Source organism: Sphingobacterium sp. CZ-UAM (assembly GCF_002000245.1).
Classification (GTDB): Bacteria; Bacteroidota; Bacteroidia; order Sphingobacteriales; family Sphingobacteriaceae; genus Sphingobacterium.
Genome location: NZ_MTCM01000001.1, coordinates 979,570 through 1,037,240, shown reverse-complemented (window position 1 = coordinate 1,037,240; position 57,671 = coordinate 979,570). Strand labels below are relative to the sequence as shown.

44 protein-coding genes (1 of these 44 running past the window's edge) are annotated in these 57,671 nt (G+C 45.1%); 18 read left to right on the top strand and 26 right to left on the bottom strand.

Translation table 11 applies throughout. The annotated features are described in order from the left end of the window. The first annotated feature begins 147 nt into the window (after positions 1 to 147). From BWD42_RS04560 to BWD42_RS24625, 8 genes are all read left to right on the top strand, one after another. Positions 148 to 4,257 carry a hybrid sensor histidine kinase/response regulator transcription factor gene (locus BWD42_RS04560; RefSeq protein ID WP_077433571.1) on the top strand — a complete coding sequence of 1,370 codons (4,110 nt, stop codon included), beginning with the start codon at positions 148 to 150 and terminating at the stop codon, positions 4,255 to 4,257. A gap of 487 nt (positions 4,258 to 4,744) precedes the next feature. Next, positions 4,745 to 7,606 carry a TIM-barrel domain-containing protein gene (locus BWD42_RS04555; protein ID WP_254846170.1) on the top strand — a complete coding sequence of 954 codons (2,862 nt, stop codon included), beginning with the start codon at positions 4,745 to 4,747 and terminating at the stop codon, positions 7,604 to 7,606. A 29-nt stretch (positions 7,607 to 7,635) separates the two neighbouring features. Further along, on the top strand, positions 7,636 to 10,773 hold the full coding sequence (locus tag BWD42_RS04550; RefSeq protein ID WP_077433567.1) for a SusC/RagA family TonB-linked outer membrane protein: 3,138 nt from the start codon (positions 7,636 to 7,638) through the stop codon (positions 10,771 to 10,773). 12 nt (positions 10,774 to 10,785) lie between these two features. Beyond that, positions 10,786 to 12,414 (top strand): RagB/SusD family nutrient uptake outer membrane protein, encoded by a 1,629-nt coding sequence (locus BWD42_RS04545; protein ID WP_077433565.1) that lies wholly within the window; start codon positions 10,786 to 10,788, stop codon positions 12,412 to 12,414. A gap of 51 nt (positions 12,415 to 12,465) precedes the next feature. Then, positions 12,466 to 13,401, top strand: coding sequence for a hypothetical protein (locus BWD42_RS04540; RefSeq protein ID WP_077433563.1), 936 nt, complete (start codon positions 12,466 to 12,468; stop codon positions 13,399 to 13,401). Positions 13,402 to 13,411: 10 nt separating this feature from the next. Next, positions 13,412 to 15,031, top strand: coding sequence for a glycoside hydrolase family 43 protein (locus BWD42_RS04535; RefSeq protein WP_254846169.1), 1,620 nt, complete (start codon positions 13,412 to 13,414; stop codon positions 15,029 to 15,031). A 3-nt stretch (positions 15,032 to 15,034) separates the two neighbouring features. Then, entirely contained in the window at positions 15,035 to 17,506 is a 2,472-nt protein-coding gene (locus BWD42_RS04530; RefSeq protein ID WP_077433559.1) for a glycoside hydrolase family 2, read from the top strand. Positions 17,507 to 18,321: 815 nt separating this feature from the next. Continuing rightward, positions 18,322 to 18,465 (top strand): hypothetical protein, encoded by a 144-nt coding sequence (locus BWD42_RS24625; RefSeq protein ID WP_175991952.1) that lies wholly within the window; start codon positions 18,322 to 18,324, stop codon positions 18,463 to 18,465. Between the two features lie 112 nt (positions 18,466 to 18,577). Here the strand turns inward: BWD42_RS24625 and BWD42_RS04525 are convergent, their stop codons facing one another. Then, positions 18,578 to 18,976 (bottom strand): hypothetical protein, encoded by a 399-nt coding sequence (locus tag BWD42_RS04525; protein WP_077433557.1) that lies wholly within the window; start codon positions 18,974 to 18,976, stop codon positions 18,578 to 18,580. 144 nt (positions 18,977 to 19,120) lie between these two features. Between BWD42_RS04525 and BWD42_RS04520 the strand changes: the two genes are divergently transcribed. Continuing rightward, a complete protein-coding gene (locus BWD42_RS04520) occupies positions 19,121 to 19,864 on the top strand; it encodes an FISUMP domain-containing protein (protein ID WP_077433555.1) in 744 nt (247 codons plus the stop codon). Positions 19,865 to 19,950: 86 nt separating this feature from the next. Here BWD42_RS04520 and BWD42_RS04515 read toward each other — a convergent pair whose 3' ends face one another. Together BWD42_RS04515 and BWD42_RS04510 are read right to left on the bottom strand one after the other, a co-directional pair. Further along, positions 19,951 to 20,553, bottom strand: coding sequence for a DUF4142 domain-containing protein (locus tag BWD42_RS04515; RefSeq protein ID WP_077433553.1), 603 nt, complete (start codon positions 20,551 to 20,553; stop codon positions 19,951 to 19,953). A gap of 88 nt (positions 20,554 to 20,641) precedes the next feature. Further along, complete coding sequence (locus tag BWD42_RS04510; RefSeq protein ID WP_077433551.1) at positions 20,642 to 22,978, bottom strand: hypothetical protein; 2,337 nt, start codon at positions 22,976 to 22,978, stop codon at positions 20,642 to 20,644. Positions 22,979 to 23,190: 212 nt separating this feature from the next. Between BWD42_RS04510 and BWD42_RS04505 the strand changes: the two genes are divergently transcribed. Both BWD42_RS04505 and BWD42_RS04500 read left to right on the top strand, forming a co-directional pair. Beyond that, positions 23,191 to 23,904: a YoaK family protein gene (locus BWD42_RS04505; protein WP_077433549.1), complete on the top strand. Its 714-nt coding sequence runs from the start codon at positions 23,191 to 23,193 to the stop codon at positions 23,902 to 23,904. Positions 23,905 to 24,039: 135 nt separating this feature from the next. After that, positions 24,040 to 24,492: a hypothetical protein gene (locus tag BWD42_RS04500; protein ID WP_175991951.1), complete on the top strand. Its 453-nt coding sequence runs from the start codon at positions 24,040 to 24,042 to the stop codon at positions 24,490 to 24,492. A 51-nt stretch (positions 24,493 to 24,543) separates the two neighbouring features. Here the strand turns inward: BWD42_RS04500 and BWD42_RS04495 are convergent, their stop codons facing one another. Then, on the bottom strand, positions 24,544 to 25,446 hold the full coding sequence (locus BWD42_RS04495; protein ID WP_077433545.1) for a cyclase family protein: 903 nt from the start codon (positions 25,444 to 25,446) through the stop codon (positions 24,544 to 24,546). Between the two features lie 330 nt (positions 25,447 to 25,776). Here BWD42_RS04495 and BWD42_RS04490 point away from each other — a divergent pair, with 330 nt between their 5' ends. Then, positions 25,777 to 26,541: a DUF3592 domain-containing protein gene (locus BWD42_RS04490; RefSeq protein ID WP_077433543.1), complete on the top strand. Its 765-nt coding sequence runs from the start codon at positions 25,777 to 25,779 to the stop codon at positions 26,539 to 26,541. A gap of 108 nt (positions 26,542 to 26,649) precedes the next feature. Here the strand turns inward: BWD42_RS04490 and BWD42_RS04485 are convergent, their stop codons facing one another. Continuing rightward, the gene (locus tag BWD42_RS04485) at positions 26,650 to 28,002 is read right to left on the bottom strand and encodes a DUF3472 domain-containing protein (RefSeq protein ID WP_077433541.1); all 1,353 of its coding nucleotides are present in this window, start codon (positions 28,000 to 28,002) and stop codon (positions 26,650 to 26,652) included. Between the two features lie 240 nt (positions 28,003 to 28,242). Between BWD42_RS04485 and BWD42_RS04480 the strand changes: the two genes are divergently transcribed. Together BWD42_RS04480 and BWD42_RS04475 are read left to right on the top strand one after the other, a co-directional pair. Further along, complete coding sequence (locus BWD42_RS04480; protein WP_077433539.1) at positions 28,243 to 28,701, top strand: GNAT family N-acetyltransferase; 459 nt, start codon at positions 28,243 to 28,245, stop codon at positions 28,699 to 28,701. A gap of 136 nt (positions 28,702 to 28,837) precedes the next feature. After that, entirely contained in the window at positions 28,838 to 31,159 is a 2,322-nt protein-coding gene (locus BWD42_RS04475; RefSeq protein ID WP_175991950.1) for a TonB-dependent receptor, read from the top strand. Here BWD42_RS04475 and BWD42_RS04470 read toward each other — a convergent pair. From BWD42_RS04470 to BWD42_RS04440, 6 genes are all read right to left on the bottom strand, one after another. Further along, a complete protein-coding gene (locus BWD42_RS04470) occupies positions 31,125 to 32,297 on the bottom strand; it encodes a PepSY-associated TM helix domain-containing protein (protein WP_077433535.1) in 1,173 nt (390 codons plus the stop codon). The two genes, BWD42_RS04475 and BWD42_RS04470, sit on opposite strands and share 35 nt — an antisense overlap. A 173-nt stretch (positions 32,298 to 32,470) precedes the next feature. Continuing rightward, positions 32,471 to 33,898 carry an MFS transporter gene (locus BWD42_RS04465; protein ID WP_077433533.1) on the bottom strand — a complete coding sequence of 476 codons (1,428 nt, stop codon included), beginning with the start codon at positions 33,896 to 33,898 and terminating at the stop codon, positions 32,471 to 32,473. 34 nt (positions 33,899 to 33,932) lie between these two features. Continuing rightward, positions 33,933 to 35,291 (bottom strand): TolC family protein, encoded by a 1,359-nt coding sequence (locus BWD42_RS04460; RefSeq protein ID WP_077433531.1) that lies wholly within the window; start codon positions 35,289 to 35,291, stop codon positions 33,933 to 33,935. Positions 35,292 to 35,315: 24 nt separating this feature from the next. After that, entirely contained in the window at positions 35,316 to 38,417 is a 3,102-nt protein-coding gene (locus tag BWD42_RS04455) for an efflux RND transporter permease subunit (protein ID WP_077433529.1), read from the bottom strand. A 6-nt stretch (positions 38,418 to 38,423) separates the two neighbouring features. Continuing rightward, positions 38,424 to 39,497 carry an efflux RND transporter periplasmic adaptor subunit gene (locus tag BWD42_RS04450; RefSeq protein ID WP_077433527.1) on the bottom strand — a complete coding sequence of 358 codons (1,074 nt, stop codon included), beginning with the start codon at positions 39,495 to 39,497 and terminating at the stop codon, positions 38,424 to 38,426. Positions 39,498 to 39,799: 302 nt separating this feature from the next. Then, complete coding sequence (locus BWD42_RS04440; RefSeq protein WP_217699988.1) at positions 39,800 to 40,378, bottom strand: helix-turn-helix domain-containing protein; 579 nt, start codon at positions 40,376 to 40,378, stop codon at positions 39,800 to 39,802. Positions 40,379 to 40,573: 195 nt separating this feature from the next. Here BWD42_RS04440 and BWD42_RS04430 point away from each other — a divergent pair, with 195 nt between their 5' ends. Then, positions 40,574 to 40,840, top strand: coding sequence for a hypothetical protein (locus tag BWD42_RS04430; protein WP_077433519.1), 267 nt, complete (start codon positions 40,574 to 40,576; stop codon positions 40,838 to 40,840). Between the two features lie 10 nt (positions 40,841 to 40,850). Here BWD42_RS04430 and BWD42_RS04425 read toward each other — a convergent pair whose 3' ends face one another. The 7 genes from BWD42_RS04425 to BWD42_RS04395 form a co-directional block, all read right to left on the bottom strand. Beyond that, a complete protein-coding gene (locus tag BWD42_RS04425; protein WP_077433517.1) occupies positions 40,851 to 41,921 on the bottom strand; it encodes a flavin reductase family protein in 1,071 nt (356 codons plus the stop codon). Between the two features lie 42 nt (positions 41,922 to 41,963). Then, a complete protein-coding gene (locus BWD42_RS04420; protein WP_139351017.1) occupies positions 41,964 to 42,335 on the bottom strand; it encodes a hypothetical protein in 372 nt (123 codons plus the stop codon). 126 nt (positions 42,336 to 42,461) lie between these two features. After that, positions 42,462 to 42,707: a heavy-metal-associated domain-containing protein gene (locus BWD42_RS04415; RefSeq protein WP_077433513.1), complete on the bottom strand. Its 246-nt coding sequence runs from the start codon at positions 42,705 to 42,707 to the stop codon at positions 42,462 to 42,464. A gap of 101 nt (positions 42,708 to 42,808) precedes the next feature. After that, entirely contained in the window at positions 42,809 to 43,306 is a 498-nt protein-coding gene (locus tag BWD42_RS04410; RefSeq protein ID WP_077433511.1) for a TetR/AcrR family transcriptional regulator, read from the bottom strand. A 410-nt stretch (positions 43,307 to 43,716) separates the two neighbouring features. Further along, positions 43,717 to 45,525 (bottom strand): 7TM diverse intracellular signaling domain-containing protein, encoded by a 1,809-nt coding sequence (locus BWD42_RS04405; RefSeq protein WP_077433509.1) that lies wholly within the window; start codon positions 45,523 to 45,525, stop codon positions 43,717 to 43,719. 2 nt (positions 45,526 to 45,527) lie between these two features. Next, positions 45,528 to 46,163: a response regulator transcription factor gene (locus tag BWD42_RS04400; RefSeq protein WP_175991949.1), complete on the bottom strand. Its 636-nt coding sequence runs from the start codon at positions 46,161 to 46,163 to the stop codon at positions 45,528 to 45,530. Between the two features lie 10 nt (positions 46,164 to 46,173). Continuing rightward, complete coding sequence (locus tag BWD42_RS04395) at positions 46,174 to 47,913, bottom strand: 7TM diverse intracellular signaling domain-containing protein (RefSeq protein ID WP_077433505.1); 1,740 nt, start codon at positions 47,911 to 47,913, stop codon at positions 46,174 to 46,176. A gap of 238 nt (positions 47,914 to 48,151) precedes the next feature. Between BWD42_RS04395 and BWD42_RS04390 the strand changes: the two genes are divergently transcribed. Beyond that, positions 48,152 to 48,625 (top strand): nuclear transport factor 2 family protein, encoded by a 474-nt coding sequence (locus BWD42_RS04390; RefSeq protein WP_077433503.1) that lies wholly within the window; start codon positions 48,152 to 48,154, stop codon positions 48,623 to 48,625. Between the two features lie 182 nt (positions 48,626 to 48,807). Then, positions 48,808 to 49,956, top strand: coding sequence for a cysteine desulfurase family protein (locus tag BWD42_RS04385; RefSeq protein ID WP_077433501.1), 1,149 nt, complete (start codon positions 48,808 to 48,810; stop codon positions 49,954 to 49,956). Here the strand turns inward: BWD42_RS04385 and moaCB are convergent. From moaCB to BWD42_RS04345, 8 genes are read right to left on the bottom strand one after another with little or no spacing between them, the layout of a single operon-like run. Further along, complete coding sequence (gene moaCB, locus BWD42_RS04380; RefSeq protein WP_077433499.1) at positions 49,953 to 50,861, bottom strand: bifunctional molybdenum cofactor biosynthesis protein MoaC/MoaB; 909 nt, start codon at positions 50,859 to 50,861, stop codon at positions 49,953 to 49,955. The two genes, BWD42_RS04385 and moaCB, sit on opposite strands and share 4 nt — an antisense overlap. A 12-nt stretch (positions 50,862 to 50,873) precedes the next feature. Beyond that, positions 50,874 to 51,314: a molybdenum cofactor biosynthesis protein MoaE gene (locus tag BWD42_RS04375; RefSeq protein WP_077433497.1), complete on the bottom strand. Its 441-nt coding sequence runs from the start codon at positions 51,312 to 51,314 to the stop codon at positions 50,874 to 50,876. Then, the gene (locus BWD42_RS04370; RefSeq protein WP_077433495.1) at positions 51,307 to 52,413 is read right to left on the bottom strand and encodes a HesA/MoeB/ThiF family protein; all 1,107 of its coding nucleotides are present in this window, start codon (positions 52,411 to 52,413) and stop codon (positions 51,307 to 51,309) included. Before BWD42_RS04370 ends, BWD42_RS04375 begins: the two co-directional genes overlap by 8 nt. Positions 52,414 to 52,415: 2 nt before the next feature. Next, positions 52,416 to 52,643 carry a MoaD/ThiS family protein gene (locus BWD42_RS04365; protein WP_077433493.1) on the bottom strand — a complete coding sequence of 76 codons (228 nt, stop codon included), beginning with the start codon at positions 52,641 to 52,643 and terminating at the stop codon, positions 52,416 to 52,418. Between the two features lie 53 nt (positions 52,644 to 52,696). Then, a complete protein-coding gene (locus BWD42_RS04360) occupies positions 52,697 to 53,431 on the bottom strand; it encodes a sulfite exporter TauE/SafE family protein (RefSeq protein ID WP_077433491.1) in 735 nt (244 codons plus the stop codon). A gap of 6 nt (positions 53,432 to 53,437) precedes the next feature. Beyond that, the gene (gene glp / locus BWD42_RS04355) at positions 53,438 to 55,207 is read right to left on the bottom strand and encodes a gephyrin-like molybdotransferase Glp (RefSeq protein WP_077433489.1); all 1,770 of its coding nucleotides are present in this window, start codon (positions 55,205 to 55,207) and stop codon (positions 53,438 to 53,440) included. Continuing rightward, the gene (gene moaA / locus BWD42_RS04350) at positions 55,204 to 56,184 is read right to left on the bottom strand and encodes a GTP 3',8-cyclase MoaA (protein WP_077433487.1); all 981 of its coding nucleotides are present in this window, start codon (positions 56,182 to 56,184) and stop codon (positions 55,204 to 55,206) included. The genes glp and moaA overlap by 4 nt, the downstream gene beginning before the upstream one ends. Positions 56,185 to 56,189: 5 nt before the next feature. Then, on the bottom strand, positions 56,190 to 57,320 hold the full coding sequence (locus tag BWD42_RS04345; protein WP_077433485.1) for an XdhC family protein: 1,131 nt from the start codon (positions 57,318 to 57,320) through the stop codon (positions 56,190 to 56,192). Positions 57,321 to 57,612: 292 nt separating this feature from the next. On the opposite strand from BWD42_RS04345, the gene BWD42_RS04340 reads away from it, so the two are divergent. After that, positions 57,613 to 57,671, top strand: partial view of a (2Fe-2S)-binding protein gene (locus BWD42_RS04340; protein WP_077433483.1) — the start only. The gene runs 412 nt beyond the window's last position; only the first 59 of its 471 coding nucleotides appear in the window; the start codon lies at positions 57,613 to 57,615; its stop codon lies beyond the right edge, outside the window.

Below are 57,671 nucleotides of genomic sequence, written 5' to 3'. Positions count from 1 at the left end.
CAAGCCCTAATCGCGATGCACTTCATATAGGCAGACATACGCTAAGTAGGGACCTAAATGTTTCAGCTTAGGGGATAAAATGATCACTTATGCTATAAAGATTTGATAAAATCAGTATTTTAACGGAAGTTCTTGAAACAATAACCAATGAAGCGTCTTTTATTACTATTCTTATTTTTTGGAATTATTTTCGGCTATGGACAGGAGTTTAAGTTTGCCCATATTAACAATGGGAATGGCTTAGCCGGAAATGAAGTTGTTGCCATATATAAAGATGGTAGGGGATTTGTCTGGTTTGCAACAAACACGGGACTAAATAGGTTTGACGGCGAGCGTATCAAAATTTTCAACCGTAGTATCGACGGTACTTCAGGAACACTTTATGATGGTTTGAAGAAAGTTGTTGAAGATGGGCAGGGGAATTTATGGATGTTGGGCAATAAATATGTCATGTTTGATTGGCGAAAGGAGGTTTTTATCAATAATACAGATTCCATTCTAAAAAAAATGGGACTTCCTCCAAATCCAATTTCTATCCAAGTAGACCAGTTTAAAAACTTTATTGTAGCCTATTCACAAAAAGGCATTTACAAATATGATCCCAAGCATAAAAGAGTGGTAAGCTTCAGGCCATCAAATGATCCGATGAGCATTCGTCCCGCCGAGATCGTAGAGATCGCCATAAAAGATGAATTTGTGTGGATACTCCACAAAGATGGCTTTTTGGAACGTCTGAATACCCGAACAAAGCAAATTGATATCCGAAAAAATTATTTAAACAGTAGGGCTATAAATTCTATAATTCCGAAGAGTATCTTTATAGATTCCGACCATATGGTCTGGATTTATCCAGGTATAAATAATAGGGGTGTAGTCTGTTACAATAAAACTAATGATCAATGGAAACAGTACGATATTGACACGAAGCCTGCGCTCTCCAATTCCTTTGTACGTGGAATCGTAGCAGACCGGCAAGGATTAATTTGGATTGCAACGGACCACGGTGGTCTCAACCTTCTTGATAAAAAGAAGAATTCCATTCAGGTTCTTCGACACAACGAGTATAATAAAACCTCCGTTGGACAAAACTCTATTGTCAGTTTATATTGTGATCCTCAAGGAATTGTTTGGGCAGGGACATATAAGAATGGTGTTTCATACTATCATCCGGAAATATTCAAGTTTCCTAGTACCGGATTATCCGAAGGAAAAAGTGAACTTTTTGACTGCAGCAGTATTGTCAAGGACAAAGCGGGGAACCTTTGGTTGGGGACAAATGGAAAAGGTCTCATTAAGTTGAACGAAACTACCGGGGAGCGCCATTTTTTCAGAAGCAAACGTGATGATATGACAAGTTTGTCGTCTGATATTGTTACCGCGCTCCATGAAGACTATACAAATAAAATGTGGATAGGTACTTTTATGGGCGGCTTGAATGTATATGATGGTGGCCGGTTTAAACGATATGAAGTGCAGGAGAAAAACAACAAGGGACTGTCCAATCAGAGCATATATGGGATAACCGAAGATTCCGACCAAAATTTGTGGATTGCAACGTTGGGGGGCGGAATTGACAGATTGGACCCCAGTAGAACGATATTTAAAAATTTTAATAGAGACAATAGCAAACTACGTTCTAATTTCATTCTTTCCACATTAAAAGATCGGGATGGAACGATTAATTTTTCGTCAGATATCGGTGTGTATAAGCTGATGGGTGATCAGACTATTATGCCTTATTTTCCCGAGGCCAATTTTCAGGATAAGGCTGCTTCGGTTCCCGTTTATCAGCTTATGAAGGATTCAAAAGGCCGCATCTGGTTGGCCACAAAAAGGGGTATAAAAATCTTCGACAATACAAACCGGAGCTTCTCTTTTTTGACACTTGCAGATGGCCTATCCAGTGATGATGTGCGATCTTTAGTTGAGGATCAAGATGGGAATGTATGGGCGGGGACAAGCAATGGGCTCAACCGGATACAGTACTTGTCAGCTAGCGGAACTAAGCACAGCAGTATTGTTTCTACCTATGATCTCAGCGACGGGCTGACGGGAATGGTTTTTAATCCCAATGCCGTATATACCGATAAGACCGGTAAAATATATATGGGTACCACCGAAGGCTACATCGCTTTTTATCCGAGAAAAATCCCGGCCAACAAAAGCATACCACAAGCTCGATTTACAGAACTGTTATTGTCTAATGAAGTGGTCAATCCAGAGGAGAAAAGGGGCGATCACACTGTTTTGCCGATTTCTATTGTCGGCCTCGATAAACTCATCCTGAAATATAATGAAACAAACTTTTCCATTCGATTTTCCGCATTCAACTTTATCCAGCCCAATAAAAATAAATATCGATACAAGCTGGAAGGCGTTGATAAAGAATGGATTGAAACTTCACGTAGCACTGGAGTAGCTTCCTATTCCAATCTTAATCCAGGTCGATATATCTTAAAAGTTTATGCGGGCAATCAGGATAATATATGGTCGCCTCAACCGATCGAAATGCAGATTGTAGTCAATCCACCATTTTGGTTTTCATGGTGGGCTTTAGCGACTTATATTGCAGCGTTTGTCTTGTTAATCAGATGGTTTATAAAATACCGGTTGAAGAGAAAGCAGGATCAACTTGATCAAAATGCCCGTATGTTGGAAGCTGATAAGCTGCATGAAATAGACCAACTGAAATTAAAGTTTTTCACCAATATCAGTCATGAATTTAAGACCCCTTTATCGCTGATTATCAGTCCGCTGGAAATGTTGTTAAAAAAAGATAGCCATCAGGAACAAAAAGCAGCACTGGGAGTCATGTATAAAAATGCGCAGAAACTGCTTACGATGGTCAACGATATATTGGATTTTCGAAAATTAGATCAGGACAAAACGAAGCTCAATATATCATCAGGTAATATCATTGAATTTGTCAAAGAGATCAGTACATCCTTTTTGTCCATCGCAGCTGAAAAATCCATCAGGCTAACTTTTACGACAAACCATCAATACATAGACCTGAGCTTTGATAAAGATAAGATGTATATGGTCATTTCTAATTTGATTTCAAACGCCTTTAAATATACCCGAACTTCAGGCCACGTAGACGTAAGCGTAGCTATAAGCGAAACGGTGATAGACCATGAGATCGATAAACGTCTGTGTATTAAGGTTGCAGATACAGGTATAGGAATAGAAAAAGAGCATCTTGACCGTATTTTTGATCGTTTTTACCGAATTGATTCCAATGAGACCCATGGTATCTCAGGGACAGGCGTTGGGCTTCATATTGTAAATGAATTTGTCAAGCTCCATGGAGGAACGGTGGAGGTCGATAGTGAACTTGGAAAAGGGACAGTTTTTACGGTGCAAATTCCCATGTCAAAAGATACTTATGGCACGAACAGACAAGATGTGATCTATTCAGGCGCTGACGTTGACAACAATCCGGAAAAAAATAGGGATAGTGAAAGCGATTTTATCCTAGATGCGGAGAACGGTGTATATACGCTTCTCATTATTGATGATAACGAGGATTTTCGGATGTTTTTAAAGGATCTTTTTAGCAATGATTACAGGATCCTATCCGCAAAAGATGGCCAACATGGCTATGAGCTCGCGACCGAATATATTCCAGATGTTGTTCTTTGCGATGTTATGATGCCAAATGTAGATGGTTACGAATTCTGTCGTAAAATCAAGCAGGATATACGCACGTCCCATATACCGGTCGTCTTGCTCACAGCAAAGTGTTCGGACGAAAATCAATTCCAGGGTATGGAAGCTGGTGCCGATGCTTATATCTCGAAACCTTTTAATATCGATATTTTGCGCGTTACGCTGGGCAATATTGCGAAAAGGCAGAAACAATTACAGGATAAATTCAAATCAAGAATTGATATCTCAACAACCAAACCGGAGATCATTTCGATGGATCAGAAATTTATACAAAAAGCCGTCTCCATCGTTGAATCAAATATAGAAAGAACCGATTTCTTAGTGGAAGATTTATGCCGTGAAATGGCGATGAGCCGGGTTAATTTCTATAAGAAAATTCTTGCTTTGACCGATAAAACGCCCTCGGAATTTATCCGCTTTATCAGGCTAAAAAGAGCAGCAGAACTGCTCGAAAAAAGCCAAATGTACGTCAATGAAATCGCTTTTCTTGTCGGATTTAATGAAACCAAATACTTTAGAAAATATTTCAAAGAAGAGTTTGGCGTAACACCGAATGAATATAAAAAGACAATCACGTTAAAGTAGGAAATTGCTGTACAATTTCGATGTCTAAAAGCAATCATAAAAAATATATGCAGATCATTCGCTGCTATAATGTTTTCGCTGATTTATCAATAATGGTCGAGTCGATCCACTATTTTATGTTCTCCAAATTCGGAAGACAAGTATGAATAAGCTGGATCAACGATCCATGCAGCCCATACAGCATATCAATTATCCATGGCTGCAATCGCTTATGAAGTGCAACTCGGCAATCCAAAATAATTCAGCAAATAAATTTTAAATTCGCTTTCACAACTTTATTTCCATTTCCATGTAACCTCCTTTAAAGCAGATAATTAAAATATAGTATATTCCGTTTTTCCGCTCGCATGTTAACAAATCACCCCCTAAAAGTGAACAAATCATAACCTTAAGACAACCGGTTGCACTTTATATTTGACTTGTTCTTTCACTACGAAAGCACAAGCAATAACCAAGGGAATACAATAACCAATAAATCTTTATTTACATGCGCAACATAACGTATGCTTTAAGTGGTCTGATGTTCTTTACGATGATGCATCAAGCATCTGCACAAGCTCAGAAAGCTCAGTTTGAAAAAACCACCACCGGTATGAAGGTCAGCTTCAAAAATTCCGCGACCTCGATTGATCAGGACGTCTATCTCGATGCTATTACGGATAAAATCATACGGGTAACGGCAGTGCCTGCTGGCTCTGGATTTCCGAAACAGCAGCACCTGGTGATCGTAGACTCCTTGCACCGGCAGCTGAAATCATTTGCTGCCAGATCGACAGACTCAACGGCCACGATACAGACAGCGGATCTCCAGGCCATTGTTTCGTTGAGCAGCGGTAAAGTAGAATTCTATGACTTAAATGGCCGCCCCATTTTAAAGGAAGCAAAACGAAATTCCGGTTCCTTTACTCCGGGTAGCTATAATGGCGATGCTTTTTACCAGATCAACCAGGATTTTATGGTTCAGGCGGAGGAGGGGATCTATGGGCTAGGACAGCATCAAAATGCGGTCATGAATTATAACCGGGGAAAACAGGTCACGCTGCTGCAGTACAATACCGAAATCGGCATTCCGTTTTTGCTATCCACCAACAACTATGGTCTGCTCTGGCATAATTACTCGATCACCAAAGCCGGGGATGTACGCCCATTATTACCGCTGAATGCATTTAAGCTCTCGTCTGTGGAGGGGGAGCAAGGCTGGCTCACGGCTACTTATATGAACCGCAATACCGACTCGGTATACCTTTCGCGTCCGGAATCGATCATCGATTATGGCTATTTAACGGACCAGCACAAGTTTCCCAAAGAGATCAAACTTGCGGATACAAAGGTGGTTTATGAAGGTACGCTTGCCTCGCCCTATGCCGGCAGGCATATCCTGCACTTCAAATATTCGGGATACATGAAGGTATGGATAGATGGTCAGCTCGTCGCCGACCGCTGGCGACAGTCCTGGAATGCTGGCACTTTTGAGCTTGAAAAAGACCTGGAGAAAGATCAGCCGCACCGGATCCGGATGGAATGGATCCCAGATGGCAGCGAGTCTTATTTTACCCTAAACTGGCAGAGCCCAATTCCCGCTACACGGCAGAACCTCTTTTCATTTAATTCCGAAGCTGGAGATGCAATTGACTATTACTTTGTGCATGGTGGATCCATGGACGATGTCATCAGCGGTTACCGGCATTTGTCAGGTAAGGCACCGATTATGCCGGTCTGGAGTTTCGGTTTTTGGCAAAGCCGCGAGCGCTACAAAACGCAGGCAGAAATTGAAAAGGTGGCCACGGAATTCCGCAAACGGAAAATTCCAATTGACAATATTGTCCAGGACTGGTCGTATTGGTCAGAAAACGACTGGGGAAGTCAACAATTTGACTTAAACCGCTTTCCGGATCCGAAAGCGATGGTGAAGAACCTACACGAACAAAATCTGAAGATCATGATTTCCGCCTGGCCAAAAATAAATGAAGAATCGCGTGTATACCAGGAGTTTAAAACCAATAAATGGATTTACCCACGGAATATTTACGATGGCCGCAAGGACTGGATCGGGAAGGGTTATACCTCTACATTTTATGATCCTTTTAACCAGGGAGCGCGGGATGCCTTCTGGAAGTTATTGGACAACAACTTATTTAAAATAGGCATCGACGCCTGGTGGATGGATGCAAGTGAACCGGATATCCATTCCAATATCGATCTGGATGAACGCAAAGCTGTTTTTCAGCCCAGCATCGGTTCCTCTGTACGCTATTATAATGCCTTTCCGCTTCAAAATGCGAAGGGTATTTACGAGGGGCAGCGCGCCACAGAACCCAATAAGCGGGTGTTTATCCTGACTCGTTCATTTTTTGCCGGGCAGCAGCGCTATGCCGCTGCCGCCTGGAGCGGAGATATCGCATCCCGATGGCACGATATGAAGGACCAGATCGCGGGCGGAATAAATTTCTCCATGTCCGGCACACCATATTGGACAATGGATGCGGGTGGATTCCTCGTCGAAAACAGGTTTCATAAGCCCAATGCGGTGGATCTTGAAGAATGGCGTGAGCTCAATAGTCGCTGGTATCAATATGCTGCGTTCTTGCCTCTGTTCCGGGCGCATGGCCAGTTCCCGTTCCGCGAGCCTTATCACATCGCTCCTGCGGAGCACCCTGCCTACAGGAGCATGCTTTATGCAATCAATCTGCGCTATAAAATGCTGGCCTATAACTACAGCCTGGCGGCAAAGACCTTTTTCGAGGATTATACGATGATCCGTGGACTGGCCATGGACTTTCCGCTGGATAAAGCAGGATTTGACCGTAATGATCAGTACCTATGGGGACCATCTTTATTGGTGAGCCCCGTCACGGAAAAAGGTGCACGAAGCCGCAAAATACATTTTCCACAGGGCGCCGACTGGTATGACCTATATAGCGGCAAGAAAGTCAGGGGCGGCCAGGATCTCCTGGTAGATGCGCCATACGAGCGTATCCCAGTGTATGCAAAAGCCGGTGCGATCGTTCCGATCGGTCAGGAGCTGCAATACAGCACGGAGAAAAAGCAGACTGTCCTGGACCTCTATATCTATGCCGGTGCTGATGGCCAGTTCTCGTTGTATGAAGATGAAGGCGATAATTATAACTACGAAAAAGGAAAATACAGCTGCATTGATATCCGCTATGATAACAGGACGCAAACCTTGTCCCTGGCCGACCGCAAAGGGGAGTTTGAGGGTATGCTACATAGCAGAAAATTCAATATCATCTTCGTCAGCGACAGTAATGCAGTTGGGATCGACAGTAATACTAAAAAATCAAGGACAGTATCTTATCAGGGTAAAGCCTTACAGGTTAAATTAAAATAAAAGTAAAACCAATTTATAAATCAAATCATATGATAAGCAAACAATTGTTGAGCAGGGGTGTGGCTGTGGTAGTCATGACCGGCATGACCTCGCTGGTCTGGGCACAGTCCTTTACGGGGTCCGTTGTTTCCGCTGATTCTGGCTTGCCGATCGGGGGCGCAAGCATTAAAGTAAAGAATCAGAAGATTTCAACAAGTACGGACGAATCGGGTAAGTTTTCATTGCAGGCCGCAAAAGGAAGCGTGCTGACGATCTCTTACGTAGGTTACAAAACGCAAGAAATTACAGTCGCCGGAGCGAATGGTATCATTCGCCTGCAGCCCAGTACTTCGGATCTGGAAGAGGTGGTAGTCATCGGCTATGGTGTGCAGAAGAAAAAGCTAAATACCGGGGCGAATCTGAAGGTAGAAGGCGAGGAACTGCAGAAACGGAATCAGCTGAATCCCTTGCAGTCCCTTCAGGGGCAGGCTCCGGGCGTCTCCATTACTTCCACCTCCGGTCAGCCCGGAGCGGATATGAAGGTCGTCGTCCGCGGCTTAGGGACAATTGGCAATTCGGGCCCACTTTATGTCATTGATGGGGTGCCAGGCGGTGATATTTCGGTATTGAACGCGGCAGATATCCAGTCGATCGATGTTTTAAAAGACGCCGCTTCGGCAGCGATATACGGTTCGCAGGCAGCCAACGGTGTAGTCCTGGTGACCACCAAGATGGGTGCTGCCGGTAAAAGCCAGCTGTCTTTTGACGGATATACCGGTATTCAAAATGTATCACGCAAAGCACAACTACTAAATGCCCATCAGTATAAAACAATCATGAATGAGCAGTCCCTCAATTCAGGTGCTGCTGCCATTGATTTTGATGGAATGGCCGGACTGGCCAATACCAGCTGGTTGGATTACATGTTCAAGGACAATGCGAAAATGGACAATTACAATGTGGCCCTCACCGGTGGTTCGGAAAAATCCACCTATGCCTTGTCGATGAACTATATCAGTCAGGAGGGGATCGTTGGTGGTAAGGATGTATCCAATTACGAACGCTATGGCTTCCGGACAAATTCAGAACATAAACTGTTCGATAATTTTGTGAAAATCGGGCAGCACCTCAATTTCAACTACATTAAAAATCGGGGAATCGGTGTTGGCAACCAATACAACAATACCTTACGCGGAGCTTTTACTACATCGCCGCTGTCACCCGTTTATTCGGACAACGGACTATATGGCAGCCCCTTCAACGATACGTCCAACTCGCCCTGGTACAATGGGGACAGCAATCCTTATGGCGTGATGATGACCAATTCGAATAATAGCAACGATGGCCAGAAATTACTGGCCGATATTTTTGCCGAGATCGAACCGCTCAAAGGGCTAAAAGTACGCTCTTTATTGGGATTCAACTATTATGCTTCGGAATACCGGAGTTTTACACCCTTATACCGTTTTTCCATTTATACGTACAACCAGGACCATACCACTACGTCCCAGAATATGAGCAAGGGACATACATTGACCTGGACCAATACCGCTTCCTATGATTTTGATATCCAGACGGATCACCGCTTTTCGGCCATGATCGGGATGGAATCATTGCGGTATCAGGGTACTTACCTTTCGGGCTCAAACTGGAACCTGCTTTCGCAGTTCAATGATTTTGCGCATGCCTATCTGGACAACACAACAGGTCAGGCACATCTGGATGAAAAAGGCAATGTGGTCGAGACGCGTACCGTGTCAGGAAAACCCGAGAATGTCACCCGACGGGTTTCCTACTTCGGCCGGTTAGGATACAATTACAAAGAGAAATACCTGTTTAATGCCACCCTTCGGGCCGATGCCTCCTCCAAATTTTCACGTAGCAACCGTTGGGGCTATTTCCCTTCGGTTTCAGCAGGTTGGGTAATCTCTTCGGAAGATTTTTTCCAGGAGAACCTGCCGGGCATCAACTTCTTTAAATTGCGGGCATCCTGGGGACAGGTGGGCAATCAGGATATTGCTGATTTCCAGTATGCCGCACCGATCAGTACCTCAACCGGTATCACTTCATCCAATCCGGGAGCCCATTATGTATTCGGTACCAGCAACAACAATATTGCCGGCGCTTATCCGAGCCGCCTGTCCAATCCCAATCTGACCTGGGAGACCTCCGAGCAAACAAATATTGGATTTGATGCTAAATTCGCGCAGAGCCGGCTAGATGTCGTCGCTGACTTTTATGTCAAAAAGACGAAAGACTGGCTGGTAACAGCTCCGGTGCTGGCGACTACAGGTACGCTGCCACCTTTTATCAATGGCGGTGATGTGAAAAATACGGGAGTCGAGCTCGGGCTGAACTGGGCAGATAAAGTGAATGAGCTTAAGTACCGTCTGGGCGTAAATGGGGCTTACAACAAAAATAAAGTGGGTAAGATCCCAACCGAAGACGGTATTATCCACGGCCAGACAGCCATGTTATATGATAATTCAGAGGAATTTTACCGTGCCGCCAATGGACAGCCCATCGGTTATTTCTGGGGCTACAACACCGCGGGATTGTTCCAGAACCAGGCTGAAATCGACGCCTGGAAAAATGCTGGGAAGGGCATTCTGCAGGCAGATGTCAAGCCCGGTGATGTAAAATATGTAGACCAGAATGCTGATGGCATTATCAACGCCGCCGACAAAACAAATCTTGGTGTGGGCATGCCTAATTTTACCTATGGATTTAATATCGGACTGGATTACAAAGGATTTGATTTCTCCGTTAATGCTTACGGATCGTTGGGTAATAAGATTGTACAGTCTTACCGTAATCATACCAATAAGCAGGCGAACTATACCACCCGCATCCTGGACCGTTGGACGGGTGAAGGTACTTCCAATACCATACCGCGTGTGACCGAAACAAACGTCAACTGGCAGTTTTCGGATTTATACATCCAGGATGGCGACTTCCTACGGATTAGCAATGTCACCCTGGGTTATGATCTTTCCAAACTGATCCGGTGGAAATACGCCAATCAGATCCGTTTCTATGTACAGGGGCAGAACCTATTCACCTTTACAAAATATGATGGAATGGATCCGGAGATCGGATATGGTACAGATGGTTGGGTATCGGGTATCGATCTGGGCTATTACCCTAGACCCCGGACGGTATTATTTGGTTTAAATGTTAAATTCTAAAATCGAGAAATCATGAAAAAAATGGGTTATATCTCTTATTCAATGCTATTGGGATCGCTGTTACTGGGGTCCTGTTCATCCAGTTTCCTTGATGTTGAACCGATGACAAGTGTCTTGGAGAGCAACTTTTATAAAACGGTTGCGGATGCTGAGATGGCGCTGGTCGGTTGTTATGACGGCTACCAACGGACAACCTCCAACGGGAGCCAAGCTTTTTATATTACCTCAGAAGTCGCCTCGGATAACTGTTTCGGTGGTACCGGAACAACAGATGGCCGTGGTTTCCAGGCCATAGACCGCTTTGATATCGGACAGTCCCAATCGGACAACAATATTTTTGATGGGACATGGTCAGACTACTATTCGGGTATATTTAGATGTAATACGCTGCTGGGAAAGTTAGATGGCACAGATTTTTCGGGCAATACTACGGCACGCGCACGGATCGAAGGTGAAACCCGGTTCCTGCGGGCAGTCCTCTATTTCGATTTGGTGCGTCTCTTTGAGAACATACCACTGCTGACCAGCCCCACGAGCGATAATATTCCACAATCAGATCCAAAGGAAGTGTATAAGCTGATTGTTTCGGATCTCAAATTTGCTGCAAGTAGTATCCCTGCCGATGCTTATCCAAAATCGGCTGCCGCAAGCAACGATGGCCGGGCAACGCCGTTTGCAGCAAAAGCACTACTGGCACGGGTTTACCTCTTTTATTCCGGTTATTATGCCGCCGAAGATATTGGCGTATCCAAAGCCGAGGCGCTGGCAGGACTGGAAGAGGTGATCAAAAGCGGCCAATTTGCACTGGTTGCTGACTTTAAAAACCTTTGGCCGGCATCAAGTTATCTTCCCAATGCTGCCGACAATACATTGGATATTTCCAAGTACGCAGGTAAAGGGAACTCCGAAGTGGTATTTGCACAGAAATTTAACAATACATCGGATTACGAAGGTCATATTGATGGCAACCGCTGGGTCGTTTTCTTGGGCTTGAGAGGGAAAAGCTGGTCACCCTATGGCCAGGGATGGGGTGCCTGTACCGTAAGCAAAAACTTCTTTAATGCCTTCGATAACAACGATACCAGAAAAACAGCTTCCATTATCGATATCGATGGAGAGAAAATACCGGATTTTAATCTGAAAGACCAGCGTGAATACACGGGCTATGCGATCAAAAAATATGCACCGACAGCATTGCCGGATGGCACCACAAACACAGGTGGAGATAAAGATATGCAATTGTCCCAGGATCAGGATTACTTTGTGATCCGCTATGCAGACGTGTTGCTAATGGCGGCCGAACTGGGGTCGCCCAATGCCCAGCAATATTTTGACCAGGTGCGCAAGCGGGCCTATAAAACAAATTTCGTCGCATTGCCCGTCTCAAAAAGTAATATCCTGAAAGAGCGGAATTTCGAATTTGCCTTTGAAGGCATCCGTTATTGGGATGTGCTGCGCCAGGGTATCAATAATGCAGCCGCGATCATAGAAACTTCCGAAGATGTGCTTAGTGGTTCGGCTCCCGACAAAGTTGTTATCACAAAAAGCAAATTCTTAACCACCCGTGGCTTTATGCAGATTCCCAATAAGCAGATCACGCTGTCAAATGGAGTACTGAAACAAAATGCAGGATGGAATTAATGAAGAGTACTGCTAAAAGGTCGCTTGGTTTAACGATATAAATCTATATACATGAAAAAGATAATACACTATGTCATCGCCCTCATTGTGCTGATGACGATGGTCGGAGCTTGTTCTCCAGAAAAATATGCACTAGGGGAGATCGACCTCAGTCCGGCACAGCTGACTGAAGGGAAATCGTACCGTATTGAACATGATGCAAATAATCCGAATATTGTTTATTTAACGAGTTTAATGGATCCGAAATATACCCCGCTCTGGGAACATCCCCAGGGGCGGAGCCAGGATAAAAAGGTGACCTTAAAAATGCCTTTTCCGGGAGAATATACGGTTAAGTTTGGTGTCGAAACCCGGGGGGGAGTCGTTTACGGCGAGCCAGTAAGCTTTAAGATTGACGCGATGTATGCTGAATTTATCAGTGACGAGACCTGGACATTATTGACCGGTGGCGCAGGGCAGGAGAAAACCTGGTTTCTGGATCTTGATGCGGCAGGGGTATCCCGCCATTTTAAAGGGCCCATGTATTTTTATGGAACGGGAGACTGGTGGGGCACAGTAAACAAGACCGGCGAACCCTTGAACAGCGACAGCTGGAGCTGGGAACCCGACTGGAAGGGCAATAGCTGGCTAATGCCCGCTGGCGACTATGGTCGTATGACTTTTGATCTCAAAGGCGGGGCCAACGTCAATGTTAACCATGCCATGCTGGGAAAAGTGCAGAAAGGTGTTTTTAATATTGACACCGAAAAGAAAACCATGCGCATGACCGGCGCTTCGCCACTGCATGGCAAACCCCAGGATGGTATCGTAGTAGACTGGGGTGATGTACGCATTATGTCACTGACCCAGAACACGATGCAGCTAGCTGTCTTAAGGGATCCTGTACTTTCGAATGAGGGTGCAGCCATGCTGACATTCAATTTTATCAGCAAGGAGTATAAGGAAAGTTTAGATCAAGCGGGATCAGAATCCGGTCCGGCCAAATAAGAGGAAAAACATGACTATAACTAACATGACTTCAAGGCACTTGACACTTCTTATCTCCACGATTTATTGCAGCTTACTATTTTTGCTGGCAGTGCCGAGCTATGCACAACCGGGCTTTAAAAACCCGGTTGTGCGGGGATTTAATCCAGATCCGAGCATCTGCCGCGTAGGCGATGATTTTTACCTCGTGACCTCTTCATTCGAATATTTTCCGGGGCTTCCGATATATCATAGCAAGGATCTGGTTAACTGGGAGCAGCTGGGGCACTGCCTAACACGGTCTTCACAGCTCAATCTACGCGGAGTACCTTCTTCGGGAGGGCTATTCGCGCCTTCAATCCGCTATCACGATGGTTTATTCTATGTCATATGTACCAATGTGTCAGACAAGGGCAATTTCTATTGCACGGCAAAAAACCCGGCTGGCCCTTGGAGCGATCCAGTCTGGGTGGATATCAAAAGCATAGATCCGGACATTTTTTGGGATGAGGACGGTAAAAGCTATTTTGTGACCCAAGGGGATGAAGGAATCCGTGTGACGGCCATTGACCTGAGTACCGGGAAGCTGACCTCCGCGGAAAAAGTGGTCTGGGCCGGAACGGGCGGGCGCTTTCCAGAAGCGCCCCATATCTACAAAAAGGATGGCTACTATTATCTGCTTTTGGGCGAAGGCGGCACAGAATATGCCCACAGTGCCAGTATCGGGCGAAGCCGCTCCATCTGGGGACCTTACGAATCCTGTCCGCTCAATCCAATTCTATCACACTCCAACCGTTTGGGACAGGGAAATCCCATTCAAGGAGTTGGGCATGCGGACTTTATCCAGGCGGCAGATGGCTCCTGGTGGACGGTATTCCTAGGTTTCCGTGTGACGCAACCGTACAGTTATTACCATATACTCGGGCGGGAGACATTTCTGGCACCGGTAAGCTGGCCTAAAGATGGCTGGCCACAGATCAACGGAAATGGAAAGATCCAGCTGGATATGGCGGTGAAGCCCCTGCCAGAAGTTTCTGTGGCAACTCCAACACAGCGCGATGAGTTTACTGCCACACAGCTGGGCTTGCAATGGCAGTATCTTCGGAATCCCGATTCGGCAAAGTACTCGCTGACCGAACGATGCGGCAGTCTCTGCCTGTACAGCAGTCCAATATCATTAAACGAAACGGAGTCGCCGTCTTTTATCGGCCGGAGGCAAACAGAGCACGATTTTCAGACCAGCGTAAAGCTTGAATTTGTTGCCGGTGCCGACGGAGAAGAAGCCGGTATAACGCTGTATCAGAACAATTCGCACCATTACGACTTTTTCCTCAAACGCAGTGGAAAGGCCTTTATCCTGCAGCTGCGTGCAAAGGCGGGATCCCTGCATTATATTGTTGCTGAAAAAGAAATCGCAGGCAACAAGATAGAACTGCGAATCAGCGGAACACCTTTAACATACACTTTTGCCTTTAAAGACCCAAAATCCGGGGACTACAGCAAACTCGCTAGTCTGGATACCCGCTATTTGAGCACAGAAGTAGCAGGCGGTTTCACGGGGGTAATGATCGGTCTCTATACGAGTGCTAACGGACAGCCAACCAAAGCGAAAGCATTTTTTGACTGGTTTGATTACCAACCATCATCTTAAGGTATGAAGCGGTTCTTTTTCTATAATTTTTTGCTAAAATTACTTGTTTGCACTCCATATGCTTGTCTGCTGAACGTCCTGGGGCTTTGGCTGACCATGACGATACCGCTGTTGGGGCAATCCCGACAGGAAATTAATTTCAATGCCGGTTGGCGGTTTACACTTGACAGTGTCGGGCAGTATAGCCAGGATTCTGGTGGTGGCAACTGGCGTCTGCTTGACCTGCCGCATGACTGGAGTATTGAGATGCCCTTCCGGGAACATAGCCCCGCCGGTAGCGGCGGGGCTTATCTGGACGGTGGCATCGGCTGGTATCAAAAATCATTTAAGCTGCCCCCGGCCTATAAAGGTCAGCGGATATTTATCGCCTTTGAAGGCGTGTATGAAAACAGCGAGGTCTGGATCAATGGTCATTTGCTGGGAAAACGGCCAAACGGTTATATCGGATTTGAATATGAACTATCGTCTTATCTATATGTCAATGGCCACGAAAATCTGCTGGCTGTTAAAGTCAACAACAATAGGCAGCCCAACTCACGTTTCTATTCGGGTTCGGGCATCTATCGTGACGTAAAGTTGATTGTCCGTAATGTGGTCAGTATCGCCACAAACAGCACTTTTATCCAAGCACAGCAGCTCAGTGAAAAACAAGCTGTGCTGAGTCTTTCGTTGGACATCGAACAGATTCCCAAACAGACTGGATCACTTTCCCTACGGACACAAATTATATCGCCCACAGGAGAAATGGTTTCCCAGGTCGAGGACATATTGGTCAAGCGCGGCTCCGGCGTCCATCCGTTCCGGCAGAAAATCGTGCTGGACAATCCGCTCTTGTGGGGAGTTGAAACACCGCGGCAGTATACAGCGAAGATCCAGCTTGTATCGGAAGGCCAAGTCCTGGATGAACAGGAAACCAAATTTGGCTTGCGCAATTTTAGCTTTGATCATCAGCAGGGATTTGTACTGAACGGAAAGCGCCTCAAGATCCGCGGAGTCTGTTTACATAGTGATCTTGGCGCCCTGGGCATGGCCTTTAACCGATCTGCAGCATTACGCCAGCTAAAGCTAATGAAAGCGATGGGTGTCAACGGTATACGCACATCCCATAATCCCGCCGCACCTGCATTTCTAGATCTATGTGATAGCCTGGGTTTTATTGTGATGAGTGAAACTTTCGATGTATGGAAAGGGCATAAGAATCCATTTGATTACCATTTGTATTGGGATAAATGGTTCGAGCGCGACTTTGCCGACCATATCAAACGGGACCGGAACCACCCCTCGCTATTCATCTGGTGCCTAGGGAATGAAGCGCAGGAACAATGGCATTCCAAGTCGGATGGGGCAGCTATTCCCAAACGCTTAGCAGCAATTGCCGACAGCCTGGATGGTACCCGCCCGACCACCATTGCCAATAATGAGCTGTCCAGCGAAAATCCGGTATTAATGAATCCGGCCGTAGATATTATAGGCTACAATTATAACCATAAGCAATGGGCCAGTTTTCCGTCAGACCATCCCGGGAAGAAGTTTATCGTAACAGAAAGCACCTCCGCATTGGAAAGTCGGGGTCAATATGATCTCGCGCCCTACGATTCTGTCCGCATGTGGCCTGAAAGATGGGATATCCCGTTCAACGGCGGCAATAGGGACAAGTCCATATCAGCTTACGACAACATTTATACCCCCTGGGGATCAAACCATCAGACCAGTCTACGTCTGATGGAGCAATATGATCATATTGCTGGAATGTATGTGTGGACGGGTTTCGATTACCTCGGCGAACCTACGCCTTATACCTGGCCTGCCCGGAGTTCATATTTCGGAATCGTCGATTTAGCAGGCTTCCCGAAAGATGTATATTATCTGTACCAAAGCGTCTGGACCGACAAGCCGGTCTTACATGTATTACCGCACTGGAACTGGAAACAGGGGGATAAAATTGATGTGGTGGTCTATTACAATCAGGCGGACCGGTTGGAACTGTATCTGAACGGTAGGAAGATCAGCGAGCAATCTAAAGATCCTAGCCGCTATGACCTTGTATTCAAAGCTGTTCCTTTTGAACCCGGGATACTTGAAGTGGTTTCCTATCGGGGAAACGAGAAAGTAATGCGCAAAACGATCCGCACAGCAGCAAAGCCATACCGTGTCAAGCTAGTTTCCGAGAAGCCCAGTGTAAATGCCGCAGACAATGAACTGGCTTATATACATGCCTACGTTGTGGACGAGTTTGATACTGTTGTTCCGGATGCGGCGCATGACATCAAGTTTAACGTTGAAGGGGAGGGCGCAAAGATTGTGGCCACAGACAATGGCAATACAACCGACCTCCGGAAATTCCAGTCCAGGGCGCGACAGGCATTTCACGGCAAAGCGCTGGCCATAATCGCCGTCAAGCATAGCGGCAAATTGATTATCAGGGCAAAAAGTGAAGGACTGATCTCCGGGAGTGTTGAACTGGACGTACAGTAGAAAAAAGCAAGTATCTCGAAACTAAGGGAAAATAGGCAACGCTTTTGCGCGATAATACTAGAGACCTTGAGCGTCCGCAAAATTAAAGAATGAATGGATTAATTAATTGTCAAATCAGTAGTTGGGAACAGGAATTTTCGGTAACAAACTCCTCTTTTTACAAAGATCGTTGGCTGATTGTGCTATTTTATAGCTTCGACTGCTGTTCGGAAACGGCTCGGCAGTGCTTCGAATGGACCACCAGGGTACTTCGACGGTTGATCGGCAATGCTTCGACTGAGCGCCGCACCGGCTTCGGAACAGCGAGGAGACAGGGTCGGGACTGCGCCGGGATTTGTTCGACTGTTCTTCGACTGCGCTTCGACTGCTGTTCGGGTATTCTTCGACTGGGCTTCGACAAACCTTCGGGAAAATGCCGATCAACCACCGAAGATTTGCCGAACAAAAGGTTAACCTGATCGTTCCCAGTCTACTGCCTGTCTACCGCTTGTCTGGGAAAGCGGCGGCCAAGCCGCCGGGCAAGAGTGCAGTGATTGTCGAACACAGCCCGAACGTTACCCAAATAACAGGGTACAGGTTAAGGGGACAGGTTAAATAAAAGAGTTTATCTCATCGTGAATTTACTTATTAAAATCATGACTAAATAAAAGGAATTATCTAGTTAATAATCTGAAAAACAATAATTTAAATTATTTCAAGAGAAAATCAGGCACGCCCGACAACCGTCGTTTGGCAGTACTATTGTGCCTTTTTTGAAATATGGGATACTGTAAGTCCCTGCATTTTAAATTTTTAAAAGAAACAATTAGATCAAAATGAAAACAAAACAAGAAGAGAAAGCTGTTTATGTAATACCGGTCATCAACAGCTACCGAGTTGAAATGGAAGAAGGCATAGCTGCGGGATCGGGTGCGGGATCGCTTAGCGTAGAAGAAGAAAACAATAGCGGCGAATTATAGGCTTGCTGCAAAATGAAAACAAGAACAGGCATTCCAAAATTGGAATGCCTGTTTCATTGTTAAAGGTGAGCTATCTGCAGCTCCTCAGTTTACGACTGCACAGTACAGCTAATTAATTGCTTAGGGAAACCTGTGCACTCAGCGTTGTTCCCGTTGAAGGTGTACTTTCTTTGACCACCTTGCCATCGATCAGGATCTGCGCTTTAAGGGTAGAGGTCTGCGACAGGCCATTTGCACTGGCGGTGACCATGGCCATGGCCTTGTTTTCGACCGTAGCTTCCTTCTCCCAGGTGGAACCGAAATCACCGGTAGCACTCGCCGGATTACTGCCACTGTAATAAACTACCGTATTAATCTTGGTATCACTTGACCCAATAATTTTGTAGGTCACTTTGACGGATCCCCCACCTTGTGTACCGTCCTCATCTTTGCTGCAGCCAGCACATAAAAACAATGCGCCCACAGCTAATCCAAACAGGAGCATCAAGCCCTTTTTCTCTAGTCCTTTCATTCTTTTAAAATTTAAAAATCCAAATGGTATTCTAATGAGTCAAAATTGCGGATTAAAAGATTTAGATAAATAGCAGAAATCAGTGAAAAGATGGTAGTATAGTGATAATTGTTAGGACAATTCACATCTATCCATCTATCTTTCATGTTTTGTCCTGTAAATTATTGGAATGATCCTATAAAAACACAGAATCCGCTGGACAGCCTAAGTATTACACCCGGAGTGAAGTACAACCTCAATCTTTCGATTATCCCTAATGATACCTACCTGACTTATCAGGGGCAATCCGCCGCGCGTATCAATGGGCTCATCTGGATGCGTCATAATCTGGGGGCAAACTACAACCTTGATCCGGACCAAAATCCTTCGGTGAGCGGCTTGCACGGCAACTATTATCAATGGGGACGGAAAGCTGTTGCTGCTACGGCAAGTACAGCGCCAAGGACAATCAGCCCTTGGAACAGGCAAAGTTCAGCTGATAACGCATGGAATTCAGGGACAGAAACAGCGCCTACGAAGACGGCAAATGATCCATGCCCTTCGGGATATCGGATACCTACTGAGCGCGAAATAGCCATGTTGGATGATGGAGTGACAAATCTCAATATTGGCAACTGGTCGGAATCGTCAAGCAACTACTCAGCCGCCCGGGTATTTAAGAGCAACCGAAATGCGAATGTACGCTTAACATTTCCAATCGCAGGCAATAGGCGCTTCGATAATGGCGCCTTAGCCAGAAGAGGTCTTGAGGGTTATTATTGGTCGAGCCGGATTTTAAATAACAGGGTTCGTCATATTAAAATTGTTCAGGATCAAAATACGGCGATCGAAGACAGCAGTTTTGACAGAGACTGGGCCTTTCCGCTCCGCTGTATCGCAGAGCGATAATAATAACACAATCCCGAAAACACAACATCCAAAGCTTTCCCGACGGAAAGCTTTGGATGTTAATACACAATAGCGCATGCAGATGGCTATTGATCCAATTTATCTTTTATTTTTTTACTGTGTTCCAGATGGGTGCGCAGCGTTGGCAGGGTTTTATCCACAAATGCTTTTAATTCAGCATCTTTTAGATTTTTACTGGCATCCTCAAAAAGCTTGACATCTTTTTCGTGATCTTCGACCATCTCCGTTATATAGGCTTTATCAAATTCCCTTCCGGTCTTTTTGGCCAGTTCGTCCTTCATGTTTTGTTGATCTGTGCCGAGTGTCGCCGGAACGATAATGTTCTTTGCCTGGGCAAGCGTTGTCAGTTCGTCGTTGGCTTTGGAGTGGTCTTTGACCATCATCTCGCCAAAGGCTTTAACATCTGCATGCTTACCTTTTTCCTGCGCCAGCTTTCCGAGCTCCACTTCGGCCATACCGCCATTTGCTGCTTCCGTCACAAATTTGGCATCGTCTTCACTCACGGCGAGAGGCGTGGTCGCTACCGAATCGCTGTCCATGTGCTCGGGCGCCTTTGCTTCATTGGCGCTATCCGCGGTTTCCTTACTGTCCTGCTTCGCGCCGCCGCCACAGCTGTGTAGTGCTACAACCGAACATGCAATCGCTAGGGTCAAAAATATTCTTTTCATATGCTTATGCGTTTTGTTTGGATGGTGAACAGCGCCCAAAGCAGTATGGTTCGAAAAATATGCAAAAAATGGCGGCGCCCCTGTATACCTAACGCTTATGCTGCACAGTGAATCCAACGCGAAGAGCTTTAAGGCCGATCAGCCCCTGCAGGTCCTCAACCTCGAATTTTTCGATGTCCGCATCCAGTAAACCTTTGTGCTGAAGCAGGTTGATATAGCCCAGGTATTCTGTTTCTTCATAGGCATGGGAATACACAATAACCAGTTTTCCTTTCTGGGTAATACGTTCTGTCGAACCTTTGATCTTGGCTTTGTCGATCCGTTTTTTGGCGATTTCATAGCGCACATTGTAGGACCCGTCAATATCAAACTGCTTCTCATCCATTTTGAAACGGATGGAGATCGGTGTTGCAAAAACCAGGATCAGCGATGTTACCTCCAGCTGATGGGGCAGTGTGGGCTGCAGTACCCTAAACTGGGCTTCCATTTCGCACATCACCTGCAACTGCCATAAGCGCAGGTTTTTAAGGTAGTAGAGGTCAAAGTTCTTGTCGGGGGCTATCGAAGCGCCGATATACATGTTGTGTTCTATACCGTCCGTTTTATAGCGCTCATAATAATGCGGAAAATAGTCCTGTGCCTCGGTCTGTTTCTCATCGAGCACCGTGACCAGCTTTTTATTGATCAGTGTGATCGAGTTGTCGTAGTCCTGACGTGCTTCATAAAAGCCGCCTATGGCCGGATTTACCCGATCAAAATAGGCATCAATAGCTGCTACAACAGCGCTGTTTTTGTTATTTTTCCGAAAGTTATCCAGGATAGGGTGTACATCGAGATTAAAATGATCGAGGATGACCTGTTCGGTATCCGTGGACAGGGAATGGTCAAGCGTATCCAGATTCCGTTGCAGGTCAAAGACTTTCTGTTCAAACAGGGGCAAACTGTGCTGCTGGTTGATTGCGATGAAAAGTGCAATCAGGTCAGTTGCCTGATTGACGAGATCTTGTTTAATGGTCTGGTTTCTGGATTCCGAGGAGCCCTGTACATCAATCTGCCCATAGAGCGGATAGACATGTTCAAACACGATTTCCTGTAGGGTATAATCCTTTCCAAAGGCCCTGTCATTGAGATAATGGATCGCCTCCTCCTGGAAACGCCATTTGACGCTTGGATGGATCGACGTATATTCTTTTTGGATAATGGCCTCAATCTGGTTTTCTATTTCAGAAAATGCCTTGGCTACTTTGTCCTTTATAAAAGGCAGGATAAAATTGAGCTTATTGGCATTGACCGAATTCAGCGCACGCACCCTGGTGGAGGACATCTCCAATATACCTAGGACTTTATTGTCCTGGATCAGGGGGGCGAAGATAAAACTCTTCACCTTTTGCTGTTTTAGTTTATTGATAAAAAATGTTTTCTTCGGGTCTACCGTGGGCAATTGATCAATATCCGGGACCACCAGCAGTTCTTCCCTGGTCAGCAGGCTTTCCAAGGTCTCACTGCAGAGCATTTCTTCACACTCCGCAATGGTCGAATCGTACAGGAGATGGCTGTATAGCTGTTTTTCGACAATACGCAGATTGAACTCTTCCTTGACTTTCTCAAATGAAGTAAGCCCGATCCGCAGGTCATTTATTTTATAGATGGACCTGAAAATATCCTGGATTTCTTCCAGCTGAACAGCCTTATCATCATCGGCGCGCAAGAGGTTACTTTTGAAGCTCGATACCGCATTTTCTGTTGTCGCATCGAAAAGGGTCATAATGGAGAAGCCTTTCAGTATCCAGCTCTGCTCCGGAAATTTGGATTTCCACAACGCAATATCCGAAAAGTTGTCAATCAGTTCGGTAATATCCTCTGGGGAAAGCGGTACTGCCTGTTCTGTGGGGATAATATCCATGAAATCGGCATTGAACAAGACACGGTAATGATGCATGATGTTGTCTTTATCCGGAATATCCAAAAATAAGGGAGTATCCATGGCATCCACTTTAACGCCGTAATATTGACTGATAATCATACAGCAATTCAGAATATAATAGCTGTCGGCAGTCACATCCCTAAAGTTAAAATCATACTGATCGCCGGCAGCCTGTAAGATATGCTCTAAGCGCTCGGTATGGTTAAAGGTATATACATAGAAAGGAATCGTAATGGCCTTGATTTCATTGCGCGTGAGTGCAATAGGAAACAGGTCCGCCAAAAGAACTTTGATGATTGGTTCATAGGACGGCAGCTCTGCGGCATTTTCGATCCCCGAGATCAATGCCGGATATTTATTGATTTCTTCCAGCAGGGCTTTCGCATAGGTAGCCCGGAAATCGACTTCGGACAAAGCCATATCTTCAAATGATTTTATAATCTTATGGAAAGCGATCAGTGTCTTAAAAGGGCTGGATTTAAATGTGAAGCTAAATTGCATAGCGCTTGTTTCTGACTAAATTAGATTGTTGTTGGAGGTTATACAAATGTATGAAATAATCAGGGATTGAATAGCAAAAATCGCGGTAAACATCTCTTTTTGAGATAAAGTTTTCCATTTATTGTATTTCGTTAATTAAAAAAGTAAATTCGGTCTATCGCTTAGGCAATAGCAAAGATCGTTTCAATAAAATAAGAGGTGAAAACAACATTATGTTCAGGCATCGAGATAAGGGACGGAATTATATCCACAATGTGCAATTAGCTGCATTGTTGTCAACAGTAGCCGGTATAGTGAATATCGTGGGCGTACTTTCCTTTAAAACATTGACAACAAATGTTACTGGCCACTTTGCCTTTTTTTCGGAGGAGCTCTATCGCAATAATTATCTATTTGCCATTCTGAGTATGCTGTATGTTATTTCCTTTTTACTGGGCGCATTTGTTGCCAATACGACCATGGAGCTCACGTCCAGAGGGAGGTTACATTTTTCGTATAGTCTGCCCATCATAATTGAAATTGGTTTACTTCTATTTGTGTCATTTTTTAATTTCCCCGTGTTCAACAGCGCTGTTTGGTTATCCTGTACACTTTTGCTCACCATGGGATTGCAAAACGCCCTGGTCACCAAGATATCTGGATCTGTCGTCCGCACCACCCATTTAACAGGTTTGTTTACGGATCTAGGAATTGAGCTGTCCCAGCTAATTTTCTATAAAAAAACAAATGAACGCAAGCGTTTAAAAGGAGCGATTCTACTTAAAACAATTATCATTGGTGGATTTTTCTTTGGTGGTATCTTAGGCGCATTTATATACAGCTGGTGGGAGAAAAAGACCTTATTATTGCCGGTAATCATATTGCTGATCGCACTTAGTTTTGACCGTTTATTACTCGGGTTTTATAGGCTCAGTCGCAGGCAATAGGATCAGGTGGATAAAGCAGCCAAAACTCCCAACAGCGCAAATTGTCCCATAAGTTGAACTATTTTGTTTAATCTGATGTTCTTCAGATAACCTGCCTCAAATATGCAGGAAATTGAAAAATTAATATCAGATAAAATGATTGGATTTAACAAAAATATGCTGGGTGGATTGATCGGCGCATTAGTCCTGAATGTAGTGCACAGCGCTGCAAAAAGGTTTGACCCTGAGGCTCCGGCAGTGGATGAGGTGGGCGAAGAGGCGATGAAAAAGACGGTCAGTGCAGCCGGATTTAAGCCACCAAAAGGAAATGCGCTGGTCGCTGCAACCTTTGGAGCTGATGTAGCCTCAAACGCCATGTTGTATACATTGATCGGGTACGGCGGCGATAAACACCGCGTGTTACGCGGGGCTTTGCTCGGTACTGTCGTCGGGCTCGCCACATTGACCATTCCGGAGCAGGCCGGATTGAATGCCGAGCCGATAAAAAAAACCGAACGTACAAAATTAATGACCGTAACCTGGTATGTGATCGGTGGCGTTGCCGCCGCACTGGCCATAAAAGCCCTGCGAAAGAAAACATCTTTTTAAGGATTCATACCCGCCCTGAATTCCGGTCAAGGGAATGCAGGGCGGAGCTGTTTAGGCCTCAGCCTGCCTCTTTACACGGGCAAAAGCGCGGACCGGGAATGTGCCCACTCCTTTAAACTTGGGCGGGGCAGCCGTAAAATGAAAGTTTTCATCCGGCAACAATCCAAGATTGCAGAGATGTTCGACAATCAGGATCTCCGCTCCAAGAAGGGTGGAGTGGACGGGGCGTGATCTGCCTTTGGTACTGTCGATATTGTGCGAATCAATGCCCACCAGTTTGACGCCACATTCGACAAGGTATTTCGCCGCGGCTTCGGTCAGATAGGGATGATTTTCATAATACGCTTCGGTATTCCAGTTTTTATCCCATCCGGTATGGATCAGTACCGCGCGGTTTCTGATCTCCCTGTTTCGGAGTTGTTCATCCGTGATTTCCAAACCGTTGGCATAAGGCATCCGGATCACCACGGCATCCAGATCGACAAAGGCTTTTAAGTCCATGTCGGCGGTATCTTTACCATCCGCATAGCGGTGGAAGGGGCAGTCGATATAGGTTCCGGTATTGCTGACCATCTCAATCTTACCGATCTGAAATTCTGTTCCTTCATCGTAAAACTGTCTGGAGTCAGCCCTCGACAGATAATCGCAGATAATAGGGGCGGGCAGCCCTTTATAAGTCACCAGGCCATTTTCGATCGTATGGCTGAGGTCGATCAATAGTTCAGCCTCGCTTTCTATTGGCGGAGCCTTGCGCTTGTGGGCTTCGACAAAGATTTCCTTATTCAGGATATTTACCTTTCCGGCCATCAGTAGCCGTAGATCTTTGACGATATAATCCGCGAGTTCCGCATCGCTGATATCATCGCCTGTGATATCAAGCCTGAAATCTTCGCCTTTAAGGCTACCTCCATTGGTAAAGTATACTTCAAAATCAAATTTTACGCGTTTGTCCATGATGGGTGTGTATGTAAGTGGAAGAAAATTAGTAGAAATTTTACACGAACTAAGATAATGAAAATCCAGTTGATTTAGACCTTGCTGTTGGATTATGCATAAAAATGTAAATTTCAACTTTATGCCACTATAAGAGTACTAATATATATTTTCATCTATTAAGTACCGCTATGATATCATTTATAAAGGAGATCACAGTGTATTCTCTAAAGCCTTTTGTCTTCTACGGATCTTAAATAGATATAGACGAATATGAAAAGGATCTTGTTGGTCGTACCACGAATAGTTAATTTTAACATGCATTCAAAGCACATGAGATTATTTAAATAGATGAAAAAATTCTGGGAATTCTTCCAATGGTTGCTACTTATTGGCTTCATCATTGCAATTGCTTTTATATTAAACAGCTACCGTTATCTGATTTATGCTTTAATAGTCGCTTCTGTACTCTATTTCCTGTTGAGAAAGATCATTGCCATCAGATTGAGCAAGCAAACTGGCAGCAGGAACGTCCAATATAGTATCAACGGAAAACCGTTGACACTTCGAATGAGAAAGCTGACCACCTTTGTTGTTTTACTGCTACTTGTATACATTATGGTGGTTTCGGTCTTTTCGGTGAGCCCAGGCCTGGAGCGGAAAGAATTTATGCTGACGCATCCGAATTGGGTGGCTGTAACGCCCTCGATCCGAAACCTTAGCGCTGACATCCAACGCGGGAAGACCAAATACGCCTATATCAATCTGGAATACCAGTTTACTGCTGGTGGAGATGCGTATACACAAAAAATACATAAGGCAGAAAAGCAGTATTCATTTTTTCCGATTATAGGGCAGGGGGCATTTGAAGCAATGCGGATAGAGCTGTTGACTAGAGCGAAGAAAAAAAATGTAGATCAGGAATACATATTGTTCTATAACCCACAGGATCCCGAACAACAGCAGTTTTTTCTGGCTAACGATAGCTTCTACCTGCAGCGATCATTGTTGTGCGATATCCTGTTTGTGTATGGGGTCTTATTTTTGGCCATTGTAATCATCATGTTGTTGTTTAAAATAAGCAGTACAAGGCGGATGAAAAATCAAATCAGGTAGCAATGAATCTCTCATGAGCTATTCCATAACCGAAAAGGCTGTCCTACAGGATTGTAAGACAGCCTTTTTTGCTTGTGAGCGGGATAGCTCAGCAGCAGACCTTTGCGGTTAGGGCAGAGTCGTAAGATCTATTGCCGGCGCGGCATTCCCATTGCTTACGGTAAACAAAGTCCCTGGGCTGACGACGGTATTGAAAAAACCACCGTTTTTAAGGAAGAAGCTATTTCCATTGCTGCCGCCCATGGCATCGATGCGCTGGTTGCTGGAATAGGTTCCATCCACGGTAAATTTGGCCTGAACCACCGGCATCCAGGTACCCGATGTGGTACGTACCCATTGATTTTTATAATCTGCTGAGCGTCCGAGGTAGCCGTTATCGGCGTTAAAATTTTCAAGGAAGCTGTGGAAGTTGGTCAGATAAGTGGATATTTTGGGTCTTTTCCAGCTTGCGATCAGTACCCAGCTGTTGACAGAAGGATCATTGAACCAGGCCGTAAAATCGGTGGCACCATTCCCGTCGGGCTCGCCTTTAAGCAAGAACTTGTAGCTCTTGCCGCTTGTCCAACTATATTTCATATAGCTCTGTCCACCGGACCCCTCGCCACCAAACTCACCTGTCGTGGTATTAGCTCCTTTCCGATTGAGTGTAATGCGGTCTTCAGCCGGTATTTCAGCGGGATTATCGGTGCTGTAAGGACTCCACACCGAAAACAGGATCCGGCGCTCCGTGGCCGAATTGACCTGCATACCAAAATATCCCTGACCGAATCCATTGGCCATAAAATAGGATCCGATTTTATCTTCACCGGTAGGGACATTGATTTCGCTATAATAATAGGAGACCTGTTGGCTGGTCGGTACGGTATAGCCCAAGTGGCAGGAAGGTCCACGTCTCGACCAATAGTAGGTATTGTCGATATTATTGTCACTGTAGATTACGGTACCTGTTGTCGCTGATCCGCTTAAAATAAGATGGGAGACATCCGCAAAATAACCGCCGGTTTTGGAGACACCCTGCAGATCCATTTTGACATAGCCGCCCGCATTGATCGTGTAGTTACCTACGGTATAATCCTTTAGGGTACCGCCTTTTAGGTGTACCTGCTTACTCACCCCGTTGATGGTCAGCCTGACCACGCTGCTGTCACCATTGGGCAATACCTTGGCCCGGATTTTCACGCTCAATGTACCTGACTGTGGCAACTTGGCATAGGTACTCACAATGCTGTTGGCATTGGTCCAGTTGGCTAAGCCATTGCTATTGATGACCTCAACGGCACCGGAAGGTGCTGCTGTAACGAAAGCATTGCCCCCCAGTGGCACCTCATAACCGTTGGGACCGGGAGTCGCTGCCCGCAGCGATAGTTTTTCGTCAGTCTCCAGCTTAACGACAGTCTTTTGACAGGAAACAAAACAAATCAGTGCCGCACCGAGCAGTGCCGCAAATTTAATTTTTTTCATAATTTATCTTTAATTGTTTAATATCAATTTATATAAAAACTTACGTGATACGAAAAGAAATTAAACGCAATCGATTGTTTGATTTACTTCTGTAACAAGATCTGCAATTTGCGGCAATTGACAGCGTCCTGACATTTAAAGCTATCCTAAAGCCAGCGATTTTTGTATCTTGCATGAACTGTTTATTAGCCCAAAGTTGAACAGGTATAATTACATTTAGCACAAACACAGCATTCGGAAATGGAACTAAAAATCAGACAGGCACAGGAAAATGAAATCAATGTACTACTTGAATTTGAACAGGGAATCGTTACCGCTGAACGTCCTTATGACGAAACCTTAAAGGAGGGTGAAATTCATTATTATGATCTGCTGGAATTAATACAATCGGCGGAAGCAGAAGTCCTGGTCGCTGTGATCGGCGACCAGCTCGTCGGATCGGGCTACGCCAAAATAGTCGATGCCAAACCTTATCAAAAGTATGCGAAATATGTGCATCTGGGATTTATGTATGTAAAACCCGAATATCGTGGCCAGGGGATCAATAAATTAATTTTGGAGGCCTTGACAAACTGGGCTAAGGAACGAAAGATCACAGAGTTAAGACTTCAGGTTTATGATCAGAACGAACCTGCAAAGCAAGCCTATCGCAAAGCTGGGTTTAAACCTAATTTATTGGAAATGAGAATAGAGATTTAGTTCCAGCTTTTTTCTTGTAACTGTATTTAGATTTATTCAAAATAATGATATCTTTGAGCCATTAATATTTTGAGTTTAATCGTTACCATACATCGTCTACCAGACCAAACAAGAAATGAAAGTTAATCCATACAGCATGACTAGGCTCACAGTCGCCTTATTATCTTGTTCTTTTTACTTATCCACATCAGCCGCCGCAGGGACAGTATATAACAGCAACAGGCCTTTCGATATATCTGCGACCAAAGCACAGCAAAAGGGCACCATCCTAGGCCGGGTGGTCAATGCTCAGGGTCTTCCTTTGGCAAATGTACGTGTTGAGCTGCATGGAGCAAAGAGCACCCAATCTGATAAAGATGGTTACTTCAGATTAACAGCTATTGATTACGGTACCTACCGTTTGACATTAAGTTCCCTGGGATTTGGCAAGCAATCTCAAGATATTGAACTGCGTGAAGAGCAACATGATTTACAAACGATTACCTTGACTGCCGAACAGCAGAGTTTGGATGAAGTGGTCGTGACAGCAAGTCGATTGGCAGAACATATCGATCAAGTGCCCTCATCGATCACCTATATCGGCACTAAGGCACTCGATCAGCAACGGCAGATCAACGATAATCTGCCATCCATCCTGATGCAGAAGGTACCCAGTATCTCGCCCAGCGAGGAAAGCCAAAATAACTTTATCGCTAAAATCCGGGGGCGTAATTTTTTGGTATTGATTGACGGCATTCCGCAGTCAACACCGCTACGCAACGGTGGCCGCGACTTGCGGACAATCGATGCCAGTGCAATCGATCACATCGAGGTGGTGAATGGTGCTACAGCAATGTACGGTAACGGCGCAGCCGGCGGTGTGATAAACTATATCACCAAAAAGCCGCAGCAAGGGAAAAAGCTGGCTTCATCAACCTATCTCAATAATTCATTGAGCCTGGTAAAGCCTAGTGAGACCTATGGCTACAATATTGCGCAGGTATTTTCAGGGCAGCTGGACAAATGGGATTACGTCATTCAGGGTAAAGCCGGACGGTCGGGTGTGGTACGGAGCGCCGACGCAGCGATTGCCAGTCCATTTTATGGATTGGGCGAAACACGCGCTTATAATGTCCTGGCCAAAATCGGTTATCAAATAGCCCCCGAGCATCGGGTCGAATTTATGGGCAATTATTATCGTAGCCTGCAGGATAGCAAATATGTCGGTACCAAGGGTGATTTTGGCAAGTCGCCGGCCATTGGTATTCCTTCTGATACCGTGATCAACGGTGGTACTCCCTATAACAAAGCCTTTCATTTGAAGTATGACGGTCGATATGGAAAGACGGCAGCAAATTTAAGCCTGTACTATGAGGACATGAATACGGTTTTTGAAACATACAACCAAAATTATTCTGACCATAAAGGAGCAAGATTAAATTTTAATACACCTTTTGAGCTGGGCTCATCATCCAATATCTCCCTGATCTACGGTGCTGATTTTCTAAAAGACCATACCGTACAGAAAACACTGAAAGATGACCTGGTGACACCGGATATGAATATGAACAATGTCGCGTTTTACCTGCAGAGTAAATTGAGTTTAGGTACTGACTGGATTCTAAAAGGCGGGGTACGTTATGAAAATATCCGTTTTAAGGTGGGCGATCTGACCAAAAATGGCAAACTCACTGCGGGTGACAATAACAATTCAGATGCTTTTGTATTTAATATCGCCACACGGTACAACAAATATAGTTACGCGCAACCTTTCGCTTCCTTTTCGCAGGGATATTCCATTGGCGATGTCGGGCTTATCCTGCGCAATGGTGTACCCTTGAGCCAAATTGACCCCAAACCTGTTGTGGTCAATAATTTCGAACTGGGTGTAAATGGTAAAATGAATATATGGGACTATCAGCTGACAGGCTATTATAGTACATCCCAGAAAGGAACCACCTTCGCTGAAACTTCCACACCTGGTAATTACGAATTGAGTCAGGTACCACAACGCATTTATGGCATGGAATTTGTCGGAAATGTAAAACCGGTTCAATGGCTGTCTTTGGGAACTGTACTCGGCTATATGGATGGGCGTCAGGATCTGAAAAAAGAAGGCAAGTACAAAGATAAATTAGACAATTCTATTATTTCTCCGTTCAAAATTAACCTAAATGCCGATTTCAGCATCACGGACAACTGGAATGTTTATTTGCAATACCTGCATTTGGGTGGGCGGGACGTATTCCCGGCTGCGGAATACAATTATGGGAAATATCCGATTTCCGGTTATAATCTTGTTGATTTCCAAACCAGATACAAATATCAGAAATTCACCTTTTTATTCTCTATCAACAACCTATTCAATGCGGATTACTATCCCGTTCATGCCGAAGTACGCGGAGCGACCAATGAAGGCCGCTATTACATCAAGGGGACCGGGACTATGGCAAATTTAGGGGTACAGCTCGATCTCTAGGTCTTCGTTTTTTTCTGGGCCTTACCATTTTTTTGTTCCTTTTGTTGAGCCAGATCCAAAGACCGGTGATGGGGAGGGTGACGGCCAGACTAGCGGCCAGAAACATAACAATTTTTGAAGGAAGGCCAAATACCGAGCCAACATGGATGGGCTTGACCATCTTGCGCATTTGCTCCGCCACAGGCAACTTGTTCATTGGGTTGCCTTTGATCAGCTTGCCGGATCTGCTGTCGAAATAGGCCTGGTTGATCTGCAACAGCCCGCCAGAAAATGATTCTTTTGTCAATGAAAAAGCGATATCTTCCTGTTCCGGAAATGTCATCAGTATATTTCCCGGAGCAGGATAAAGTGCGTTAATCTGCTGGTACATGGTCTCGAATGGCGAAAAGCCAACAGCAAGTTCCGATACTGGATTTTTTACTTTTTCCTTTTTCGTCTTGTTATCGGCACCAAAAAGCCTAAAAAACTGTTTATTGTACCAGTCAGAGCTCCATGTCAGACCGGTCAGGGTAAAGATCAGGAGGAACAATGCTGCATAGAATCCCCCCACAGCGTGAAAATCCCAGACTTTTCTTTTCATAGAAGCAGACATTCCCACTTTGAGGCGCTGCTTGAGCAGCTGTCTATTCTTGGGCCACCATAGATAAATACCGCTTATCGCGAGAAATAGGGTCGCAAGAGCGGAAATCCCCGTCAGCGTCGCCCCAATTTTGTCCATCAAAAGAAAACGGTGTATATCCAGTACTTTCTGAAAGAAACGCTCGGCCTGCGCCCCTTTAGACTGGACTTCGCCCGTATAGGGGTTAATATAAGCATACCAATATTTTTCTTTCTTTGACCCATATTGAATCCGATAGCTCCTGGAAGGATCGGCAGGAATTTCAAGGCGGAAAAGCCTTTTATCGGGAAAAATATCTTTTGCTCCCGATACAATCACATCGACAGGTAAGCGGTTTGCCAAGACTGCAACCCGCTGTTCTTTCGGCCATAGCAAAGGTGTCAGTTCTTTCTCAAAACTCAGCAGCATTCCGCTGATACAAACGATCAAAAAAATGAGACTAAAAAGCAGTCCGATATAAAGGTGTAGTTGTTGGAATACCTTTTTTAGACTGTTTTTTGGGGTCATCTTATTTGCCATTGCTTTCACTAGAGTATGAGGATGGGACAAAAGTACAGTATTATTAGGAATTATTCTAAACAGTTGAAAAAATGAATGCTATAAAAAAGCGCTTCCACAGTAGGAAACGCTTCATCAGTTATTCAGGATATATAACGCAGGTCTATCAGCCTTTGAACGACAGTAGCTTTTTTCTACTGCTTGATGGTTCTGATAGAACCGACGACAAGTAAAATTGCTACGATACAGAGCATTCCGGCAGAGAAAAAAGCAATTTGAAAACCGGCATTCAATGCTTCGACGTCCGTTGCGCCAGCCCGCTTCAAGGAATTGGTTTGCGCGGCCGAGACAGCAACGATAATTGCCAGGCCCAAGGCTGATCCAACCTGATAACTGGTATTTACCAATCCTGAAGCCAATCCCATTTCCTCGGGTTTGGCAGCCGACATGGACGCTATCGTTCCCGGAATATAGGTAAGGGACATCCCCAAAGCTCCCAATAAAGAGGCTGGCAGTACATCTTTCAGGAATGAGCCATCCGCAGGAATCGTGCTGAAAAGAAATAATGAACCCGCCAGGATGACCAGACCAGCAACAATATTGGCTTTGAATCCGAACCTAGCGACCAGTTTTCCGGTAAAACCTACCATTAGTATCATAATGGCTATGGTCATCGGTAACAGCGCTAGACCACTATGGAAGGCTGAATAATGCAGGATCTGTTGTAAGTAAAGGTTAAGAAAAAACCATAAGGGGATCCAGGCGGCAGCCAATAGCGACATCATGAGGTTACCTGCGGATAAATTAGGGACCTTAAAAATAGACATTGGGACAAGCGGCTCGCTTTTGTTTTTCTGTAGCATAATGAACACAATGAATAATAGGATGGATATACCCAACAGTAGGACTGTCTGTACGGAACTCCATCCGATATGTTCTGCCGACACAATAGCATACACCATCAGCACAAGTGCAGTACTGGCCAATATCGCGCCGGCAAGGTCAATTTTCCCTTTTTTTGTGCTACCCTTGAACAACAGTCGCTTGCTAAAAAGTAGGACAATAAGACCTGCGGGAATATTGATCAGGAATATCCAATGCCATGAAAGCCACTCCGTGATCACGCCCCCCAGAAAAACTCCCGCCGATCCACCGGCTGCGGCCGCTGCACCCCAAAATCCGAAAGCACGATTAAGTTCCTTTGGATCGGTAAATTTGGACATGACCAGGGTCAGGGCGGCAGGAGCAATCAGCGCAGAACCTAATCCTTGTAGTCCACGACCAATGTTCAACGCCAATTCTGACCAAGCGATACCAGCTAAAAAAGAGGCCACGGTAAGAATACCAAATCCCCACATAAAGACCCTACGTGCACCAAGCAGGTCAGAAAGGCGGCCCCCGAGCAACAGAAAGCCGCCAAATAGGATAACGTAAGCGTTGAAAATCCATTGCAGACTGGATTGTGAATAGCCTAAATCGGCCTTTATTGCCGGAAGCGCAACGCCAATAATGGAGGTATCCATAATGACGATAAACTGGGCCATGCAGAGCAAGAAAAGTGCTGCCCAACGTTTTGGATAGGGTATGGTTTTATCCTTTTGTTCTATAGTTTGTGTATTCATTTTGTACGTTTTCTTTAAATTATCCGTCTAATATCTAATGGCTTGTTTTTGAATGCAGGTCCAACAATCCCAGGCTATGTTGCATCTCCGTATAAAGCATCCTCAGATTGTAAGTCGCCCGCAGACGATTTATTCTTGCCTGTGTCAGTGCCAGGTCGGCATCTGTTAACTCTAGGCGTGACCCTAGGCCATTTTTGAAACGGTCTTCGTTCATCTGATAGTTCAGTTCAGCCGAACTAACAGTGGTTTTCTGTATCTCCAATTGTGCAATGGCTTCGTTCCATTTGCTGATAATAGCGGCCAATTGGGTTTTAATTTCTGCTCTAAAATCGTCCAGGCGTAGCTGTTCCTGTTTTAATTTAATGTCAGCCTGCTTGATTTGCCATCGGGTCCTGTTGCCGTTAAAAATAGGTATGGAGAGCTGCAGCCCCAAAAACGATGTCCGTGGCCAGGTATAGTCCCCTAAATGCAGATTATCTGCCTGGGCCTGTACCTGATACTGACCTATTAATGCCAGCTTGGGCATAAGCTCAGCCACTTTAGCTTCTTTCTTTTTCTGTTGAAGATCAATCAGTAGTTGTTTTATAGCGAAGTCTTTACGATTTTGAGTTGCTGTTTTCAATAAATCATCCAATAAGTAATGGTCATGCTGACCACTAAATTCCAGCTCATCACTCAATACAATGGATTCGGATTCATCCATTCCGAGCAGTCTTTTTAATTCGATTAGTGCGACCTCTTTATTGTTTTTCAGGTAAGAAACCGATGACCGGATATTTTCTACCTCAATAAAACTCCGCAGTGTATCCGATTTAAGCGCGCGGCCTTGTGTAAATAAGGAACGGGCATCATTCAGTGATCGCACATTTCGGAGTAAGCTTTGTTCAAGTAAGGTAAGCTGTTCATTCATAATCAATATGTTAAGATAACTTACCGAAACCTGCAGCGCAACTTTGCTTTTAAGTTCAGCTGTTTTTTGAAATTCGATCTGCTCATTGATAAATGCTGTTTTCCTTTGCCTACTGAGATCGGGTGCAAAAATGGGCTGATAAAGGGATAGCATGCCGTTAAAAGCATTTTTTCCGCCAACAGCTACGTCTTGTACGGCTTTGTTGGTGCCGGCAAAATATCCCGGCAGAAAAATTGTTTGCCTGTCAAAGTAGTGGGAATAGGCCAGCTGGCCCGAAATCGTCGGCAGCAGTGCACCCTTGCTCTCTGCCGTTATCGCCGTCGCATGTATTTCCTCGAGGAGCTGCGCCTGTATGGTTTTATTGCCCTTTTCTGCAATTTCCAATGCGTCGGTGAGGGAGAGCGCTTTATCCTGAGCAAGCAGCGGTCGGCCTAGATAAACCAACAGCAGCGTGGTAATGCATGTATATATTGTTTTTTTCATTGTTATAAACGTTGAAATGGATAATTAGTGCGTTGCCTTTTCATTTAGGCTTTCGGTTTCTTCTTCAATAATGCTTTCCCTACGCTTATTACTCGACAGATAGGAGTAGACTGCGGGAATAATAAATAAGGTAAGTATACCGGAGAATACTAGCCCGCCGGCGATTACAATTCCCAGGGACTGACGGCTGTTTACCGTAAGCGCAATGGGCAATGCGCCAAATATCATCGCTAAGGAAGTCATCAGTATGGGTCGAAAACGTTGTTCGGCGGCGGTAATAGCGGCATCGTACTTAGAGAGGCCGGTATCTTTCAGATGATTGGCAAATTCGACGATCAATATACCGTTCTTGGTAATAAGCCCCACGAGTGTAATGATGCCGATTTGGCTAAATACATTTAAGCTCTGACCAAACCAGTGCAAGCTAAGGATCGCACCGGTTACTGCCATCGGTACGGTAAGCATGATGGTGAGCGGATCTCTGAGGCTCTCAAACTGAGCCGCCAATATCATATAGATCAGCAGGAGCGCCAGTATCAGTGTGAATGTGATATTACCCTGGCTTTCGCTGAAATCACGAGACTGCCCAGCTAAGGAGGATTTAAAATTTTCACCCAGCACAGTTGTTTTTATTTTTTCAATCTCCTGTATAGCTTCAGCAAGGCTTACACCCGGCACAGGAGCTGCCGAGATGGTAGCCGAAGTATATTGATCGTATCGATAGATCGCGGCTGGACTTACCGATTCCTCTGTTTTGATCAGATTACCCAGCGGAATCATCTGGCCTTCCATTGATCGGACGTAGATACCATTTAAGTCATTGATATCGTTTCTGTAAGGACGCGACAACTGCCCAATCACTTCATATTGCCTGTCATCGCGCAAGAAATAACCATAACGCTGTCCTGAAAGGGAAAGCTGTAAGGTACGGGCGACTTCTTCAATGGATACGCCCATCAGCGCGGCCTTTTCCCGGTCTATTCTGATTTTTACCTCCGGTTTGTTTATTTTAAGGTCTGAATCAGCAAACATCAGCTTTTTGCTCTGGCGCACGGCAGCCAAAAATTTAGGTAACACGGCGGTAAGACTATCTAGGTTTTGCGCCTGTAATACAAATTGGACAGGCATGTCGCCGCCATATCGGGTGCCAATGGTTGGTGGAAGATAGGGAAACAGCAGAAAACTCCGGAAATTACCTGACGCAGCACCATATTGGTTATATAAGTCCTGTATTGACTTCTTCCTTTCTTTCGGGTCTTTTAGGTAGATACTTTGTACCGCAACATTCACCGGAGCAGGAGCGGGAATAAAGGAAATGGCCACCATGGAATAGGTCTGGTACAAACCATCGGTGGAATCGTTTACATACTTACCGACCTCGATCATATTCTTTTTCATGTAATCGAACGATACTCCCTCCGGAGCAATGGCAATCAGATTCATATTGGAGCGATCTTCTACAGGAGCCAGTTCCGATGGCAATTGTTTCCCCACGAAGTAGATCAATCCTGACGTAACAAGCAGAAACACCCAAGCCAGCCAGCGTACTTTCATAAAAAGAAGCAGCAATCGCGTATAGCCGTTATTTAAACGGACAAAAAATGGCTCGGTCATCCGATAGAACCAGCCCGGACCGGCTTTCTTTTTGAGGAAATAAGCACTAAGCATAGGTGTCAGCGTCAGGGCTACGAAAGCAGAAACCAAAACCGAGCCGGAAACCACAATTGCAAACTCGAGAAAGAGCTGACCACTGATACCGCCCATAAATACAATTGGCAAGAATACAGCTGACAGGGTGATTGTGGTTGAAATCACGGCAAAATAGATTTCTTTGGAACCTTTAAAAGCGGCCTGTATCGGGGACATCCCTTCTTCAATTTTCTTGTAGATGTTTTCAAGGACTACAATAGCGTCATCAACAACAAGTCCTATTGCGAGTACGAGTCCCAAGAGGGTGAGTACATTGATAGAAAAACCAGCAATATACATGATGAAAAAGGCCGATAAGATGGATACCGGTATGGCTAATACCGGAATGATGGTTGAGCGCCAATCGCGTAGGAAGAGGAAAATAATAAGCACCACCAGTCCAAATGCAATAAATAGGGTTTCTTCAACCTCTTTGATGGATTCGCGGACGGAACGCGTGAAATCAAATCCAACAATAAGACGGTAATCTGAAGGGATATCTTTTTTGAGCTGTGCCAGGCGTTTATAAAATTCGTCCACAACCTCAATGGCATTGGCATCACGTTGAATCTGGATAGCAACACCGATACCAATACGATTCAGATTGCCTGTCTCGTTGATGATAGCGGTTCTTTCATTCATTTCGCCAAGTTCTGCCACCCCGACATCCTGAAGTTTGATAACGCTGTTGCCGACTTTCTTGATAAGCATCTCATTAAAATCTGTGGCGCTGTTGAGGCGTCCGAGCGTCCGGATACTCAGCTCGCTCTGATCACCTTCGATGCGGCCCCCAGGCAGATCCACATTTTCCCTAAGCAGGGCTTGCCTGACATCTTCGGGACTAAGCCGATAGGAAGCTAATTTAATTGGGTCGAACCGGAGCCGCATGGCATATTTATGTTCACCAACGATAGCGACATTATTGATTCCGGGAATGGATTGCATCCTGTCCTTGATAACTGTGGAAGCGATATGACTAACTTCTTTGATGTCCTTGGTATCACTTTCAACTTCAAGAAAGGCAACAAGGTTATCTGCGGAGGAGGCCTTTTGAACAATAGGTGGATCTACATCTGCTGGCAGCTGCTTCCTGGATTTAGCGACTTTATCTCTGACATCATTTAACGCATCCTCAATGTCAGTCTCACGGTTAAATTCGACGGAGATCACACTAACTTGTTCACGTGATTCGGAAGAGATCGTTCGGATGCCGCCAGCCTCCGCAATGGACTCCTCCATAGGACGTGTGAGCTTAGATGCGATCACATCTGGACTTGCCCCAGGATAGAATGTGATTACGGAAATGACCGGAGGTTCGGTGAGTGGAAATTCCCGCACCCCCAATTGTTTCCATCCGACAATGCCCAATATGACCAACAAAAGAGAAAATACTCCAGCCAGTACGGGCTTTTTTATACTTAGTGACGATATACTCATGGCATGTTATTTAGTTGGAATAATAGCTTTTACGGGGGTACCCTCGGTAATACGCAACATATTGGAGACGATTACACTGTCACCGGTATGCAAACCGGACGTAACAACGGCATCGGTTTCCGTTCGGTTACTGATGCTGACCGCCGTGGCTTTCGCTCTGCCATTGACGATAACATATGCATTATATCCACCATTCCCAGGCATAAGGGCTTCGGTGGGTATCGTGACACCTTTAGTTTCCCTGTCACTACTGCTATAGTGTATTTTGGCCGACATACCCGGTCGAAATTTTCTATTGGAATTATCCACGCGCGCCTGGACTTCTAGATTTCGGCCTGCAGCATCCAGTCCCGGCTCGGTAGCGAGCACCGTTGCCTCCAACTGCTCTGTAGATAGTGCCGTTGTGAAGCGAACCTTTGTCCCCTTATTGATCAAAGGCAGGTGTTTTTCGGAAATAGAAAAGTTAATCTTGAGGTTGATTTGATCCTGTAGGGTAACCAGCGCCGTACCCGGGATGACATAGGCGCCCACATGAACTTTTGAAATTCCTATTTTCCCTGAAAAAGGAGCCCTAATGATAGTTTTGGCCAGTTCTACACGAAGCAGTTCTTGCTGTGCGGTTAAAGAACGGAAACGCATAAGTGCTTCATCGTATTCCTGCTGTTTTATGGTTTCGGTTTTCAACAGGTTATCTAACCGTTCTTTATTCAGTTTTGCGAGTTCTAATTCGGCTCCGAGCTGACGAAGACGTGCCCTGATATCGGCATCGTTGAGGACATAGAGAATAGCTCCTTCCTCAACATAGCTACCGTCCTGAAATGCGACACGGATAATTTTTTGAGCCAGTTCGCTGACGATAGAAACTTCGCGATAGGGCATCATGGTCCCTATAACGGTCTCATCCTGATGAAGCTCCTCCGCCTGTGCGATCAGTACATCGACAGGTAAGCGGGCTGCATCAGTGTTTGTACCGGTCGCTGACGCGCCCGTTTTCTCGGACTTGTTCTCACAAGCGATGAGTATAATACCAAGTAGGGGAACCAACATGCCCGTCCTGGATTTTGTCGATAAGAAAAACATGGTCTTGCTTTTTAATGATGTAATAAGTGATTAAACGTAACTATTTTTATAAACTGATCATTGGAATCTTCCGGTCATTGTGGCCAGATAGTCTATCCAGATACAAAATTGAGGATAGCCCTGCAGACGCAGCGTATGCAACTCCTTATTCGATTTATAAGATTTACTGATTTTTCGATCGGCTCGGATAATGCCGGAATGTTGGCAGATACGGATAGGTATACGCGAGACCTGCAAAGCTTTCTTTTGTTGGTATGGGATCAAATGTCCTGAAGGCGAGTTGCAAACAACAAGAGCGACTGTTATTTCTGTAGCTCCGTTGATTTGCCGTCCTGCTTAGCCTGTTTAAAATGGCTTGATGTAAAACCTGTATATTTTTTGAGCTGGTTGGATAGATATGCCTGACTGCTGTAGCCCAGGGCATAGGCAATTTCTGTCAGGGACATTTCAGTGCAAATCAACAATTGTTTTACCTTCTCCAGTTTTCTACAAATAATATATTTTTCGAGCGTTATTCCCTCCATCGTTGAAAACATGGTGCTTAAGGTATCGTAATTCTTATTTAGTCGATCGCTGATCAAGCTTGTAAACCGGGTTGGGATACCACTCGCCAATTGCATATCGATACCTTTTTCGACATAGGCTTTTATTGCGTTGATTATCTTCTGTTTTTTCTCGTAAAGTAGTTCGAAACCGTTACCTTTCAGCATCAGTTCCACTGTATCCATCTTTTGAGGAAAATCATCCGTTGCCTTTAGGACGACTTGCCCCAACCTAATGTCCAATACCTCAAAGCCTAGGGTCGTCATTTCCCTTTCTAGTACATACACACATCTATTGCATACCATTCCTTTTATTAACAGAGTCGTAGTTTTCATCATGTATTTGTCCGGGTTTAAATCCGATTAAAATTCAGCATTTGCATCAAATTCGACTATATGATATTCCGCCTTTGATTTGTGAAATTTTGGGCTATTTGCTGTAGTAACAATAAATATCACAAAATTAAAGGGGGAAAGTGTATAGCTGGCCTTATTGATCTTTAGGAATTTTGTAAGAGATAATATATAAGTAACATGAAAAACAAAGCTAGTAATGAACATCAGATCAGTAAAGTGCTAAAAGACTATAATTCGGGAAAAAGCGGTCTGGAGCTCTTTGATAAATATGGCCTATATGGCGCGACGATTTATGAATTGAAAGAAAAATACAAAGATGTCGCCATGGATATTCTGGCGGTATTGGTGAATTTGAACGAAGAGAACAACAGATTAAAGACAATGTATGCGGATCTGTGTGTGCAGCATTGCAATCTTAAGGAGCTGTTGAAGGAGAACTTTTGAACAGTATGTGTTACTGTAGGGTAACACATACGTCCTCCGTAAGCGGATAACTCTGACAGAGCAAAATTATTCCTGCTGCAAGGTCTTCTGGCGGCAATGCATGTTTACGAGGCATATGAATTGTACCCGCTGTTCTGACCGCCCAACATGTACCACAAGTCCCATTATTACAAGAACTTGCGACATGGATATCATGGCTTTTCATGGCTTCCAATAACGATTGCCGCGGTTTTACTTCTATAAGCGAAGTACATTCGAATGTTTGTATTTCTTCGCTGCCATAGTGGTCCTCGTAATGTGTTACAAGAACCTCTTTTATGCTGTTATCTGTTTCAAAATGATCCAAATCTACAGCTGTCGGGCTGAAATATTCCATATGGATATTTTCTTCGGGAATTTTGAGGCCGATAAGGGCATCCTTGTAAAGATTCATCAGCGCAACAGGACCACAGCAATAAAAATGCGCATCATTAACTGCTGCAACCAACCTTTTGACCAGCGATCGGAGTACAAGTAAAGAGAATCGACCCGGGATATGATTCATTTTTGTTGATACAAATTTCGGAGCAGTAAAAGCATAGCAAATATTCAATGTGCCCTCTGTTTCCAACGAATTTAATTGGTCAAAAAAAATAGTGTCTTCCGGAGACTTATTACTATAGATCAACAAGGGAGTATGTTTTGTATCAGCGACACTCTTTAACATCGAAAATAACGGTGATATTCCACTTCCCCCAGCAAGTAAAACAACCTGATGTCGATCTGCTATCTCCCGATCTAAAATAAAACTTCCAAATGGTCCTTCAACATCCCAATCCTCAATATTTGCCGCGTTATCTATAATATAGGGACTTACCCTACCGCCGTCGACCCGTTTCACCGTAATAGCGGGATACCTGTCGGATGGTATAGAATTCAATGAATAGGATCGTATGAGCAATTCGCCCTCGACTTTAATACGAATATTCAGGTACTGCCCGGGCAGGTAGCTCATATCTTGTGATTTGGTGTCAAAATATATCGTTACCGTGTCTTGGGTTTCCTTTTCAACTTTATATGTTCGCCAAGTATATTTTTTCATTCTATGAATCCCTTTCGGATATTGGTTGTGATTGCCATCTTCTTATATTTTTTCCTGCTGCCGTCTGATGTTTTCCAATTTGATTTTTCGGATACGTTTAAAATGAGCCGATGTTAAGCCAGTATAACACATCAACTGTTCCGATAAGTCATTTGATTTTTCATAACCTAGTGCCTTTGCGATCTGTGACAAGGGCTGCTCGGTATACACAAGCTGCTCTTTTACTTTTTCGACGACCTGCTTTAAGAAAATCACATCAAGGCTCATATCACATCGGGTGAGAAATAGACTGTTCAATTCCTGATAATCTGTTTTTAGTTCGTTGCTAAGCTCCAGTGCAAATTGAACAGGTCTGCCGGTATCCAACTGCAACTGGATGACCTGCTCCGCTACACGATAAACTCTCGTTATCATATCCGCGCATTCATTTAAATTGTGCATATTTATCATAGCTCTTTTTTTTAATAAGGAATTACTTACGGGAATTCGTACCAAAGAATGGGCGATACTCGTAAGCCGGCATCGCTCATTCGCTGCGCATTACCCACAACAACCTGTTGAACAACCTGAAGTATTTACACTTCGCTCAGGCATCACCTTGTAACCGCTGCGCGCGATCGCTGACACCAGTTCTTCTTCAATTTCATCACGACCAATTGAAACGGTGAGTTTTCCAGCTTCCAACCGCTCAACTTTGACATCCTCAAAGCCGTTAACAACTGCCTTTACCCTTGTTTGGCAGTGGGTACTTTGCATATCTGGTATGCTCATTTCTACATTTTTCATCTCGAATTTATATTAGTCCTACAAAATTCCTGATTACATACCGTGTAATTGCTATAGTATTTCGGCTAAGAGTTGCGAAATTTACTGATACGCAGTAATGGTCACGACGGATTAAACGGTCTATTTTGAAACAGTGGCGATAATTTAATCCGACTGTAGTCATTAGATATATAATTCATTTGTCTTGATAAGATATTTACATACAATTGCTGCTCTTTGGCAGTGATGGCTTGTATTAATGGTGCATATCTTTTGGGCAAGGATAATATACTCTTATAATAATTATAGAGTATACAATTCTTTCTTACATAGATTGCTCGAAGAAGGTTAAGCTCGGCAATAAGATGTGGGTTATCGAGGGCAGCCAACAGATTACGCCCTATTAGCTCATAACAGTACTCAAGCTCTTCGGATATAACCAATTCAAAAATAATATTCATATTTCCAAAGAAGCGGAAGAATGTACTTCTGGAGAGATTCAATACTGAAATAAGATCTGAAACTTTGAGTTGTTGTATTTTTCTGGTCAGTAAAAGAGACCTGGTGTCTGTTATTGACCTCCTAAGGAGGTCCGTATTTTTGATATCATATTTATTCATGGAATTTTCCGCTAATACAGTTGAAATCAATCCTGTCACTTACCGGGGTTATGACAAGTTTAATCACAGGTAAAATTCGCAACAAAACCGACATTGCCCATATGGAATTGCGGGACTGATTTGTAATATTTTGTTTTTGAAAAAGTATGAAGAACTATGGGTTTTAGTACCACGATGATTACTCTTTGGCCATCAGCTATAAACGCTGATAGTGTCCTATAGGGGATCCAGTAGAATTTCGTAAATTACAGATTTGAGGAACAGCTTAAAATGAGCCAAGGAACAACTGGTTAATGCCTTTTTTCCTGTTTTTAACATCGAATGTTCCGCTATCATTTTCTCGTATTTCATTGATTAGACAGGTAACGTGTACGAAAATGTCTTCACGACCAACACACCATTCAATTTATCTATCTTGCATTAAAAGGAATCTGGATGGCGATCAAAATATCGTTATTTTCTGACTTTAGGTGAATCTGACCATCCAGAAGTTCCAAGCGATTGTGAATGTCCGGCGGAATAACGAGTTTCTGTTGGGGTTTCTCGATATTAAAGTTGATTCCGATACTTGACGCCGACCGGGTCAATCGAAAATTAATGGCTACCTCCGGATTACTGGCCACAGCTGCATCGGTCAGTAATTGTACAATACGAAAAATATGCATGGACTCATCTACGGTATAACATGAGTTGATGTCCGTCATCAGCTCGACGCGGAGCTGATGGTTGACACAGGCATCCATAACCATGCTTTCAATACTCTGACTAAGACCCATTAAATCCATCTGATAGGGTCTCAGGCGATGTAATATCGCTCTTATCTGCGCAATGATATCAGCAATATGATCGATTGTACGGCCAATTGCATCACGGCCAGTCTGTGCGCTCAGCTGCTTTAATCGCCATGCTTTGTTTTTGATGAGAATCAATTGCTGCCCGATATTGTCGTGCAGCTCCATAGCGACTCTTTTCTTTTCCTGTTCCTGCCGCTGTAATAGCTCCCTTAGAAATTTCTTTTTCTCGGCGATGGATTTCACCTGAATCTGTTCTTTCTCCTGTTGGTAGAAGTTGAGTCTGCTAGCCAGTGCAAAGGACAAAATCAATGATTCCAACAAGGTGCCCCAATGCATGCTTGTGCGGGTAAAGGTATTATCTGGCAGCATATCGAGGTCTTTGAGATTATAAACTGCATTGCCCAGCATCAGACTACCAAAACCAAGAAGGTAATAACGTGCCGGTCTGTAGCCATTGCGTAGACAGGATATACCAGCTCCAAACCAATAAATGAAAAAGGGATACATCAGGTATTGAATCAGAATAAAGGCATAGGCACCCTTCCAAAATATATCGGTCAATATAATTATACAGGAAAGTAAAGTCATAAACCCGCCTGTTTTGTAAAAAAACGGACTATTCTTTTTGGTCTGTAAAAAAGAATTAGTAAAGAATATGCTCAAGATGCTTGCCAGGCCGATTATGATTCCTGCACTGTTGAGCCAACTGAGTGATGTTAGGATATCTGGGAGAAATCCATTGTAAAAAAACACATTGAATCCCCAGAAAAAGATGTAAAAAAGGTAATAGATATAGGAACGTTCCCGGGTAAGGATGTAAACAAAAAGATTGTACAGTGCAAAAGCCATCAACATGCCAAAGGTGATACCGTTTAACATATCTGTTAAGTAACTTTGTTCAAATGCGCGCTGTAAGGTAACAATCTCGAGCGGCAAACGCAGAATATTGTTACTAGTAGCCCGGATATAATACTCGGCTGTGGAATCTAATGGGAGCTGCAGGGGAATCAGCAGATCGTTAACCCTAATCTGTTCTTTTGTCCTGGGATTGCTGGCATCTGTCAGAAATAGTTCAACCAAACGGCTGCCTTCTTTGCGGTAAAGACGAACAGACTGCAACACAGGGGGGCATTCAATCTGTAAATTCCAGCCACTATGGTGGCTATGGTTTACGACCTGCATTTTTATCCATACTGCCGCGGTACTGACCCCAAGGGATAAGACAGGCAACGCAGCCGGCTTAAAGCCGGCATGTTTCAGCACTTCCTCCGGAAGCATGTGTTGTCCTGTGTCCACCAGATACAGGGGATAATTAATGGTATAGCCACTTTCGTTATCCTGTAATTCTATAGGGCGGATATCCATTGCTACAGCATGTAAAACAAACAAAAAGCTCACACAAATGCTCAGTATCCACTGCTTCATTGTTATCGTTGTTCAATGGCAAAGCGTAATAAACTATTCTTGCCCGTTAAATTGAGTTTTTTTAAAATGTTCATACGATGATTGGATACGGTTTTTTCACTGATGAACAGCTCCTCGGCGATGGCCTTTGTACTTTTATAGCTTCCGACCAATTTCAATATTTTCAGTTCCGAAGGCGTTAAGGTACGCAACAGCTCCTCGGCAGTAGGATCTTGGTAGTTACGCCGTTGTTTAAGCAAAAAAGAACTCATCTCCGGACTAATGTAGGAATTACCCTGTGTGACAGCCTCTATGGCATGGATAATATCGACCACAGCATTCTCTTTGAGCACGTAGCCCGATACACCCACTTCCAATGCCCGAAGAAAGGTATCTTTGGCCTTATGCATGGTCAGCAGAATGACCTGGGCCTCCGGAAGGACCTTGATCAGCTCTTCAGCAGCCATAAGACCGTTCATTTCGGGCATGTCAATATCGAGTATAGTGACCATGGGCCGCTGCGTACGCGCAATAGCAAGCGCCTCCCTGCCGTTCTTAGCTGCAAAAATAACTTCATAACCAGGCTCGCTTTCAATGACCTCCTGTAATCCTTTCAAAAAGATCGGATGATCATCTGCAATTAATATCGTAGTATTCATAGCATCGGTTTTATTGTTGATCATATTGATGTTCTTGTTGTTGTGTTCGTTTGCTGCGCTCCTGTAGCGGAATTTTAATTAATATTTTGGTTCCCTGATTTGGCAGACTCGTAAGCGTGGTTTTGGCATTCAGGAGAGCACATCGCTCACGGATGCCCAATAGTCCAAGCCCGATAAATACGGCTTTGTAATCAAAGCCCTTACCATCGTCCTGATAATAGAAGATCAGTTGGTCTTTGTTATGTTTTAGCCGGATGGAACATTGGCTTGCTTGTGCATGTTTAATGAGATTATTGAGCAGTTCCTGGATTACCCGATACAGATTGATTGCGGAATCGTGCGGCAACAGCTCATCCAGTTCGTCGATATGCAAGCTAATCACTGTATCTGAGCTTGCATTGACCTCTTCGACCATATGCACAATGGAACTTTTAAGCCCAAGTGTACTGAGCCGATAGGGATGGAGGGAGGAAGATACCTGCCCAACTTCTTCGATTGCTTTGCCAATATCCTGGGTCATCGCATTAAAAAGCGCCTGCTGCTGATCGGTACTACTTTCCTGTAGCACGAAAACTTCATTTTTAAGTAAGACCAATTGCTGTCCGATCGATGTATTGAGCTCTTTAGCAAGGTTCTCCTTTTCGTGCTCCTGTCCGGTAATCAGTCGTTTTGAAAAACCGGCAGCCTGGTCGATCATTGCTTTCTGTAATCTTACGGATTCTTTTTTGAGGGTATTTAGTTGGACGGCCTGTGCAAATATTAAAACCAAGGCTTGTAAGCATAATCCCAATTGTATGTTCATCGATGAGTGAAAGCCCTCATAAAAGGCATAACAAAATAGGAGCGGGACAACTCCAATGAGATAGATTGCCGCAACGGTTACTTTATGCCGTAGGCTACAAAAACCGGCAACCAACCAGTATGCTGCTGCGATAGCCAATGTGGAACATAGCAGTTGAAAAGCAAGGGAAGTTAAACCGGTAATATCAACCAAAAAAGGTACCACGAAAATGGCATAGATCCATTTCCGGATACTAAATAAACCTGGTGCTGAACGTGCCAGATAAAGGTATTTGTTGGCAAATAACACACTGAATATAAGTATCAACGTAGCGGAAGCACTGAGGAGCCGTAGCCGCCAGGAAGGTAATGTATGTGTAAAATAGGCATTCCAGGTTAACAGAAAAATAAGACTGCCGATCACGTAGCCGAGATAATATAGCACAATACGGTCTCTAACGACGATATAAATATAGAGGTTATAGATCATCAGTGCAACCAGCATACCCAACATAAATCCGTTGATGACATTTCTAAAATGATCCGTCTCATAAATTGCTTCCATCGTGCCGATGTAAAGCGGCACTGCCAACTGATAACTGCTCTTCACATAAAGGTAGTATGTTTTTTTCTCGCCCCGATGTAGGGAAAGTGGGTACATAAAGCCATTTATCTTTACTTTTTTGTCAACATGAGCAATGTTCTCATCCACCTTAACTAGGGATAGGCGTCCCGCTTTATCTTTTGTAAACAAGCGGATGGCTTCTATAGGGGGTGGAATATGAATATACCAGTCATCTGATCCGGATTGATTTTGAATACGAAGATCGACCTGATAAAATGTCCCGTTATACGTACGTAAGCTGGTCTTATAAAGAGCCTCCATATTGGTCACGACAATCTCTTTCGCTGCAACATGCTGTGTGCTGAACAAACCTAATAATACGCAGCAAATAAATCTTAAAAACATATTTCAAATATAGGTAAGCTATCGTGCCATAATATGGGTAGTACTGCCCATAAATATAGTGTTTTTCGCTTATTTATCCAGTTTTGGAATGGATCTAACTTTGAATCATTCGATATCAGAAGGTGGACGGAACAGACTACCATTCCTAATTCTGCTCAGAAACACTCAAGCTATTATGAAATATAATCAGCTTTTATACAATTATTTAATTACTAAATTAAAGTAATCATAAAACAAAATGAAGACATTCGTAAAAAACACGAAAAGACTAAGAAGACAGCTGTTGCTCGGCCTATCGCTGACGGGCCTGAGTAGTATCCTTCTCAGCGCTGGTCCCAAACCGAATCCCATGCGGGGCTGGAATGCCGACAAAGTGATGGACAACTATGTGAAAACAGTCAGCGAAGGAAAAACCCAATGGGTGGAACACCTATTTACAAATGACGTGGAGTATCAAACAGATGGCCGACATGAGCGCCACGGAAAAAAGGGAATCCTCAAATTCTTAAAATCGATGACCGGCAATAGGTACGACTGTGTTGCGCAATACCGTGTCCTAGATGAGGATGCTACGGCTTGCATAGCAAAAATGACCATGCAGTTCGAAACCTTTACGCGCACAGATTATATCTATCTTAGCGCGACTGACGATGGCTGGAAGATCCGTAAAATATTGGTCGGTCGGGGTCAGAAAAATGGCGCACTGGGATAGGCAGCATCTTGATTAGCAGTTGAAAAAGGGGCAGGCCAGACAAGAATTTTTGAATAAGACAGCTTTGACAACGAATACTTATATTTGTGTATCGTTGGATTTCTCTATGGCGATCTAATTTTGGGTTTGCCGCTTGAATGGCTGTGCTAAAGTAGAGATCGGTAAAACGACCGGATAATTACATGGACAATAGCAACTCAAATTTTATCTATCTCGATTATAACGCCACAACACCCGTTGATGAGCGCGTGCTGCACGAAATGCTCCCTTTTTTTGGGAGCAGTTACGCAAATCCGAGCGGCGCGCATCTCTTTAGCCTGACCGTACAGGATGCTGTCGACCAGGCAACTGCAGAGATCGCATACACATTGGGTACGCATGCCGAAAATATCATCTATACTTCCGGTGCTACCGAAGCGATCAATCTGGCGATCCAGGGACTGCAGTTTTCTAACCGTAAACATATCGTCGGTATCGCCACCGAGCATAAGGCTGTGTTGGAAACCTGTGCATTTATGGAGCGGCTGGGATTCGAAATCTCTTACCTTACTGTGGATGAGCAGGGGATGCCCGATCTGGTGTTGCTGACAGAAACCATCCGTGAGGATACGGCATTGGTCTGCAGTATGCTCGTAAATAACGAAACAGGCGTGGTTCTGCCGATCAAGGAAATCGCCGAAATTGCCCATCAACGCAATGCATTGGTCTTATGTGACGCCACCCAGGCAGTCGGCAAAATGTCTGTCAATACCCGGGAACTCGGCGTTGATCTACTGGCCTTTTCGGCGCATAAATTTTATGGTCCGAAGGGAATCGGGGGGCTTTATATAGGCGAGCAGGCAAAAAAAGTGCTATCCGCGATTATGCAGGGCGGTGGGCAGCAACAGGGATGGCGTGGCGGCACGCTTAACACAACGGGAATTATCGGAATGGCTGCCGCACTGCGGATTGCCGTCAGTGAATTGGAACAGGAGCAGCAGCGAATAGGTCCGTTAAGAGATTTGCTGGAGATCGAACTACTGTCTATCGATGGGGCATTCCTAAATGGTAGCCCCATTGATAGGCTTTATAATACGACAAATATTTGTTTTCCGGGAGCACTTTCCGAACAACTTATCATGCGGCTGGGGACAATATCTGTATCCAGTGGTTCCGCTTGTTCAGCAGTAACTTCACGTCCTTCACATGTGCTCAAAGCCATGGGGCTCCAAGACCTCGACGCCCTGTCATCCATTCGCTTTAGCCTGGGCCGGCTAACCCATGAAGCAGAAATCTACCAAACGATCGAACGGGTTAAACAGCATGTTCAAAATTTGAGAAATACGCACTAATGTCCCGTATTTTCCCTGACTTGAAAAACATGGAGCAGCTGCGGAAATAATGCGGCAATACTTTCACGTACGCCATTGGGCGATCCGGGCAGCGTAAGGATCAACATCCGGTCGGCAAAACCTGAAATACCCCGCGAGAGCATTGCTGTCTTGACACGCTGTTGTCCATATTGCCGCGCCGTCTCCATAATTCCGGGAATGTCCCGGGTAATGTAAGGAGCTACCGTATCGGGCGTAACATCGCGGTCGGAGAGACCTGTCCCGCCCGTAAAAACCAGCAGGTCTATTCCAGCCTGTTGATAATGCTCCACACGTTCCCGTATCGCTGCAGGCTCGTCGGCAACTACGGCATAGGCAATATCACGTAAACCCTGTTTTTCAAGAAGTTCAAACAAAAGCTTGCCGGAAACATCCTGCTTGTGACCCGCGGCAACCGTATCGCTGCAGACCACCACAGCGGCTCTGAGCTGCCCGGCCCAGGGAAAGGATTCATTGCTCTTGCCGCCGCGCTTTTCGAGCAGCCGGATAGCGCCGATCTCCACCTGCTTGTCCACAGGCTTCAGCATATCGTAGATGACCAGGGCTGCAACCGAAGCCCCATGCATGGCTTCGACTTCAACACCGGTTTTGTAAATCGTATGTACTTCAACTTCAATACGGATCTGTAAGCCCATGATGGAATAACGAATGGCTGCATACTCCACCGGTAAAGGATGGCAGTCCGGAATCATGTCACCCGTTTTTTTGATCGCAAGTAAAGCCGAAGCACGTGCAAATTCAAAGATATCACCTTTGGGAATCTGCCGCTGCTCGATCAAGCGGATCGTGTTTTCGGAGGAGACATTTACCGTAGCCTCTGCTATAGCTTTACGTAGTGTGCTGCTTTTATGTGTAATATCGACCATGTTATCTGTTAGTTATCTGTTAGTTTTCCATTGATGGGTATCGTCTTCAAATATTTCTTTGCCCCAGATGGGCATTTCTTTTTTTATGCGCTCCACAAGCTCCTCGCAGGCATCAATGGCTACACGCCGATGTGCGGAAGAGGTGAAGACAAAAAAGCAGATTTCGCCTACCTGCACCAGTCCTTCACTGTGGTAAACATGCATACAGGCCAGGGGATACTTGTCAAAGACCGCCTGACGGATTTCGGCCATCTTTGACAGCGCGAGTTCCCGGTTGACACTATAATCAATCGCGCGCACTGTTTTTCCGTCCACCTGATCGGCACGGATCTGTCCAAGAAAAATACTATGGGCTCCAATGTCATATTTACGGCCATGTGTGGCAATACTTGTGGCAATCCGCTCAGGGGGAATGGGGCCCTGCATAAAAATATCGTTTTTTTCCTTATTCATTGAAGTAGTTTTTTAAAACCATTATACCGCCGTCCACATGAAAAATCTGCTGCTTGCCGCTGGCCTGCCCCAGGTAGTACTGGGCTGCTGCCAAACTCCGCTTGCCGGTCTGGCAGACGAAGACAATACGCCTGCGGTTCAGCTGTTCCAAGCGCTGCGGCAATGTTGCAAGCGGAATGGAGAGATGAGGAACGGGAAGCCTTGGTAATTCATCCATTTCCCGTACATCCACCAGCTGCAGATCAGCGGCATGCCATTGCATGACAAGGTCGGCGGCAGTGATAACTTGTATTTGTCCGGTTGTCGATGCACAAGAATTGAAATAATCGAAATCTTTTAAGGCGTCGAGACTTTGGGGATAACTGCTGCTTTCGGGGAGCGCAGGAGGTATATCAAAAGTAAAAGTACTATGATCTAGCAAATTGACAGTCACTAATTTATTTATCAAAACAACACCAATACCTGTCAATAATTTAATGGCTTCTGTTGCCTGTAATATGCCGATCATACCGGGCAGTACGCCAAGCACACCGGCGGTGTTACAATCCGGTGCCTCCAGGGGATCCGGCGGCAAGGGGAACAGATGTCGGTAACTTGTCTTGACACCATGCGTATCGGCTACATTGAATACAGCAACCTGACCTTCATATTGATAGATCGCAGCAAAAATCAAGGGTTTGTCTAGGAGGCGACAGGCGTCACAAAGTAAATAACGTGCGGCGAAATTGTCCGTACAGTCCAGGATGATATCATAGGATTGTAGCCGTTCAACAGCATTTGCAGGGCTAAATTGTTCCACCCAATACTGAATATCGCACTCGGGATTTAACTGCTGTAGCTTGCGGGCTGCGACCTCAGCCTTAGGCAGACCGATATCTGCGGTATCGTACAGCACCTGTCGATGCAGATTGCTCAGCTCAATACGGTCATGGTCTATAATAGCGATATGTCCGACGCCGGCCGCAACAAGATACTGTAGCACCGGACAGCCCAGCCCTCCGGCACCCACGACAAGTAGGCGTGCTGCCTGTAATTTTTGCTGGCCAGCTTCACCAAAACCCTGTAGCACATACTGCCTTGCATAACGTTCATGCTGCATACTTATCCTCCTGAATAGGGTGGCATCAGCGCCACAATATCATTTTCCTGTAATACGACGGGATCGTTGATAATCCTGTTGTTGACAGCAATGAGCAGCTTACGATGGGCAAGCGCTACATGCTGATGCGATAATACCGTTAGGAGTTCTTCTGTATCGACTGCCGTCATGTAAAACTCTTTCTCCAGAATATCTGTCAATGCACCAAAGGCCTTAACTTGAACTCTCATTTTTCAATATATCTAATGTATATATGTTACAAATCTTATGTTCATACCTTGAATTAAGCTGTTGTAAACAATAGTTTATAGGCGGCAACCAAAAGTACGGTAGCGAGCACATATTTCAATACTTCCTGATTTAATTTTTTTGATCCCAGGTACGCGCCCAAGAGCCCCCCCATGAATGCGACAGCGATATAAATCCACATATGCACATTAAACGAAATGCCCTGTGTAAGCATACCGCCAAGTCCCGACAATGAATTTACAAAAATAAATGCAGCACTGATTGCCGCAGTCTGTTTTTGATCGGTCCATTTGAGCAGGATCAGAAAAGGGGACAGAATAATTCCGCCACCGATACCGATCATACCCGATAACAGGCCGACAACAGCACCGATGATCAATGCGCCAAGACCGTTGTACAATTTAAGTTCAGCTTCGGCCGGACTTCTGAAAAAGAAAAACCTAACGATCGGAAACAGCAGCAGCAGGCCCAATAAGCGTTTGTAGAGATGATCTTCCAAGGTGATCATGCCACCGATAAAAGCCATAGGCACCGAAGCCACAGCGACCATTAAAAACAGCTTACGTTTGAAATAATGACCTCTATAATACTGTATAAAGGAGGTTAACGAAACAAAAAGATTAAGTACCAGTGCTGTGGGTTTCATCTCCTGCGGCGCAATACCATAGAGTGCCATCAGGGCCAGATAACCGCTGGCACCGCCATGTCCGACAGCCGCATACAGGAAGGCGAGGATAAACAGAAAAAAATAAAAAAGCTCAATAGGCATGTTTGCTTAGCTTAAAAGATGGATAATAACTTCGTCTCCGGCCGCGCAGCCTTCCGAATCTTCCTCCAGAATCAACAGGCAATTGGCATGGGCATAGGATTGGAGCCGATAGGATTCCTGTGCATGAAGAGGTTTGACAGCATGCCCATCGTAGTAGGCCTTGAGAAAATGGGTCAGTCCAGGCTTTTTGTGATAAGCCACCGTGCTGCGTGTCCTGACATAAGGATCGCGCTCAGGCAGCTGCATCATATGCTCCAATGCCGCTACTACATACAGGTAAAAACAGGTCAGCGCAGAGGAGGGGTTACCGGGCAATCCAAAAACAAGCTTTTGCTCCCGGCTGCCGAAAAAGAGCGGTTTGCCCGGTTTCTGGCGGATACGATGAAAATGTTGTTTGACACCACAGCTCTTGGCGACATCCACGACATAATCGTAGTCTCCGACGCTGACACCTCCGACCAAAAGGACAACATCAGCCTTATGCAAGGCTTTCTCAAGCGCAGCGCGGAGCAGGCTTTTGTCATCGCGCACATGACTGCTCTCCACCTTGTCTATCCCTAACTGCTGCAAAGCAGCTTTGAGCTGGTAGGAGTTGGATTCGTAGACTTCGCCATAACCGAGTGCTGCCCCCGTGGGTCTGAGCTCATCGCCGGTGAGGATAATATGCACTATGGGAGCGGCGTACACCGACACTTCGGTACAGCCGATATTGGCCAGGTAACCGAGGGCGGCCGGAGTCATGCGGGTACCAGGCAACATAGCCATACTGCCGGCTTCCACTTCGGATCCTTCGGGGCGGACGTTATCGCCCAATATTAAGGCAGGGTCTTGTATCAAAATCGTATCTGCTTTACTGTAGCTGACTTTTTCCTGCATCACCACCGTATCAGCACCCAGGGGCAGTGGTGCACCGGTATAGATGCGCATGGCCTGTCCGGGATCAAGGGTCTTTGCTGTTGTCGTACCCGCGGGGATCCTATCCACGACGGGAAGTTCCTGCATGCGGTCGGCAAAACGGATGGCGTAACCATCCATGGAGGACTGTGCAAAGCCGGGAATAGCCTGTCCGGCAATCACGGACTGCGCGAGGGTATAACCCAAAGCATCCGGAAGAGCCAAGCGCTCTTGCCGCGGGGCCGGCAAAAAATGATGAATAATGGCTTTGGCTTGTTGGACACTGATAAACTGATGGGGGAGACGGAAATAATCCGCCTGGGTATCCACATCGTATTTTGCGTCTTCGTAAGGGAATATGATCCGGTCGTCGGCATATTGTTCGGCAAATTTCTTTGCGCCCTGCTGGCCTTCGAGCTGCATCAGACCTTCGAAGTATTTTTTATCGAAGAGAACCGGTGCTCCCCAGGTCCCGGAAAAACCGGTAGCCACAATCCCTTTGCCACTGCTATCGGCAAGTTGAATAAGCTGCTGAAAGACATGCTGGTCCACAAAGGGCTGATCGCATAAACTAATGATGCATCGCTCTAGTTCAGGTTGTTTTTTTAGCAACTCCTTTAAACCCATAGCAATGGAACTGGCCAGACCTGACACCCAATGTGTATTGACAACAACCTTAACCTTACTGTTCTGCAACAGCGTATGGATCGGATCGGGATATGCGCCGGTAACAACCGTGACGCTGACGCCCGGGACAGCAAGGGCTGCACGACTGATCCGTTTCAACAAGGGTTCACCCTCAAACTCTAGCAGCTGTTTGGGAAGGCCGAGCCGTGAAGAATTGCCCGCCGCCAATATCATTATACCTGTTTGCTTTATCATCCGCCAATGGTTATCATACTCCGATTTGTGAGGTCATCGGTGTCTATCTGTTCAAAATCTGTTGTTAACTGTCCGCCAAGCGCTTTGGATTTGGCGCGTATATTTTCCTGGATCAGCGGCAGCACATCAGCACCGGCCCTTAAGCCTGTCAGCAGGTCTGTTTCATCCCGGGAAAACAGGCAGTTTTTAAGTTTGCCGTCGGCGGTGAGCCGTATGCGGTTGCATCCCGCGCAGAATGGTGCCGTCATGGTGCTGATCAATGCGATACGGCCCACATGGCCGGGAATCAAAAAGGACTTTGCCGTATCGTGCGATCCAGCCGTAACAGCTTGGATAGGGTAGAACTGCTGGATCTGATGCATAATATCCGCTTGGGTATAGACCTGGTTGCTAGTCCATTTGTTACCACTGAAAGGCATAAATTCGATAAAACGGACCTCCAGCGGATTTTTTTCGGTCAAGGCGGCAAAATCAAGGATCTCATCGTCGTTGATACCTTTCATTACCACCATATTGATCTTGGTGGGGATACCATGCCGCAGGAGCAGGTCGATATTACGGCGCACACGATCGAAGTAATCTCTCCGGGTGATCTGCAGAAAACGTTCGGCGCGTAAGGTATCCAGGCTGATATTGATGCTTTTGAAACCGGCCGCAACAAGCTGCGGCAACATCTCATCGATCCGGATGCCATTGCTGGTCATATGGAGCTCGACCGGAAGCAGGGCCAAACGCTCAATAATAGCGGGTGCATCCTTACGTACCAGGGGTTCACCACCGGTCAGGCGTATCTTTCGGATACCCTGATCCACAAATAGCTTAGCTAAAATCTCAATCTCGTCAACCTGCATCAATTGCTTGTGTGGGGTAAAACTATATTCTTCCTCCGGCATACAATAGAAACAGCGTAGATTGCAGTTATCGGTAAGGGATATCCGTAAATAATCGTGTATACGTCCAAATGTATCCTTGAGCATAATAGTTAATGTATTAGGGGATTTTCGGCATGTATTTTGGTCCTGAGAAATTTGAGGGAGCCACCCGGTCGGCCACTTAAAACGGCTTTGATCTCCGCGATAATGGCCAGCGCAATTTCATCCGATGTTTCGGCGCCGATATCAAGACCTACAGGGCCGTGAATATTATGTTGCTGCTTCTGGCTAAGTTCAATGCCATCCTGCTGTAGATCCGCAAACATGCGTAACAATTTGGTTTTCGGTCCCAATGAGCCGATGTAAGGGGTTGGGCTGTGAACCAGCTCTTTCATTAGGCTGAGGTCATAACGATAATTATGCGTCATCAGCACAAAAACGGTCCAGGGATCTATAGCGATGTGCTGCAGAACCTCCTCAGCGGGGCCTGTAATCAAACGATGGGCTTTGGGGAAGCGTCCTGCCGTCGCATGACCGACCCGCCCATCGAGCACCGTGATTTCCCAACCCAATAAACTAGCGGTTTCCACGACTGGCTGGGCATCATTCCCGGCACCGGCCAGGACCAAATGGACTGTGGGCGCGAGGTATTCAATCAACACTTCCTTATTTTCTCCCGGCCTAGTTAGCGAAGCCAACACGGACTGTCGGTTTGTTCGGGCTAAATTGATATATTCCGTCAGCTCTGGCATTGGTGCGTCTCCAGACTGAATCCCGGCCGTTAAATCTTTAACAAGCAACTTGGTCCCTTCATGTTCTCCTTGTCTGTCGCTGCAAAAGCTGGTCGCCAAAAGGGCTTCATGCCGCTGTTGCAATAAGCTTTCCAGCAGTACGATCGGATGATCTGCCCGCTGCAGGTCTATATATTCGAAAAGAATGTGCACAATACCATTGCATCCAAGCTGCAACCCGATCGCCGAGCCTTCGGCAGTATTGGTATCATAAGTGACAAGCCGATTTTTACGCTGATGGATGGCCAGTAATGCTTTTTTGAGTGCGTCACCTTCCAAACAGCCGCCGCTGATCGCGCCAGTCATCCGGCCATCTTCCGTGACCAGCATACGTGCCCCCGGTCTACGGTAGGAAGAGCCCTCCACCTTGACTACCGTGGCCAATACCATCGCGTTATTTTCGGAAACGGCTTCACGCGCAGCTAATACAATGTCTTTGATCTCTTTCATGCAATTACGGGCAAGCCGGGTTGAACGCGGATATATTGATTAAATGGAACAGCTATTTATTACAATTCCGTTGATCAAATTTAACGATTTACACGGTAAAAAACAGGAAAACTGTAATATTGGTAAAAACATCCGTAAAATGTATAAATAATTGATTAATTTAAATACGATTTTGCAGGACTGAATACGCTGAAAGCGAATACTTAACTAAAAACTTATCGTACGGAACAGCGGAAAGCAAAATCATTCAACCGATTAAATAAAACTTGTAAAGTCAAGAAAAAATAAGATTATGGCAAAATATTCAATTCTGGTAAACGGCAAAAAGCACAATGTTGATGTGCTGGAGGA

Bases quoted from the DNA above. Each gene is read 5' to 3' on its own strand.
- BWD42_RS04560 (WP_077433571.1), top strand. From the start codon at position 148: ATGAAGCGTCTTTTATTACTATTCTTATTTTTTGGAATTATTTTCGGC.
- BWD42_RS04555 (WP_254846170.1), top strand. From the start codon at position 4,745: ATGCGCAACATAACGTATGCTTTAAGTGGTCTGATGTTCTTTACGATG.
- BWD42_RS04550 (WP_077433567.1), top strand. From the start codon at position 7,636: ATGATAAGCAAACAATTGTTGAGCAGGGGTGTGGCTGTGGTAGTCATG.
- BWD42_RS04545 (WP_077433565.1), top strand. From the start codon at position 10,786: ATGAAAAAAATGGGTTATATCTCTTATTCAATGCTATTGGGATCGCTG.
- BWD42_RS04540 (WP_077433563.1), top strand. From the start codon at position 12,466: ATGAAAAAGATAATACACTATGTCATCGCCCTCATTGTGCTGATGACG.
- BWD42_RS04535 (WP_254846169.1), top strand. From the start codon at position 13,412: ATGACTATAACTAACATGACTTCAAGGCACTTGACACTTCTTATCTCC.
- BWD42_RS04530 (WP_077433559.1), top strand. From the start codon at position 15,035: ATGAAGCGGTTCTTTTTCTATAATTTTTTGCTAAAATTACTTGTTTGC.
- BWD42_RS24625 (WP_175991952.1), top strand. From the start codon at position 18,322: ATGAAAACAAAACAAGAAGAGAAAGCTGTTTATGTAATACCGGTCATC.
- BWD42_RS04525 (WP_077433557.1), bottom strand. From the start codon at position 18,976: ATGAAAGGACTAGAGAAAAAGGGCTTGATGCTCCTGTTTGGATTAGCT.
- BWD42_RS04520 (WP_077433555.1), top strand. From the start codon at position 19,121: ATGTTTTGTCCTGTAAATTATTGGAATGATCCTATAAAAACACAGAAT.
- BWD42_RS04515 (WP_077433553.1), bottom strand. From the start codon at position 20,553: ATGAAAAGAATATTTTTGACCCTAGCGATTGCATGTTCGGTTGTAGCA.
- BWD42_RS04510 (WP_077433551.1), bottom strand. From the start codon at position 22,978: ATGCAATTTAGCTTCACATTTAAATCCAGCCCTTTTAAGACACTGATC.
- BWD42_RS04505 (WP_077433549.1), top strand. From the start codon at position 23,191: ATGTTCAGGCATCGAGATAAGGGACGGAATTATATCCACAATGTGCAA.
- BWD42_RS04500 (WP_175991951.1), top strand. From the start codon at position 24,040: ATGATTGGATTTAACAAAAATATGCTGGGTGGATTGATCGGCGCATTA.
- BWD42_RS04495 (WP_077433545.1), bottom strand. From the start codon at position 25,446: ATGGACAAACGCGTAAAATTTGATTTTGAAGTATACTTTACCAATGGA.
- BWD42_RS04490 (WP_077433543.1), top strand. From the start codon at position 25,777: ATGAAAAAATTCTGGGAATTCTTCCAATGGTTGCTACTTATTGGCTTC.
- BWD42_RS04485 (WP_077433541.1), bottom strand. From the start codon at position 28,002: ATGAAAAAAATTAAATTTGCGGCACTGCTCGGTGCGGCACTGATTTGT.
- BWD42_RS04480 (WP_077433539.1), top strand. From the start codon at position 28,243: ATGGAACTAAAAATCAGACAGGCACAGGAAAATGAAATCAATGTACTA.
- BWD42_RS04475 (WP_175991950.1), top strand. From the start codon at position 28,838: ATGACTAGGCTCACAGTCGCCTTATTATCTTGTTCTTTTTACTTATCC.
- BWD42_RS04470 (WP_077433535.1), bottom strand. From the start codon at position 32,297: ATGGCAAATAAGATGACCCCAAAAAACAGTCTAAAAAAGGTATTCCAA.
- BWD42_RS04465 (WP_077433533.1), bottom strand. From the start codon at position 33,898: ATGAATACACAAACTATAGAACAAAAGGATAAAACCATACCCTATCCA.
- BWD42_RS04460 (WP_077433531.1), bottom strand. From the start codon at position 35,291: ATGAAAAAAACAATATATACATGCATTACCACGCTGCTGTTGGTTTAT.
- BWD42_RS04455 (WP_077433529.1), bottom strand. From the start codon at position 38,417: ATGAGTATATCGTCACTAAGTATAAAAAAGCCCGTACTGGCTGGAGTA.
- BWD42_RS04450 (WP_077433527.1), bottom strand. From the start codon at position 39,497: ATGTTTTTCTTATCGACAAAATCCAGGACGGGCATGTTGGTTCCCCTA.
- BWD42_RS04440 (WP_217699988.1), bottom strand. From the start codon at position 40,378: ATGATGAAAACTACGACTCTGTTAATAAAAGGAATGGTATGCAATAGA.
- BWD42_RS04430 (WP_077433519.1), top strand. From the start codon at position 40,574: ATGAAAAACAAAGCTAGTAATGAACATCAGATCAGTAAAGTGCTAAAA.
- BWD42_RS04425 (WP_077433517.1), bottom strand. From the start codon at position 41,921: ATGAAAAAATATACTTGGCGAACATATAAAGTTGAAAAGGAAACCCAA.
- BWD42_RS04420 (WP_139351017.1), bottom strand. From the start codon at position 42,335: ATGATAACGAGAGTTTATCGTGTAGCGGAGCAGGTCATCCAGTTGCAG.
- BWD42_RS04415 (WP_077433513.1), bottom strand. From the start codon at position 42,707: ATGAAAAATGTAGAAATGAGCATACCAGATATGCAAAGTACCCACTGC.
- BWD42_RS04410 (WP_077433511.1), bottom strand. From the start codon at position 43,306: ATGAATAAATATGATATCAAAAATACGGACCTCCTTAGGAGGTCAATA.
- BWD42_RS04405 (WP_077433509.1), bottom strand. From the start codon at position 45,525: ATGAAGCAGTGGATACTGAGCATTTGTGTGAGCTTTTTGTTTGTTTTA.
- BWD42_RS04400 (WP_175991949.1), bottom strand. From the start codon at position 46,163: ATGAATACTACGATATTAATTGCAGATGATCATCCGATCTTTTTGAAA.
- BWD42_RS04395 (WP_077433505.1), bottom strand. From the start codon at position 47,913: ATGTTTTTAAGATTTATTTGCTGCGTATTATTAGGTTTGTTCAGCACA.
- BWD42_RS04390 (WP_077433503.1), top strand. From the start codon at position 48,152: ATGAAGACATTCGTAAAAAACACGAAAAGACTAAGAAGACAGCTGTTG.
- BWD42_RS04385 (WP_077433501.1), top strand. From the start codon at position 48,808: ATGGACAATAGCAACTCAAATTTTATCTATCTCGATTATAACGCCACA.
- moaCB (WP_077433499.1), bottom strand. From the start codon at position 50,861: ATGGTCGATATTACACATAAAAGCAGCACACTACGTAAAGCTATAGCA.
- BWD42_RS04375 (WP_077433497.1), bottom strand. From the start codon at position 51,314: ATGAATAAGGAAAAAAACGATATTTTTATGCAGGGCCCCATTCCCCCT.
- BWD42_RS04370 (WP_077433495.1), bottom strand. From the start codon at position 52,413: ATGCAGCATGAACGTTATGCAAGGCAGTATGTGCTACAGGGTTTTGGT.
- BWD42_RS04365 (WP_077433493.1), bottom strand. From the start codon at position 52,643: ATGAGAGTTCAAGTTAAGGCCTTTGGTGCATTGACAGATATTCTGGAG.
- BWD42_RS04360 (WP_077433491.1), bottom strand. From the start codon at position 53,431: ATGCCTATTGAGCTTTTTTATTTTTTTCTGTTTATCCTCGCCTTCCTG.
- glp (WP_077433489.1), bottom strand. From the start codon at position 55,207: ATGATAAAGCAAACAGGTATAATGATATTGGCGGCGGGCAATTCTTCA.
- moaA (WP_077433487.1), bottom strand. From the start codon at position 56,184: ATGCTCAAGGATACATTTGGACGTATACACGATTATTTACGGATATCC.
- BWD42_RS04345 (WP_077433485.1), bottom strand. From the start codon at position 57,320: ATGAAAGAGATCAAAGACATTGTATTAGCTGCGCGTGAAGCCGTTTCC.